Origin of the sequence: Brucella daejeonensis (genome assembly GCF_014199265.1) — a bacterium.
Classification (GTDB): domain Bacteria; phylum Pseudomonadota; class Alphaproteobacteria; order Rhizobiales; family Rhizobiaceae; genus Brucella; species Brucella daejeonensis.
In genome coordinates, this window is record NZ_JACIJG010000007.1 from 1 (window position 1) to 56,378 (window position 56,378).

The following is a 56,378-nucleotide window of genomic DNA, read 5'->3' on the forward strand; positions in this document are numbered from 1 at the left end:
AAAAATGGCAAGAATTCCTCGAATGCTTTGTCGACGACCAGGAAGTCGTCGAACGTGTCAAGACATATTCCCCACGGTAACAATCGGGCGGTTACGAGCCATGCTGCAACATATTCGTCGAAATCAAATAAAATAGGCAAAGAAAAACGCCGCCCTGTTCAGGAGCGGCGTTTCATAAATTCCTTGGCGGATGGGGGCGGATCGGGTGTCTGCCCGCCCGACCGTCGACTCAGTTCAGGTTCGACTTGACCTGCGTCAGTGCATCCTTGAACAGGTTGCCGGCGAGTTTTGTGTCGACCTTTTCGGCAACGATCTTGCCTGCGGCGGCAACCGCGAGATCGACAGCCGAAGCGCGCACCGCATTGATGGCATCGGTTTCAGCCGTTGCAATCTTCTGCTCCGCGAGCTTGTTGCGGCGTGCAACATATTCTTCCGTCGCGCGCTTGGCATCTTCAAGGAGTGCCTTCGCTTCACGCTCGGCGGAAGCAACGATATCGCCCGCTTCCTTCTCGGCTTCCTTACGCTTGCGATGATATTCGGCCAGCAGCTGCTGGGCTTCCTCGCGGAGCGTACGGGCTTCCTCGAGTTCCTTCTTGATGCGGTCAGCGCGCTCGTCGAGCGAACGGCCGACCACTGCCGGAACCTTCAGATAGACAAGGATCGCCAGGAAAATAATAAGGCCAACAAATGCCCAGAATGTATTATCCATCGTGCTCTCCTCAGGCGTTCGCAGCCTTGACGGCGGCCGACACGGCAGCCTTGTCGGTCTTCGTGCCAAGAAGCTGCTCGACGATCTCTGCCGTGGTTTCCTCGGCTATGGTGCCAACGTCGCTCATGGCCTTGGCCTTGATCGCGGCGATGCGTTCCTCGGCCTGCCTGAGCTTGCCTTCCAGAGCGGCTTCGGCGGAAGCGCGTTCCGCATCTGCTTCGCCCTTGCCCTTCTCGCGGGCGGCTTCGGCGATCGAAGCGGCCTTGGTGCGGGCCTGGCTCAGCTCCTGCTCATAGGCAGCGATGGCGTTATCGGCATCCTGCTTGAGGCGGGCTGCCTGCTCAAGATCCTGGGCGATGCGGTCGCGGCGGGTTTCGATCACGCCGCCGATGCGCGGCAGAACCACGCGCGACATGAACAGATAGAAAAGCCCGAACGTGATCGCCAGCCACAGAAGCTGCGAGGCGTAATGGGTGGAATCGAACGGAGGGAATACGCCGCTGCCGTGTCCGGCATCGTGCGCGACCCCGGTTTCGGTGTGCACAGCATCGGCTGCGCCGTGCTCGCCAGCAGCTGGTGCCGGTTGCGATTCGGTGGCGGTTTGGGCAAACGCCGTGGACACGAACATCCAGATTTCCCCTTTAATCCAGCCTGATCCCTTCCGATTGGACCCGGATCATGCCTTACTCAGACGTCATATGCAAAGGCCAGCCGCATCTGCATTTCTTCAAGGAGCATGATTTTCGGATCATGCTCCCAAAGCTGCTTCGCGGCAGGCCAGTTCCTGCAACCGTTGATTAGACGGCGAAGAGGAGCAGAAGCGCGATGAGCAGCGAGAAGATGCCCAGAGCTTCCGTAACGGCGAAACCGAACACCAGACGGCCGAACTGGCTGTCGGCAGCGGACGGATTGCGCAGAGCGCCGGAGAGGTATTGGCCGAAGATATTGCCGAGGCCGAGAGCCGTACCGGCCATACCGAAACAGGCGAGACCGGCGCCGATGTACTTTGCTGCTTCCGCTTCCATGTTAAGCTCCTTCTGGATTGAAATAAGCGCGGATTTCAGTTCTGGCGGTCGCCCGCCGGTTTGAACTCAGTGTCCCGGATGTACTGCGTCGTTGATGTACATGCAGGTGAGAACGGTAAACACGTAGGCCTGGAGGAAGGCTACGAGGAATTCGAGCGCGGTGATCGCAACCGTCATGATGAGCGGAAGGACAGCGCCGCCGATGCCGATCGGGCCGAGAGCGGCCAGCGAGACGACGAAACCGGCGAAAACCTTGAGCGTGATGTGGCCTGCGAGCATGTTCGCGAAAAGACGAACGGAGAGGCTGATCGGACGCGAAAGGAACGAGATGATTTCAATGGCGACGACCAGCGGGACGATGATGCCCGGAACGCCGCTCGGCACGAAGAGCTTGAGGAAGCCGAAGCCGTGCTTGAAGAAACCGTAGATGATGACCGTGCAGATGACCAGCAGCGCCAGCGCGAAGGTCACGATGATCTGGCTGGTGACCGTATAGAAATACGGGAACAGGCCGATAAAATTGGCAACCAGCACGAACATGAATATGGAGAAGACGAAGGGGAAGAACTTCATGCCCTTCGATCCCGCCGAATCCCTGAGGCTGGTCGCCACGAATTCATAGGCCATTTCCGAAACCGACTGTAGACGGGTCGGGATCAGACCGCGACCTGACGAAGTCAGATAAAGAAAGCCCGAAGCGACAACGACGGTTGCGACCATGAAGGCCGAAACGTTCGTGAACGAGAGGTCCACACCGCCTACATCGATGGGAATCCATCGGGAAACCTGGAACTGATGGATCGGATCGTTCGCCACCTTAACCTCGCCTGTCTTACCTGCCCGAAGGCAATTTGGCCTGCCCGAAGGCAATTTCTGCTTACCCGAAAGCAATTTGTCCCGCCCAGAGGCGTTTCAATCTCTCGGGCACATGGCCCATTTATTCACTTACACTTGAACGAACTTTATTGTGAAGCCCGTCAGGCGCTATTTCTTGCCGTCCTTTTCCGCGCTAGACTTAATATTGCCCTGTTCGGCAACATAACCTGCGGAACGAAGTACATTGAGGACGCCTGCCCCGAAGCCCAGAAGGAGGAATACGATCAATCCCCAGGGCGACGTACCGGCGACACGATCGATGAACCAGCCCAGAACCGCACCGACCACGACCCCCGCGATGAACTCGCTGGAAATCTTCATGGCCTGCGCGACCGAACTTGCAGTCTCCGATCGCTCCTCTTCGGAAGCCGGCTGCCTGAGAACGCCCTTTTTGGCCAGTTCGGCCTCCAGACGGTTCAAACGCTGATCCAGCTCCCCGGAACCGGGTTCGTTCTTCGCATCCTTGATCGCACCGGATGGCTTTCCGGGCTCGGCCCTGCGCGCCATTGGCAGCTCCTTTTTTCAAGAAATGCGAGGATTCCAATCCCATTTCCAAGTTGCGCGCAACATATTGACACGCCGCCCGCTAGTCAAGGCAGTGCAGGCATTGCTCCAAAAGGTTTTTTAATCAGTAAAAACAATCATTTAGATCGTGGTGCGACTCATTTTCCAACCAAAGGCTCACATTCGTCGCACGATCCGCCGGAAAAACGGAATCGATTTCATGCAAAGCGGGATGTGTCAGCATGAAGGCCGAACACTACAAATATGCCTGTCCGGGTATTTAGTCTGCTGACAAAAACGTGATCCCGTCTCCCGCGATATCGTCGCGGGCGCGGATCAGCTCCAGCCGCCGCCATAGGTGCGATAGAAGACGTGAAGGCCGATTTTCGTCACCTTCTTCATGGTCGGCGCCCAGAAAGGCCGGACATAGGTCGCGTGATAGTGGGTCGCCGACCCCACGTCGGGCAACCAGATCTGGCCTGCGGAGACGGTCTTCGCCACCTGCTGCGCCATACGCCATTGCGGCATCTCGGTCACCCGGTGCTTCTGCCCGTCGCAGGCGAAGGAAAACTGGCAGGCATTGAGCCAGTCGCGATTCTGGTAGACCACGCCGCAAATGGTGCCCGGATAGGCGGGATTGCGAACGCGGTTGAGCACGACCTGCGCGACAGCCACCTGCCCCTTCACCTTTTCGCCGCGCGCTTCGTAATAGACGGCTTCGGCGAGGCATTTCTGTTCACGCTTGCCAAAGGCTGAAGGGGGCAGAGGGGTCGCCGCCCATTCATGGTCCTTCTTGCCGATGGGCGGCACGAAACGGCCCTCGGCGGGATCGGGCTTCAGGATGCTCTCGAACGGCGAGGTCTTGCCGTAATCGGGCGCGGCAGGCGCATAACCAAGGGCCAGCGCGTCCGGCTGGTCATTGGTTATGAGCCTGGCCAACTGAACCGGCATTTCGGGGCGCGGCTTCGGCGGCTTCACCGCATGGAAAGCCATGGTGATTTCGACTTCCTTGCCTTCCAGCTTTCTGGTGAAGGCCAGTTTCGCGTCCACCTTTTCCGGCGGACGCGTGATCATGCTGATCTTGTCGAACATGCTGCCTGCCGTGAAGGCCTTGGCGGGAGCCCTGGGCTTGACGGAGACGAGACGGCCGGTCTTGTCGGCGCGATTGATCCGGTTTTCGTCGGGGTTCGGATCGTCAACGCCAAGCTTGGCCGTCTTCCTGCTGCCCGAAAGTGCGACGCGACCGATGCCCGGCACCTCGATGCCGTTGGTGGCGATGCTGCCCGTGACCGTCGTCGCATCCACGAAGGGCATTTCGGCCTGATGGACAGAGCCTACAGGGGCCTTGGCGACATAGGCCGTCCAGCGATGAGTACCGAGATCGGCGGAAGGCACGAGGCTCGCCATATCCTGCAAGGCAATCGCATTGGAATTCAACAGATAGGCCATAACCGCCAGAACCAGCGGTATCAGACGATGGGGCTTTTGAACCGGCTGGCGCGCCTTTGCCCGCACGGCGTAATAGCGTCCGTCCTCCGGGCAATAGCCCGTGACCGGATAGTGCCACACCGGCTCGGCAGCGGCCTTGCGTCGGCCAAACAGCGCTCGTAATGATACAAGACGCACCGTGAACTCCACTCAAACTGACTTAACTGATGTCGGCGATAATGGAGTATTAACCTTGATGTATGGTTAACAGATATTTGTTTACTAATTGAAAATATTGATTAATTTAGGATTAATACATTGCGCGCCGCCTTGTTTTCGTTGCGGTTTTGGCGTGACCTGCAAAGGCGCGTCCTGAAAATCCCTTTCCCTGAATGTTTTACGATCTATGTTCGGTGTTGAACGAACAGGCTAACGGGCACGGAGGAAAACCCATGCAACGCTTTCTGGTTCATGCCGCAGCGCTGCTGCTTGGATCGACGCTGTCGCTTTCTACGGCGCAAGCCGACGACTGCCAGAACGTCAGCGGCTCGCAGGCCGATCTCAATAGCTGCTATGGCAACCAGCTCAAGACATCAGATGGTGAACTGAACAAGCTCTATAAGGAACTTGAACGGCGGGCGGACGATGCGGAACTGAAGCAGAGCCTCGTCAAATCGCAGCGCGCCTGGATCGCCTATCGCGACGCGGAATGCGACATGCAGACCATCGGCGGCGGCAGCATTGCCGGCATGTCGCGCGCGATCTGCCTGTCCGGCCTGACCATGCAGCGCATCGACGATTTCAAGCGCTATCTGAAATGCGAGGAAGGCGACAGCAATTGTCCCTTCCCTTCCGCCGGCAACTGACCGCCATCGTTTTCGGGGGACCGGCCTGTCTGGCCGGACGTTACCATCTTACCGCCCAGCGTTCGATATTCGCGTCCTGCCCGATGAGCGCGAGGCCGTTGGCAATGGAATCGAACTGGTTCGAGCTTGTCACCATGGCGCCGGAAAAGCTCTCTTCAAAGACGGTGCGGATCACCGGCACGAAGGATGTGCCGCCGGTCAGGAAGACGCGGTCGATGCCCGCGAAATCGAGACCGGCCTTTTCCACCGCCTGTTCGACCGACTGCTCGATCTGGCGCACATCGCCCCCGATCCAGTTTTCGAAATCGTTGCGCGTGATGTCCGCGCGGATTTCGAAACCATCGGCCTTGAAATGCAATTCCGACAGGCGTTGCGAGGAAAGCTTCACCTTCAGGTCCGATACGGCGCGGTAGATTTCGTAACCGTAATCGTTCTCGATCAGATGGATAAAATGTTCGAGCGGTCCGGGATCGACGGCCTGCCGGGCCAGTTCGTCGAGTTCGCGGATCGTCGCGGGCGAGTTCATCAGGAACAGTGTGTTCCAGCGCGCGAAATTCGCATAATAATGGTTCGGCATGGTCAGCCGCTTGCCGAAGGATTTGTATTCGCTGCCCTTGCCGAGCAGCGGAGAGACGGCATTGTCGATGATGCGGTAGTCGAAGGTGTCCCCGGCAACGCCGAGGCCGGTCTGGCTGAGCGGCGTGAAGGACAGGCCGTCCTTGCCGACCTCGAAACGCACGATGGAAAAATCGCTCGTGCCGCCGCCGAAGTCGGCGACCAGCACGGTGGAGTCGCTTTTCAGTTCCTGCGCATAGAAATAGGCCGCCGCCACTGGCTCGTAGACATAATGAATATCGGTGAAGCCGAAGGCGCGGAACGCCTTTTCATAGCGCTGCATGGCCAGAGCCTCGTCCGGCGAGGAACCGGCGAAGATGACCGGACGGCCGATGACCACGCGATTGCCCCTGGGCGGCATCCGGTCGCCGAGCCGGGCGGCGACGCTTTCAAGGAAGGTATTCAGGATGTCCTCGAACTTGAAGCGCTTGCCGAAGACCGGCGTGTCGGTGAAGGACTTGCTGGCGGCAAAGGTCTTGAAGGATTGCAGCATACGCGTCGAATGCGGTGCATTGACGAAGGCGTCCATGGCCCACGGCCCGCTTTCCACCGTGCGCTCGCCGGTCTCGCGATCCTGCCAGAAGCAGAGGATCGAACGATAGCCGGTAATGTCGATGCCATCCTTCGGAACGCTCAGGACGGCGGTCGTGCCGTCCGGCGAGGCCACGGAAATAACCGTGTTGGTGGTGCCGAAGTCTATTCCTAGCGTCACGCCGTCAAAGCGGCTCTGGTCAGCCTTCGTCATTGCAGCACCTTGTCCATGAAAAATTTTTTGGGGGGGGTGAGAAATTCGGGGAGGCGGCGACGTAGCAGACCGAACCGTTTTCTTCAACAGAGGATGATGAAAAAAGCCCGGATCGCTCCGGGCTTTGTCCTATCTCTTCTTTTTCGCCCGCCCTGCGAACGGATTGTCCGAGGTGCGAAGCGACAGCCTGATCGGCACGCCCGGCATGTCGAAGGTTTCGCGCAGGCCGTTGATCAGATAACGCACATAGGATTGCGGCATCGCATCGGGGCGCGAGCAGGACACGACGAAGCCCGGCGGGCGCGTCTTGACCTGCGTCATATACTTCACCTTCAGGCGACGACCGGAAACCGCCGGTGGCGGCTGATGCGCGATGACGCCTTCCAGCCAGCGGTTGAGGCGGCCTGTCGAGATGCGGCGGTTCCAGATTTCATGGGTCTTGACGACATTCTCCATGAGCTTGTCGATGCCCTGCCCGCGCTCGCCGGAAATCGGCACGGCGCGCAAGCCCCGCACCTGCGGCAGCAGGCGCGCCGTCTTCTCGTAGAGATCGGCCAGAACCATCTGCCGGTCCTCGATCAGATCCCACTTGTTGAAAGCGATGATCGGCGCGCGGCCCTCGCGGATGATGAGGTCGGCGATCTGCAAGTCCTGCTTTTCGAACGGGATCGTCGCGTCGAGCACGATGATGACCACTTCGGCGAAGCGAATGGCGCGCAGGCCATCGGCGACGGAAAGCTTTTCCAGCTTTTCCTGTACCCGCGATTTGCGGCGCATCCCCGCCGTGTCGAACAGCTTGATCCTGCGGCCATGCCATTCCCAATCGACGGAAATGGAATCGCGCGTGATGCCCGCTTCCGGTCCGGTCAAAAGGCGGTCTTCGCCCAGCATCGTATTGATCAGCGTGGACTTGCCCGCATTCGGACGCCCGACGATGGCGATCCTGAGCGGCTTGGTGGCGTCATAGGCCGGAATTTCTTCCGCGTCCGGGTCCTCGATATCGTCACCGACCAGCGCGCCGACAGTGGCGGGCGTGAAAGCCTCGCTCTCGGCTTCCTCCTGCTTTTCGTCGGCGAAGGCACGTTCTTCACCCAGAAGCTCGACAATCGCGTCACGCAGATCGGGCATACCCTGGCCGTGTTCGGCGGAAATCGGACACGGCTCGCCGAGGCCGAGCTGGAACGCGTCGTACATGCCCGCTTCCGCGCCGCGCGCTTCCGCCTTGTTGGCGACCAGAACCACCGGCCTGCCGGAACGGCGCACGACTTCGGCAAAGGTGCTGTCGGCCGGCGTGATGCCGGCCTTGGCGTCGATGATGAACAGGATGACGTCGGCTTCCTCGATGGCGGCCTCGGTCTGGGCGCGCATACGCGCCTCCAGACTATCGTTGGCAGCCTCTTCGAGACCGGCCGTGTCGATCACCTGGAATTTCAGATCGTAGAGCCTGGCATCGTGAATGCGCCGGTCGCGCGTGACGCCCGGCAGATCGTCCACCAGCGCCAGCTTGCGGCCGACAAGGCGATTGAACAGCGTGGACTTGCCGACATTGGGACGCCCGACGATGGCGATTGTGAAACCCATGGGAGAGGATGACTCCAGAAACCGAAAATTGTTTATGTATTTGTTTATGTATTCTGCGCGTCGGGCACCTTGACGCCCGCGCCGCGCATCAGATCGAGCATCGTATTGGCACGCTGGCGGATATTGGCAGGAGCCAGGCTGTCATTGGCGATCTGCTGGAACAGCTTGACGGCATCGTCGAAGCGTTCCGCCTTCCAGGCTGCAAGCCCCAGCGCTTCCCGCGCGCTTGAGCGCATCGGATAGCCATCGGCCGAAAGCGTCTCTACACGCTTGGCGACATCGTCATAAGACCCGCTGTCGACAAGCAGATAGCCCGCGCGCAGACGCGCCACATCGCGCAGCGGCGCAGGCACGGCATTATCTGCCGCAACGTCGTCGAACGCCTTTACGGCGCCCGCCGCATCGCCCTTTTCCGCGATGACCGAGGCGGCGCGAAGGCGCGCCAGAACCGGATAGGAACCATAGCCGGTCTTTTCCAGATCGTCGAGCGCGGCGAGCGCCTCGTCGTTCTTGCCGGCAGAGGCGAGATCGAGCGCAGCCAGGAACTTGTCGCCGGAAGCGGAAGCCTTGCTGTCGACCCAGTGCTGATAGCCGACCCAGCCAGCCGTTCCCAGAACGACAGCCACGGCGGCACCGATGACGACCGGGCCGAAATTCTTCCAGACCTGCTTCGCCCGTTCCGAACGGAGTTCCTCGTTTACCTCGCGAATGAAACTGTCGTCTGCCATGGACCTGCCATCGTTCTTGAATCTGGTTTACGAAATAGATGTTCTGGCGCTTTTAGTCGGAATTGTCGCCATATGTAAGACCCGTCCGCGAAATAAGCGTTCCCAGCCGTCATAAAGTCGATTTCCGTCCGATCTCCGCCATATTCAGCAGCTACGGACAATCATCCTCCCGCCCGGTACCTGATTTTCATGCGTTTTTCCCTCCCCCCATTCGTTCCGCTTTCCGTTTTCACGCTTGCGAGCTTCGCGGCGCAGGCCGCATCGCCGGAAGCCGCGCCCGAAAACAGGCCGGTGAAGCCGCAATATGTGCTCATCTCCTTCGACGGCGCGCATGACAATGCGCTCTGGGCCCGCTCGCGCGAACTGGCGAAGAAAAACAATGCGCATTTCACCTATTTCCTGTCCTGCGTCTTCCTGATGACCAGGCAGGACCGGCGCGACTACCAGCCGCCGCACAAGCGCGCCGGTGCCTCCAATGTCGGTTTCGCGCTCAGCCGCGACGAGGTTGCCGCAAGGCTCGGCAATATCTGGCAGGCCCATCTGGAAGGAAACGAAATAGCGAGCCATGGCTGCGGCCATTTCGACGGCACCCGCTGGTCCACCGCCGACTGGGACACGGAGATCAAGGCGTTCCGCCGCATTACCGCGGACGCCTACGCGAACAACGGCATCGAGGGCGAGCCGGAAGGCTGGCGCGATCTGGCGCTGAAAGGCATTACCGGCTTCCGCGCGCCCTATCTGGCCGCATCGAAGCCGGTGCGCGAAGCGCTGAAGGCGAACGGGTTTCGCTATCAGGCGTCGTCGGTCGCGCGCGGCCCCGAACTGCCGGTCATCTCCGGCCGGCTTGCCTCCTTCGGCCTGCCGCTCATCCCGGAAGGGCCGTCACAGCGCCCGATCGTCGCCATGGATTACAATCTCTATGTGCGCCATTCAAAAGGCAAGGAAGCCCTGCGGCAGGCGGCCCAATTCGAGGACCGCGCCTATAAGGCCTTTCGCGCGGCCTTCGACCGGCAATATACCGGCGCGCGGATGCCGCTTCAGCTCGGCTTCCATTTCGTGCTGATGAACGATGGCGCCTACTGGCGCGCCATGGAGCGGCTGGTGTCGGAAGTCTGCACCCGGTCCGATGTCAGATGCACCACTTACAGCGACTATCTGGACCGCCTCGACGGGGAAGCGCTTCATGCGAGCCAGAACAAATCCTGACCCTACAGTCGCATTCTTCGTGATGTCGGGCTGCAAAGAGCAATTTCCTGCGCTCCGGTGCTCACGTACGTTCAAGTACGCTCCGCTCCGGTGCTCAAAAATCACCCTTTTCGCCACGACCTGACGAATTTGCAACTGTAGGGTCTAAAAGCGCCGAGACGCCGCCAGTTGCTTCGCCGCGCGTCCGGCCAGCAGTCCGATGATTGCGACGACAACCAGAGAGAGCGCCGCGACGAGGCTTGCGGATGTGAAGGAGCCGGAGCGCTCGGCCATGAAACCGGCCACCAGCGGGCCGACGATCTGGCCGATGCTGAAACATACCGTCATGCGCGCCAGCGCGCGTTTCGGCGAGGCGGGCGCCAGCACCCGCGCGATCTGCAAACCGAAAGCCGTCAGCGCCATGAAGGTGACGCCGAGAAGCGCGCCGCCCACGAGCGGACCGAGCGGCGGGGCAAGCATGACGCTGGCCGCGACACCCACCGCCTGTATGATCGCCGTCAGGGCAAAGGAGCCGGACAGGCCGAATTGTCTGGTGGCGGGCGCCCATAGCCAGATGGAGGGCGCAGCCGTCAGGCCGGTGATCACCCAGACAGCCGCTTCCATCAGCGGCCCGCCGTCATTGGCCCTTACGATGGCGATGAGGAATGTCGCCGTGATGACATAGCCGAAGCCGAAAATGCCATAGGCAAGCGCAATGGCGTTGAAGGCGAAGCCTCCGGGCAGCGGCGGCTCGCGCGTGCCGCCTTTTCCCCCGACGGGGCCTTCCTTCACCATTCCGGCGACGAGAACGGTCATGACGAGGGCCAGGATCGCCGCGCCGATCCAGTCGGCGCGCCAGCCGAAACCGGCAAGGCGGATCAGGGCGACCAGAACGGCCGAAAGCGCGATGCCGCTGCCCACGCCGCCAAAATGCAGTGCGCCCAGCCCCGCCCTGTCCGCCGCCGTGACATGGCTCAGCACGATTGCCGTGCACAGGATCATGGTGACGGCGCTGATGAAGCCCGCCGCAAAGCGGAGGGCGGAAAACATCCAGACATTATCGAACAGGGCCATGGCCGCGCACAGAAGCGCGCTGATCGCCAGCCCCGCAATCATGCTCGTCCGTTCGATGCCGGCCGACCAGCCATATCCGGCAACCATCGCGCCGATGAGATAGCCGATGTAGTTTGCCGAAGCGATGAAGCCCGCATCGGCGGCATTGAAACCCGTATCCGCCATCATGCCGGGCAGGATCGGCGTATAGATGAAACGGCCGATGCCCATGGCCGCGGCCATGGCGAGAAAACCGCCGAAAGCATAACGGACGGCAACGTCGTGCCGGGGGGAGATTTGCTGGTTCATGTCGAGGGAGGTCTCTGTTGTTCGACCGGAACATAAGTCCGGCGACCTTGCAGACAATTGAATTTTTCTGATGGCTTTGATCACACGGGCTGAACCGCCGGTTTTCTGCCCGGATGCGCGCGTTCTGGCAGCAATCCGGTAACGCAAAATTGTGCAAGGGCGGGTTGCCCGACCGGCGAAAGACGGGCCTTGCGAATCGCATAAGTGTGTGCTTATGTGTTATTCATGAACCAGAACGATACGGTCAACGATATATTCCGGGCGCTTGCCGACCCGACCCGCCGGGCGATCTTCGAGAAGCTGGCCACCGGCACGATGAATGCGAGCGCCCTGCGCGAAGGCATGGCGATCAGCCAGCCGGCCATGTCGCAGCATCTTTCGGTGCTGCGCGGCGCGGGGCTGGTGCGGGAAGAAAAACAGGGCCGCTTCGTGAATTATGAGGTCGATCCTGAAGGACTGGCGCTCATGGCGGACTGGCTTGCGAAATACCGCGCTTACTGGCCTGCCCGTATCGATGCTCTCCGAAACCTGCTGAAGGATATGGACCAATGACCGAACCGCAGGAAAAGCCCGCCGAAACCGGCATCGAGCTTGAATACGAGCTGGATGCGGAGCCGCAGAAGGTCTGGCGGGCGATCAGCATTCCCGAATTTCGCGAGAACTGGCTGCCTGCCGATGCGCTGGCGGAACCCGACGCCGCGTCGCAGAAGCCGGGTGAGGAAATCAGCTACCGGATGCGCGAGAGCGAGCCGCCATTTCTCGAAAGCATGGTGACGTTCCGCATTCGGCCCAACGCGAATGGCGGCACGAGCCTGCGCGTCATCCACGAATTGAAGCGCGCCACGGTGATTGCCGCCAACAGCAACCGGATGCCGGTCATGCGCGCTGCCTGACCGCCGGTTTCGGCTCCCCGCTACCCAACTCCCAAGAGCGGTTCCTGTTTTGACTGAATCGTTGGAACCGCTCCAACTATTTGTTTTTACGCATTATCCTACGCATCGTAGCAGGATTAGAAATCAGTCCAGTGGACTGATTTCCCTGCGAAGACGCTTCGCACTTTTGCTGAAAATGCTCTGGAGAAAGGAGTTCGCCGATGCGCGAAACAATGCAACTCGTCCCCATGGTCGTGGAACAGTCGAGCCGGGGCGAAAGATCCTTCGACATTTATTCCCGCCTGCTGCGCGAAAGGATCATCTTTCTCAATGGCGAGGTGAACGACGCCGTGTCCGCGCTCGTCTGCGCGCAGCTTCTGTTTCTGGAAGCGGAAAACTCAAAACAGCCGATCAATCTCTACATCAATTCGCCGGGCGGCGTGGTGACGAGCGGCTTCGCCATCTATGACACGATGCGTTACGTGCGTGCGCCGGTGCATACGCTGTGCATGGGAACCGCCCGCTCGATGGGGTCTTTCCTGCTGATGGCGGGCGAACCGGGGCACCGCGCCGCATTGCCGAACGCGAACCTGCTCGTCCACCAGCCTTCCGGCGGGTTTCAGGGGCAGGCGTCGGATATTTTCATACATGCCGAGGAAGCGCAGCGCACCAAGCGCCTGATGACGCGGCTTTACGCCGAACATTGCGGGCGCAGCTATGAGGAAGCGGAACGCGCGCTCGACCGCGATAATTTCATGACCGCCGAACAGGGCGTCGAATGGGGGCTGATCGACCGCATTCTGGAAACGAGGCACGCGGCCTGAACCCTATGCGCTAAAAAAGGCCTCATATTGCTCCGGCTTGAAACCGACGGTGAGCTTGCCGTCCTTTTCAAGCACCGGGCGCTTCACCATGGAGGGCTGCTCCAGCATCAAAGCGCGCGCACCAGCAGCATCGACATTCCGGCGTTGTTCTTCCGGCAGTTTGCGGAAAGTCGTGCCCGCGCGGTTGAGAAGCTGTTCCCAAGCGATCTGCTTCAGGAAACCGTCGAGCGTCGCCGCGTCGAGGCCCTCCTTCCTGTAATCGTGAAAGCCGTAATCGATGCCGTGGTCTTCGAGCCAGTTACGCGCCTTCTTCATCGTGTCGCAGTTCCTGATACCGTAGATGGTGACGCTCATTTCCGACTCCTTCGATCGCTTCGCCGCGATCAAAGGCCATCGAAACGCCGGTTTCAACCTCTATCTGGAATCGTGAAAGATTATGCCCAGCGTATGGCGCATACCGGAGCGGATGCGGCTGACGCCGTGGCGCATCCTGACGCGATAATCACCACGCGTGCCTCGCACCGGGCGGTCGTTGACCGCGAAAATCACCGCATCGCCCTGTTGCAGCGGCACCACCTCGGCGCGGCTCTGCATCCTCGGGCGCTGTTCGGTCAGGACGAATTCCCCGCCAGTGAAATCCCTGCCCGGTTCGGACAAAAGCACCGCCACCTGCAACGGGAAGAAAATGTCGCCGTAAAGGTCCTGATGCAGGCAGTTATAATCCCCCTCGACATATTGCAGGATCAGCGGGGTCGGGCGCGTCTGCCCGGCCTCGTGACAGCGGGTCAGAAAGGCCTCATGGGTCGGCGGAAAATCCATGCCGGAACCCAGCCTTTCGCTCCAGCGATTGGCGACCGGAGCAAGCCGCGGATAGAGGTTGCGGCGGAGATTCTGAATTATGGCAGGGTGAGGATTTGCGTAATATTTGTATTCTCCGCGCCCAAATCCGTGCCGGGACATCGAAATGACGCTCCGAAATGTGGCGGAAACCGGATATCCCGTGACCAAATCATGGCAATCCTGCGGCGAAATCATGTCTTTCAGGGTTGCGGCGCCGAACTCGTCCAGTTTGGCGCCGATCTGCTGCCAGTCACGGGCGGCAATTTTCGCCGCCAGTTCGTCCCGCGTCCCGCTCATACCTGGCGCTCCCTCTCGAGGAGATCGCGCTTGCGTTCGACGCCCCAGCGATAGCCGGAAATGCCGCCATCGTTGCGCACCACCCGGTGGCATGGCACCGCCACGGCGATCTTGTTGGCGGCGCAGGCCTGCGCCACGGCGCGCACCGATTTCGGCGCGCCGATCCGTTCGGCGATTTCCGTATAGCTTACGGTCTTTCCGGCCGGAATGTCCCGCAGCGCCTGCCAGACCCGTTGCTGGAAAGCGGTGCCCTGAAGGTCGAGCGGCAGGTCGAGGCCGATGCCCGGCGCTTCGACGAAACCGACAACCTGCGCCACGACATCCTCGAAATCCCGGTCGGCGCCGATGAGATTGGCCTTCGGGAAACGCCGTTCCAGATCGCCGATCAGTTCCTGCGGATCGTCGCCCATCAGGATGGCGCAGACGCCCTTGCCGCTTGCGGCGACGAGAACGGCCCCCAGCGCCGACTGGCCGATGGCGAAACGGATGTCGGCATCCTTGCCGCCCTGCCTGTAAGCCCTCGGCGTCATTCCCAGAATCCTTGCCGAAGCTTCATAGAAGCGGCTTGAGGAATTATAGCCCGCATCGTAGATCGCATCGGTCACGCGTATCCGCGGCTCGTCCAGCGCCGCCCGCATTTTCCGGGCGCGATGGGCATCGGCATAGGCTTTCGGGGTGAGGCCGGTGAAAGCCTTGAAGATGCGGTGAAAATGCGCCGGGCTCGCCTTCACGAAAGCTGCGATTTCCTCAAGCGAAGGCATTTCCTCCGCCATTTCGATGAAGCGGCAGGCGCTTGCGACCATCTCCGCATGGCGGGCATTGTTCTGTGCGGCCAGCGTTTGCGAAAGATGCGGCTTGCAGCGCATACATGGCCGGAAACCGGCCTGTTCGGCATCCTCGCAACGGTCGAAGAACTGTACGTTTTCGCGCTTTCCGCGCCGCGACGGGCATGAAGGGCGGCAATAGACGCCCGTGGTGCGGACCGCATAGACGAATGCGCCGTCCGACGCCTTGTCGCGGTCGAGCACCTTCTGCCAGCGGTCTTCATCGGGATCATGCGTTTTCAGGGTCATGAGGTTCATATCCGTATTCCTTCAATATGAGCATGAAGGAAACCTAATGCCAGGACGTTCGGGCCACACTCCGCTGCTTGCTTTCAAATTCGGGACAGACGCGCCGACGCTTAAGCCTAAAACCAAACCCTTGTTATTTCAAAACAAAAAGGGCGAAGCCGATGCTTCGCCCCTGGCCTGATTTTTTCGACGGGAAGAGGATCAGCCTTTGCGCGCATCCTTGATCGCCTCGACCAGTTCCCGCTCGCGCATGACGCCGCCATAAAGCTTGGTGCCGATGACGAAGGAGGGCGTTCCGCCGAAATTGAAAGCCTCGCCCTGATCCATGTTGCGCTCCAGAATGGCATTGATGCGCTTTGCATCGGCCTTGTAGGCGGCTTCGAGCTTGGCGGCTTCGAGCCCGCTCTTTTTGAGCGCCGCCTTGACCTGTTCCGGGGTGAGACGGCCGGGCGTCGCCATCAGCGCTTCCATGGCCTTGACGTAATTGCCCGATTTTTCCGCCGCGAGAACGAGGCGTGCGGCATAGGCCGACGTATCACCGAAGATGATCCAGTCCTTCATGACCAGACGCACATTGCCGTCTTTCCTGACCACGCGCATCAACTCGCCATGGCCCTTCTTGCAATAGGGGCATTGATAATCGAAATATTCGACGATGGTCACATTGCCATTGGGATTGCCCAGGACCGGAACTTCCTTGTCATAAAGGACTTCGGCCACGGTCGGCACGCGCTGCGCAAGGCTTTCGCCGCCTGAAATGGCGACGGTAGCGGCACCGGCTGCGGTTGCGGCCAATATCTGACGACGGTTCATCATGAGCTTGCTCCTTTGCCCGATTGGGTTCGAGACTGGCCCTTGTCCAGCACAACGACGCGTGCGCCCGCGGGGATGCGCTTGTAGAGATCGAGAATGTCCTGATTATAGAGGCGGATGCAGCCGGAAGACGCCGCCTTGCCGACCGACCAAGGCTCGTTCGTGCCGTGAATGCGGTAGAGCGTATCCTTGCCGTCGCGATAGAGATAGAGCGCGCGGGCGCCGAGCGGATTGCGGATGCCGCCCTCAAGGCCCTTCGCGTATTTTGCATAGTGATCGGGGTTGCGCTTGATCATGTTGGCCGTCGGCGTCCAGCGCGGCCATTGTGACTTGTAGGCAACCTTTGCATCGCCCTTGAAGGTCAGACCGGCGCGGCCGACGCCGACCGAATAGCGAAGCGCCTTGCCGCCGGGCTGCACCAGATAGAGATAACGGGCATAGGGATCGACCACGATGGTGCCGACCGGCTCGCTCGTGGCATAATCCACTTGCCTGCGCAGATTGCGACCGGCGATCTTGTCGAGATCGAGCGCCGGGATGAGATTGCCGCGATCGTTCACCGCGCCATACATGGCCTCATATTCGCTTTTTGCCGTCTGCACTTCCGGCTGCGCCTCCGCGACGGGTTCGGGCGAAAAGGCCACCGGCTGCGGCATGGTGACGGCAACAGGCCGATCTGCCGAAGCAGTGGTGCAGGCTGCGGCGGCAAAAGGCAGACAGGCAACCACGGCCACCCGCAGCAACGATCTCCGTGCGTCCGGCTTTTCATTCAATACCATCAATTTCCTTGCCCCCGGGTCATCTTGAAATCCTTGCATCCTTATTTTCCGTCAGTGCCGACGAGGCCGACCGAGCGTTCGATAGAGGCGGTCGTGACATCGCCCACCAGCCTTGTGCCTTCCGGTTCCCTGCTCAGGCGGTCGAAGAAGATCATGGTCGGCGGTCCCGCCACACCCAGCTTCGCCATCAGGTCGGCATTGCCTGCGGTAAGCTCGGAAATATCGGCCTTGACGAGTTGATAGCCGCCCAGCGCCTTCTTCACGCCAGCTTCGGGCAAAACCCTGCGCTCCACGGTGGAGCAGCTCACGCACCAATCCGCCGTGAAATAGACAAGCGTCGGCATGTCGCCGCGCGCCTTGCCAAGTTTCTGCTGAAGGGAAGAAACCGTCTCGACCGGCGAAAATTGCAGCGCGGCCAGTTTCCGGCTGCCGTCACGGTTTACCAGCGCCGCCAGCGGCTGCAACGGGTCTTTTCCGCCCGACGCGACGCCGAGCATCAAGATCACCCCGTAGACGAAAGCCGCCGTGCCGATGGTGCGCGCCACGACGCTGCGGCCCGGTATGCGAAGAAAAGCGAAGCTTGCCGCGCCGAAAAGCAGAAGCGCCCACAGCACCATGTCCACGCCCGACGGCAGCAGCGGCGCGGCCATGAAGATGGCGGTCGCCAGAAAGCCGAAGCCGAAAATCTGCTTCACCGTCTCCATCCACGCGCCTGCGCGCGGCAGCGTGCCCGCGCCGAGTGTCGCGAAGGCGATGAGCGGAAGCCCCTTGCCGATGCCGAGCGCGAACAGGGCCGAGGCTCCGAGCGCGACATTGGCCGTCTGGGCGATGTAAAGCAGCGCACCGGCCAGCGGGGCGGTGACGCAGGGACCGACGATCAGCACCGAGGAAAAGCCGAGAATGGCAGCGGAACGCCCGGACCCGGTTCGCGCGCCGGTACGCGCCGAAATGGCGCTGACCCAGGAACCGGGAAGCTGGATCTGGAACAGGCCGAACATGGAAAGCGCCAGAAGCGTGAATATTGCCGCCAGCACCAGAGCCGTCCATTTCGATTGAAGCACCATCTGGAGGTTCTGGCCCGACCAGCCCGCAATCGCGCCAACCGCGGCAAAGCCGAGCGCAAGGCTGACGACATAGATGGAGGAAAGCACGAAGCCGCGCCTTGCCGTCAGCCTTTCGCCCTCACGCGCCAGTGTTCCGGCCACGATCGGATAGATCGGAAAAACGCAGGGCGTGAAAGCAAGAAGGACGCCGAAGGCCAGAAATGCCGCAATCACCAGACCGGCCCCGCCCCGGTCGAGCAGGCGCTCGACCATGCCCTTTTCGGGCGCGAGGGCGAAAGCGGGTGTCTGTGCGTCGGCCTGCGGCGATGCCATATCGGCGGCAGGGGCGACGGCAGGCACGAAGGGTGAACCTTTCGCGAGCGACCGGCTCATGCGGCCCATCTCGCTCGATACTGCCAGCGTGACCGGATCGACGGTACGGGTTTCCGGGCGATAGCAGATGCCGTCTTCCTGACAGCCCTGATAGGTAAGCTGCACCGGCTCGCCATCCGCCTTGAGGCTTGCGCTGGCGTGGGTGTAATAGACTTCCAGCCGCCCGAAATTCGGGTCGTCCTTGGGCTGGCCGGGCTGCGTTTCGACGGCAAGCGCCCTGCCCTGCCCGTCCATGGCGGCAATATGGTCGCGGTAAAGATAATAGCCGTCGGCGATCTGCCAGTTCAGGATGAGACTGCCGCCGGCATCCTTCGTCACATTCAGGCGGAAAGCCTGATCGACCGGCAGCGGATTCGAGGCTGCGGCAGGGCCGAGCGCCAGAAGCAGGGCGAGGATGAGGCCTGTAAGGCTCGCAAAAAGACGTGTCACGGTTTTCCGCATAAATTTGATTCGGATAAATTGGATCGTGTTGCAAAAAGCGAATGTCCCCGCCACCTTAAGGCAGCCTTAAGCTGGCGCGGCGAAAAGCTCCCGCAGGCTTGAACCTCACGAGAACGGGATGAATTTAGGTTGAATCGCAATCCTGTTCTAATCTTTTATTTGAGCATGATTTTATCCGAAAACCGGTTCCCACTTTTCGGAATCATGCTCTAAAGGCAGAAACAGGAACCCATGCGCATACTCGTGGTCGAAGACGATGCAATCCTTCTCGACGGGCTGGCCGTCGGGCTGGGGCTTGCCGGTTTCACCGTGGATGCGGTGGCGAATTGCGGCGATGCGGAAGCCGCGCTCGCCGCCCAGAACTATAATGCCGTGGTGCTCGACCTGATGCTGCCGGACGGCTCCGGCCTCGACATTCTCAAAACCATGCGGCGCGGGCGCGACGAGACGCCGGTGCTGCTGCTCACCGCCCGCGATCAGGTGCCGGAGCGCATTGCAGGGCTTGACGCCGGGGCCGACGATTATGTCGGCAAGCCCTTCGACCTGCATGAGCTTGCCGCGCGGCTGCGCGCCATTGCACGGCGTAGCGCGGGACGGGCCAGCGGACTGCTCGAATGGCGCGGGGTGGAACTGGACCCGGCGGAAATGTCGGTGCGGTTCAACGGCGATCCCGTGCGGCTGACGCGGCGCGAATTCTCCATTCTGCGTGCCCTGATGGAACGCCCGGCGGCGACCTTCTCCAAGTCGTCGCTGGAGGAAGCGCTCTATGGCTGGCAGGAGGAGGTTGAAAGCAATGCGGTGGAGGTGCATATCCACCATCTGCGGTCCAAGCTCGGTTCCGACTATATCGAAACGGTGCGCGGGGTCGGCTACCGGCTGGCGGGAGCGGGAACATGAATTCCATTCGCAGCCGCCTGACCGGCATCCTCATCGGCGTGACCTGCCTCGTCTGGCTGTTCGCCGTGGTCTGGATTCACAACAACACCCAGTCGCAGCTTGAAAAAGTGCTGGATGCGCGGCTGATGGAAGCCGCCCGCATGGTCAATTCGCTTTTGACCGAGCATCGCGTCGCGGTCGGACCGGACGGCGACGGCGGACAGCTTTCGCTGAAACCCCTCCCCGATTTTCCGATCTACGACCGCCAGCTTTTCTGTCAGATATGGGCGCTCGACGGCAAGCTTGTAGGCCGGTCCGAAAGCGCGCCCGGCGTACGGCTGACCACGGTTGCCAACGGCTTTTCCGATACGGAGGTGGCAGGCGACCGCTGGCGCGTCTTCGCGGTCGAGAATACGCAGCTCGGCCTGCGCGTCATGGTGGGCGACAGTCTCAGCGTGCGCGAAAGACTGGTGCAGAACGTGGTTACGGGCCTTGTGCTCCCCGCATTTCTGATGCTGCCGGTTCTGGCGCTGATGATCTGGCTGTGCGTCCGGCGTGGCCTCGATCCCCTGAGCCGCCTCGCCGCCGTTCTTTCCGCGCGGCGGGCGGAGGATCTGCATCCGCTGCCCGCGCGCAATCTGCCGAGCGAGATCGCACCGGCCGTCACGGCGCTCAACGGGCTTTTCCAGCGCGTCGAGGAAGCGCGCGAGCGCGAACGCAATTTCGCGATCTTCGCCGCGCATGAGCTGAAGACGCCGCTGGCCGGGCTGAAGACGCAGGCGCAGATCGCCGAAGGCGCCAGGGACGAGGCGATGCGCGCAAATGCCGTGCGCCAGATCGCGGCGGGCGTCGACCGCACAAGCCGCCTCGTCAATCAGTTGCTCGACCTTGCAGCGCTTGAAACCGGCGAAGAGGTCGAGACGCCCAGGCCCGAACCCGCCTGCCAGCTTCTGGTGTCGATCTCCACCGACATGCGGATGCTTGCCGCCCATCGCGGCGTTTCCATCGAATTGCCGAAAACCATGCCGCTCGTGCAGTTGCCCGCGCCGCATCTCTTCACGCTCGCGGCGCGCAATCTCATCGAAAACGCCGTCAACCACTCCCCGAAGGGCGGGACCGTGCATTGCCGCATCGAGGCGGAAAGCGGAAAACTGCTGCTGGTCGTGGAAGATGACGGGCCGGGCATTCCCGAAAGCGAAATGCCGCATGTGACCGGGCGTTTCTTTCGCGGCGCGCATCGCAACGAGACCGGCAGCGGCCTCGGCCTCGCCATCGTCAAGATGGCGGCGGAGCGGCTGGACGGGGAACTGCACCTGACAAACCGCCCGCAAGGCGGGCTTCGGGCGGAATTCGTGGTTCCCGGCACCTTGATCGGATGACCATCGAAGGCGGCAAGGAGAGATCGCAATTTGTCACAGCTCTTTCCGGCGCTATTTGATTTAGATCAATGACTCTATGCCGCGCGATGCGGTTAGGAGAGCTATCGCTAACGTTGCTCCACCCGGAGCAACTTTCGTCATGCGCTGCGAGGGGATTTCATGAACTACGCCGCTGGAACAGTCCTGTCCGGTCTGGGAGCGCTTTTTGCCGTGCTCCTGGCCGGCTTTTCTCATGATGAGCTGTTCAGAACCCATATGTGGATTCTGTTCGCCACACTGGCCATCTTCACCATTCTTCTGATGCGGAACGCCAATTACGGCCTGGCACCGCAAAAGACGGACCAGTCCACCTATCTGGACGGGCCGATCCGCTATGGTGTCATTGCAACGGTTTTCTGGGGCGTTGCCGGGTTTCTCGTCGGTGTCATCATCGCCGCCCAGCTTGCCTTCCCGGACCTCAACCTGGCGCCTTACCTGAATTTCGGTCGCCTGCGTCCACTGCACACTTCCGCGGTCATCTTCGCCTTTGGCGGCAATATCCTGATCGCCTCGTCCTTCTATGTCGTGCAGCGCACCTGCCGCGCCCGCCTTTTCGGCGGCGATCTGGCCTGGTTCGTGTTCTGGGGCTACCAGCTCTTCATCGTGATGGCCGCGACCGGCTATCTGCTCGGCATCACGCAGAGCCGTGAATATGCCGAACCCGAATGGTATGTCGATCTGTGGCTCACCATCGTCTGGGTCGTGTATCTCGTGGTCTTCCTCGGCACGATCCTGAAGCGTAAAGAACCGCATATCTATGTGGCGAACTGGTTCTACCTGTCCTTCATCATCACCATCGCCATGCTGCACATCGTCAACAATCTGGCGATCCCGGTGTCGTTCCTCGGCGTGAAGAGCTATTCGGCCTTCGCGGGCGTGCAGGATGCGGTGACGCAATGGTGGTATGGCCATAACGCGGTCGCGTTCTTCCTGACCATCCCCTTCCTCGCCATGATGTATTATTTCGTGCCGAAACAGGCCAACCGTCCGATCTATTCGTACCGCCTGTCCATCGTGCACTTCTGGTCGATCATCTTCCTCTATATCTGGGCCGGCCCGCACCATCTGCACTACACGGCCCTGCCCGACTGGGCGCAGACGCTGGGCATGGTGTTCTCGATCATGCTGTGGATGCCGTCCTGGGGTGGCATGATCAACGGTCTGATGACGCTTTCGGGCGCCTGGGACAAGGTGCGTACCGATCCGATCATCCGTCTCATGGTCGCGGCCATCGCCTTCTACGGCATGGCGACCTTCGAAGGCCCGATGCTGTCGATCAAGGCCGTCAACTCGCTGTCGCACTATACGGACTGGACCATCGGTCACGTTCACGCTGGTGCGCTGGGCTGGAACGGCATGATCTCGTTCGCCGCCGTCTATTATCTGGCGCCCAAACTGTGGAACCGCCAGCGGCTCTATTCGGTGCGCATGGTCAACTGGCACTTCTGGCTCGCCACGCTTGGCATCGTGCTCTACGCCGCCGCCATGTGGGTCGCGGGTATCCAGCAGGGCTTGATGTGGCGCGAATACGACGATCAGGGTTTCCTCGTCTATTCCTTCGCCGAAACCGTGCTCGCCATGTTCCCCTACTACGTCATCCGTACGCTTGGCGGCGTGCTCTACCTGACCGGCGGTCTGGTCATGGCCTGGAACGTCTATCAGACCATTCGCGGCAATCTGCGCAATGAAGCCCCGATGGGTGGTGCACAGCCTGTCGCCCCTGCCTCCATGCAGCCTGCCGAATAAGGAGCGTGTGATTTATGTCGATACTCAGCAATCACTCCAAACTGGAGAAAAACGCGACGCTGCTGCTGATCGCCTCGCTGGCCGTGGTCACGGTCGGCGGCATCGTCGAGATCGCACCGCTCTTCTATCTCGAAAACACCATCGAGAAAGTGGAGGGCATGCGCCCCTATTCGCCGCTGGAACTGGCGGGACGCAACATCTATGTGCGTGAAGGATGCTATCTGTGCCACAGCCAGATGATCCGTCCCTTCCGCGACGAGGTGGAGCGCTACGGTCACTACAGCCTTGCGGCGGAATCCATGTACGACCACTCGTTCCAGTGGGGCTCGAAGCGCACGGGGCCTGACCTCGCGCGCGTCGGCGGCCGCTATTCCAACGAATGGCACGTCCAGCACCTCGTCCGTCCGCGCGACGTGGTGCCGGAATCGGTCATGCCGAGCTATGCCTTCCTGAAGGACCGCCCGCTGGAAGCCTCCAATATCGCGGCCGACCTCAAGGCAAATGCGGTCGTGGGCGTGCCCTATAATCAGGAAATGATCGACAACGCCGTTGCCGATCTCCAGGCCCAGGCCGATCCCAATGCCGACACGTCGGGTATCGAGACGCGCTATCCCAAGGCAAAGCTCGGCGATTTCGACGGCAATCCGGCAGCCCTGACCGAGATGGACGCACTCGTCGCCTATCTCCAGATGCTCGGTACGCTGGTCGATTTCTCGACCTACGACCAGTCCCCGAAAGCGCGATAGGAGAGAGCCATGGATTATAACACCATGCGCACTTTCGCCGATAGCTGGGGGCTGCTCGGCATGGCGCTCTTTTTCCTGTTCGCCGTTTTCTATGCCTTCCGGCCGGGCAGCAAGCAGATGGCCGACCGCGCGCAGGACATTCCTTTCAAGGATGACGCAAATGACTGACAAGCAAATCGACGATGTCACCGGCGTAGCCACGACCGGGCATGAATGGGACGGCATCAAGGAACTCGACACCCCGATGCCGCGCTGGTGGCTGTGGACATATTATGCCACCGTTGTATGGGCGCTGGCCTATGTGATCGCCTATCCGGCCTGGCCGCTGATCAACAGCTCGACGGCGGGACTTATGGGCTGGTCGAGCCGCGGTGCGTTCTGGCAGGAAAACGCCCAGATCGCTTCCGAGCGCCAGGGCATCCTCGACCAGATCAAGGCCAAGACCGTCGATGAGATCATGGCCGACGAAAACCTGCGCCAATATGCCATCGCCAGCGGGGCGGCAGCCTTCCGCGTCAACTGCGTGCAGTGCCACGGCTCCGGCGCGCAGGGCGCGCCCGGCTATCCGAACCTCAATGACGATGACTGGCTGTGGGGCGGTTCCGTCGACGACATCCTGACGACCATCCGCCACGGCGTGCGCTCGCAGGACGATGCCGATACCCGCGTTTCGGAAATGCCGGCCTTCGCCGACGTTCTGGAGCCGCAGCAGATCCGCGACGTCGCCGCCTATGTGGTCAGCCTTTCGGGCACACCGCACGATCCGTCGCGGATACCGGAGGGGCAGAAGGTCTTCACGGAAAACTGCGCGGTCTGCCATGGGCCGGATGCCAAGGGCCTGCGCGAGTTCGGCGCACCGAACCTCACCGACGCAATCTGGTTCTACGGTTCCGGCGAAGACGCCATTATCCGGCAGGCGTCGCATCCCAAGCACGGCGTCATGCCCGCATGGGAACCACGCCTCGGCGAAACGACGGTCAAGCAGTTGGCCATCTTCGTGCATTCGCTGGGCGGAGGCGAATGAAGAGAAGGGAGTAAGGCAGTAAGGGGAATAGGGGAGTATGTTTTGGTTGCGAACGCCCGAAACGGCACTCCCTCTTCTCATACTCCCTTACTCCCATATTCCCCTACTCCCCTTTAGCTGCTGAGCTTGCCGAAGGCCCAGTGCGGCAGGAGCAAAAAAATGTCAGATGATGTCGAACGCATCGACGTTCAGGCGGTCAATTCCCCCAAAATCCGCCAGTCGCTTTATGCGGCGCGGGTGAAAATATTCCCGAAGCGCGTACAGGGTGAATTCCGGCGCTTCAAATGGATCGTCATGGCCATCACGCTGGGCATCTATTATCTGACGCCATGGCTGCGCTGGGATCGCGGCGCTTACGCGCCCGACCAGGCGGTTCTGGTCGATCTGGCGAACCGCCGCTTCTATTTCTTCTTCATCGAAATCTGGCCGCAGGAATTTTATTACGTCACGGGCCTGCTCATCATGGCGGGCCTCGGCCTGTTTCTCGTGACCTCGGTCGCTGGCCGCGCCTGGTGCGGCTATACCTGCCCGCAGACGGTCTGGGTCGATCTCTTTCTGGTTGTCGAGCGCGCCGTCGAAGGCGACCGCAATGCGCGCATGAAACTCGACAAGGCGCCGTGGAGCTTCGAGAAGCTGTGGAAGCGCGTGACCAAACACGCCATCTGGCTGATGATCGGCATCCTGACCGGCGGCGCATGGATCTTCTATTTTGCCGATGCGCCAAGCCTGCTCCGGGATTTCGTCACGGGCCATGCCGCGCCCATCGCCTATTTCACGGTCGCGATCCTGACCGCCACTACCTATATTTTCGGCGGACTGATGCGCGAGCAGGTCTGCACCTATATGTGCCCGTGGCCGCGCATTCAGGCGGCGATGCTCGATGAGAACTCGCTGACCGTCACCTATAATGACTGGCGCGGCGAGCCGCGTTCGCGCCACGCCAAGAAGGCGCTCGCGACGGGTGAAACCGTGGGCGATTGCGTGGATTGCAATGCCTGCGTCGCCGCCTGCCCGATGGGCATCGACATTCGCGACGGCCAGCAGCTCGAATGCATCACCTGCGCGCTGTGCATCGACGCCTGCAATTCCGTTATGGACAAGGTCAGCAAGCCGCGCGGCCTGATCTCCTATGCGACGCTGGCCGATTACAACGCCAATATGGCGCTGGCGACCAATAACGGCACGGCCGCAATCGACCCGGCGCGCGTTTATGAAGCGCCGAACAGGTTTTCGGACAAGGTTCAGAACCTGTCGCTGAAAAAAGTGCTGCGTCCGCGCAGCCTGTTCTATCTCATCGTCTGGCTGTTGATCGGCGTCACACTCGTCATTTCGCTCTCCTCCCGCCAGCGCATCGGCATCAATGTGCTGCATGACCGCAACCCGCAATATGTGCTATTGTCCGACGGTTCCATTCGCAACGGCTATACGGTCAAGCTCCTGAACATGATCCCGACGCCACGCACTTTCCGCCTCGCCATCGACGGTCTGCCGGGGGCGAAACTGACCGTGCAGGACGAAACGCCGGACAGCGACGGCAACTATGACGTGGCGGTCGAGCCGGACCGGCTGAAAACACTGCGCGTCTTCGTGACCTTGCCGCATGACGCCATCGACGATCGGCGCGAGGATTTCAGAATCAGCGTGCGGGATGCGGACAGCGCGGAACATGCCCGTTACAAGACAACCTTCATGGCCCCGGAGGGACGATAATGGCAGCGCAGGCACGGACATCTACAGGCACCTTCACCGGCTGGCACATGCTGGGCATCATGTGCGCCTTCTTCGGCGTCATCATCGCCGTCAATCTGACGATGGCCTATTTCGCGCTCCATAGCTGGAGCGGCCTCGTCGTCAAGAACGGCTATGTGGCAAGCCAGGAATTCAACGAAAAGGCGCAGACCGGCAAGGAACAGGCCGCGCTGCAATGGCAGTCGAAGCCGGCCTATGAAAACGGCATCTTCACCTGGCGGCTCACGGACCACGCCGGTAAGCCCGTTACGATGACGGGCGGAACGGTGGAATTCAAGCGCCCGGTCGGCGACGTGCATGACACGAAAATAACGCTTGAAGCCGGCGGAAAGGGCGTCCTGACCGCGCCACTCACCCTTACCGATGGCGCGTGGATCATGGAAGTGAACGCCGATGCCGGGCTTGACGATCCCTATCGCCATATCATCCGGGTTCTGATCAAGGATGGGAGAATGCTGTGAGCTGTTGCGTCGAGAATGCGCAGATCGCAACCGTCATGCAGGCTGTATCTCCCGACGAGATGCAACTCGCCAGCCGTGCGCTCGGCGACGGCCTGCGCCAGCTCGACCTGTCGGTGCCGGGCGTTCATTGCGGATTGTGCATCAAGACCATCGAAGAAGCCCTGGGCAAGATTCCGGGCATTGCCTATGCGCGCGTCAATCTCACCGCGCGTCGCGTGACGCTGCGCTGGAAGGACGGCGAGACCCCGCCCAATGTGGTCGATCCCTTGCGCAAGCTCGGCTATGAGGCGCATATCTTCGACATGGCGCAGGACAAGGACCCGGCCTTCACGCGTCTGCTGATCGCGCTTGGCGTCGCGGGTTTCGCATCGAGCAATGTCATGCTTCTGTCCGTCGCCGTCTGGTCGGGCGCGGATGCGGCAACGCGCGATCTGTTCCACTGGATTTCCGGCCTCATCGCCCTGCCGACACTGATCTATTCCGGCCGCATCTTCTATGTTTCCGCGTGGAATGCCTTTCGCGCCGGGCGCCTCAATATGGATGTGCCGATTGCGCTTGCCATTACGCTCGCCTTCGCAATGAGTGTTTTTGAAACGCTGAACCATGGCCAGCACGCTTATTTCGATGCCTCGGTCTCGCTGCTTTTCTTCCTGCTCATCGGGCGCACGCTCGACCATCTGATGCGCACGCGCGCGCGCTCCGCCGTGCGCGGGCTGGCGCAACTGGGTTCACGCGGCGCTGTGGTGATCGGTGAAAACGACGAGCGCAACTATCTTCCGGTCAACGAAATCCGTCCCGGAATGCGCATCATTCTGGCGGCGGGCGAACGCGTTCCGGTGGACGCAAGGGTCGAGGAAGGGCGCTCCGAACTCGACTGCGCCATCGCATCCGGCGAAAGCGATGCGGTGCCGGTCGGCCCCGGCTCGGATATTCGCGCCGGGACGCTCAATCTTTCCATGCCGCTGGTCATTCGCGCCACGGCACAGGCAAGAGACTCTTTCCTTGCCGAAATGGTGCGACTGATGGACGTGGCCGAAGGCGGACGCGCCACCTATCGCCGCATTGCCGACCGGGCATCGGAACTTTATGTGCCGATGGTGCATTCCATCGCCTTTCTCGCCTTTGTGGGCTGGATGTTCTACACGGGCGGCGACTGGTATCGCTCGATCTATATCGCCATCTGCACGCTGATCATCACCTGCCCCTGCGCGCTGGCGCTGGCGGTCCCCATCGTGCAGGTGGTGGCAGCGCGTCGCCTGTTTGAAAACGGCATCATGATCAAGGACGGCTCCGCAATGGAGCGCATGGCCGAAATCGACACCGCCATTTTCGACAAGACCGGCACGCTGACGCTCGGCCAGCCGCGTCTGGTCAGGCCAGAGGGCATAGACCCGCACAATCTCGAAATCGCCGCCGAACTGTCGCTTTATTCGCGCCACCCGCTGTCGCGCGCGCTGGCGCTCTTCTCCGGCGCAAAGCCGATGACCGCCTATAGCCGCATCGAGGAAGTGCCGGGTTCAGGCATCGAGGCGGAACTGAACGGCACGATCTATCGTCTGGGCAAGCGCGACTGGGCCGGTGACGATGTAAATTCCTTAGCCGCCAATGGCCCCGAAACCTGTCTTTCCATCAATGGCACACTGGTTGAAACCTTCCGTTTTGAAGACAGCCCGCGTGAGGATGCGGTTGCAGCCATCGGCGCACTGAAACGCAATGGCCTGAAGCTGGAGATCATTTCCGGCGACAAATTGCCTGCCGTGCAGAAGTTGAGCCATTATCTTGGCGTTGAAAACTACCGCGCCGAGGTGTTGCCTGCCGACAAGTCGCAACTGGTGCAAGAACGGATGTCCGAGGGCCGCAAGGTGCTGATGGTCGGCGACGGGCTGAACGATGCCCCAGCCCTTGTTGCGGCGCATGTGTCGATGGCGCCCGCAACCGCCGCCGATATCGGACGCAATGCCGCCGATTTCGTGTTCCTGCGGTCGAGCCTCTCCGCCGTGCCGCTGGCCTTTGCCGTCTCTAAGGAAGCTGGCAAACTGATCCGCCAGAATTTTGCGCTGTCGATCGGCTATAATATCATCGCCGTGCCGGTTGCCGTTTTCGGCTATGTGACGCCGCTGGTGGCAGCACTTTCCATGTCGCTGTCATCGGTCATCGTGGTCACCAATGCGCTGCGCCTGAAAGCGGGCAAGCAGGAACAACAGGTGCGGGACATGACCGCCCCGTCAGGGATCATGAAAGAGGCGCACAAATGAGCGGGCTTCTTTTCCTCATCCCCATCGCACTGTTTCTGGGGCTGTTGGGGCTGATCGGCTTCCTGTGGTCGCTCAAAAACGGCCAGTATGACGATCTTGACGGCGCGGCCAACCGCATCCTGCTCGATGATGAATCTAGCCCAAGATCAAAATAGCCCTGAGATCGTTGACATTGGTGCCGGTCGGTCCCGGCACGAACAGATCGCCAATGGCGTTGAACGCCGTCCATGCGTCATTATTGGCAAGCCGCGCCGCGCCATCCTCGCCCGTTTTTTGCAGGCGCATAACCGTCGTGCCATCAGCAAAAGCCCCGGCATTGTCTTCCGAACCGTCGATACCGTCCGTATCGGCGGCAAGCGCATGGATTTGAGCATAGCCATCAATATCGAGCGCGAAGGACAGCAGAAACTCGCTGTTGCGCCCGCCCTTGCCGCCTTTACCGCGCAGCGTGACCGTGGTTTCACCGCCTGACAGGATCACCACCGGCTTTTTGAACGGGCGGTCACGGTCGGCCACTTCACGGGCAATCGCCGCATGAACATGCGCCACTTCACGCGCCTCGCCTTCCATCGCATCCGACAGGATCACCGCCTCGACGCCACGGCGTGCCGCTTCTGCCGCTGCGGCTTCCAGCGATACGGCGGCGGACGCAATCACCCGCACCTCGTTTCTCGCAAAAGCCGGATCGTCGGGTTTGGGTGCGTGGGCGTTTTCGCTTTTGATATGGGCAAGAACGGCTTGCGGCAGATCGAGCTTGTAGCGATCGATGATCTTCAGCGCCTCGTCGCGGCTGGTTGCGTCGGGTACGGTCGGACCGGAGGCCACAAAGGCCGGATTGTCGCCCGGAATATCGGACACGACCAGCGAGAACACTTTGGCCGGATGTGCCGCAGCAGCAAGCCTGCCGCCCTTGATGGTGGAGAGGTGTTTTCTCACCGCATTCATTGCCGAAATCGGCGCGCCCGATGCGAGCAGCGCCTTGTTGACGGCGATTTCATCTTCCAGCGTCATGCCTTCGGGCGGTGACGGCAACAGTGCCGAACCACCGCCGGATATAAGCGCCACGACCAGATCGTCTTCGGTGAGGCCCGAGACGGCATCGAACATGCGCTTCGATGCCGCAAGCCCGGCTGCATCCGGCACCGGATGCGCGGCTTCGATGATCTCGATCCGCTCGCACTTGCAGCCGTAGCCATAGCGCGTCACCACCACGCCTTCGAGTGGCGCGTCGTGTTTTTCAGCCCAGGCGCGCTCAAAAGCCGCCGCCATCTGGGCCGAACCCTTGCCAGCGCCAATGACGATCGTGCGCCCCCTCGGCCTTGCGGGCAGATTGGCGCGGATCACCAATTCGGGATCGGCCGCAGCAACGGCGGCATCGAAAAGACTGGTCAGAAACTTTTTCGGGTCGGCGATGGCAGTCATGGAAATCCCGGTGTTCGCGTTTGAATGGCGGCACTATTCCGCGTCGCGCCTGCAAAATCAATGTGGAGCCGGCCATCTCCTCCAGACCGCCAGCTCCACCCCTCTCCCCTCCGAAGAGCTGATCACGCCACGTCGTGATTGGCCATGCGCTCCAGCGCACGCACGAGACCGGAATGATCGAGACCGTCATCGCCATGCGCCGCGCAGGAGTTGAAAAGTTCCTGCGCCGTTGCCGTATTGGGCAGCGAAACACCCAGCGCCTTTGCGCCCTGAAGCGCGAGATTGAGGTCTTTCTGATGCAGCGCAATGCGGAAGCCGGGGTCGAAGGTGCGCTTGATCATGCGCTCGCCATGCACTTCGAGAATGCGCGACGAGGCAAAGCCACCCATCAACGCATCGCGCACCTTGGCTGGATCGGCACCCGCCTTGGAAGCGAAAACCAGAGCCTCGGCCACGGCCTCGATGTTGAGCGCAACGATGATCTGGTTTGCAACCTTGGTGGTCTGGCCGTCGCCGCAATCGCCGACGAGAGTGATATTCTTGCCCATGAGTTTCAGGAGCGGTAGCGCCTGATCGAAAGCCGCCTGCGCGCCGCCCGCCATGATGGAGAGGCTTGCATTTTTCGCGCCCACTTCGCCGCCAGACACCGGCGCGTCGATATATTCCGCACCCGTTGCGCGAACCTTCTTTGCAAATTCCTTGGTTTCGATGGGCGAGATCGAGCTCATGTCGATGAGCGTCTTGCCCTTGCCCAGCCCCTCTATCGCACCGCCCTGATTAAAGAGCACTTCGGCAACCTGCGGCGTGTCCGGCAGCATGAGGATCGTCGTTTCGCAATGCGCTGCGACATCCTTCGGCGTGTCGAGGATGTGCAGGCCGTTGTCGATCAGATCCTGATGCGGCGGGATAAAGTGCTTTGAGGTGAAAAGCTGATGCCCCGCATCCTGCAAATGCCGCGCCATGGGCGTTCCCATGATCCCCAGTCCGATGAAACCTATTTTCGCCATGACATATCTCCCTTATGCGCTCAGCCGTTCGGCTTCATATTGACTTTTTTCTTCACGCATTATCCAACGCAAAACCGCTTCGCACTTTTGCTGGAAATGCTTTAAACCAGCCCAGACCTTCTTCGGTCGTGGTCTTCGGCTTGTATTCGCAACCGATCCAGCCCCGATAACCGGCCGCTTTCAGTGCTTCAAAAACCACCGGATAATTGATTTCGCCCGTTCCCGGCTCGTTACGGCCCGGATTGTCGGCAAGCTGGATATGGGCGATCAGCGGCTTGTAGCGCTCATAGGTGGCGATGAGTTCGCCGCGCGTGCGCTGCTGGTGATAGAGGTCATACTGGATGAACAGATTGTTGCTGCCGACCTCGTCGATGATCGAAACCGCCTGCTCCACCGTGTTCAGGTAAAAGCCCGGAATATCGTAATGGTTGATCGGCTCGATCAGCAGGCGAATGCCGTGCTTGCCCAGTTCGCGCGCCGCCAGCCGCAGATTGCTGACGAAAGTGGCGCGCAGTACATCCGGGTCCACGCCCTGCGGCGCGATACCAGACAGGCAGTTGACCTGCGAACAATTGAGCGTCGCAGCATAGTCGATGGCATCGGCCACGCCGCGCCGGAATTCGTCCACGCGATCCGGCAGGACCGCGATGCCACGTTCGCCGCCCGCCCAGTTACCGGCGGGCAGGTTGTGCAGGACCTGCGCCAGATTATGTTTTGCAAGCTCGGCTTTCAACTCATGCCGGTTGAACTCATAGGGAAAGAGATATTCCACCCCGGTGAATCCGGCCTTGGCGGCTAGACCAAAGCGCTCCATGAAGGGCGCTTCATTGAAAAGCATGGTGAGATTGGCTGCAAATCTCGGCATTTTCGCCTCCTTGAACTTTATTTTTTACGCAATTCCGATGGAAACTGTTTCGCACTTTCCTGAAATTGCCCTCACTCTGTTCTTTTCCCTCGCCCTTCGAGACGCCTCCCTTCGACAGGCTCGGGAGGCTCCTCAGGATGAGGGAGAAACGTGGCAATCGATCAACGTGAAACCATCACGATCTAATCGAGAAGAGCCGCAATCGCTGTCGGCGCATCTTCGCCGCGTTCGGCCAGTTCCTCGAATTCAACCACCTGATCGATGTCGGTGCCCATGGAGATATTGGTGACGCGTTCGAGAATGAATTCCAGCACGACCGGCACCTGATGTTCCTGCATCAGCGCTTTTGCTGTCTCAAATCCTTCAGCGAACTGGTCGGGACGACGCACCCGCACCGCCTTGCAACCAAGCCCTTCGGCAACGGCCACATGATCGACGCCATAGCCCTTTTCCGCATCGCCCGACGCATTGATATTGTCGAAGGCCAGGCTGACTTCGAAGTCCATGTTGAAACCGCGCTGCGCCTGACGGATGAGGCCGAGATAGGAATTGTTCACGACCACATGGATATAGGGCAGCTTGTGCTGCGCGCCGACCGCCAGTTCCTCGATCATGAACTGGAAATCGTAATCGCCGGACAGCGCGACGATGGGCCGGTCGGGATCGGCGGCGCGCACGCCAAGCGCCGCTGGCAAGGTCCAGCCAAGCGGCCCGGCCTGCCCGCAATTGATCCAGTTGCGCGGACGATAGACATGCAGGAACTGCGCGCCCGCAATCTGGCTGAGACCGATGGTCGTGACATAACAGGTGTCGCGCCCGAACGCCTTGTTCATCTCTTCATAGACGCGCTGCGGTTTCAGCGGCGTCTGCTCGAAATGGGTCTTGCGCAGCATGGTGCGCTTGCGCCCCTGACATTCCTCGGCCCAGCCGGACCAGTCGCGCAGCTTGCCCGCCGACTTCCATTCGGTGGCAACGTCCAGCAGCAGTTTCAGCGCCTTGCCCGCATCCGAGACAATGCCGAAATCCGGCGCGAAAACACGTCCGATCTGCGTCGGCTCGATGTCGATATGAATGAAGGTGCGATCCTTCCGGTAGGTATCGATCGTGCCGGTGTGCCGGTTGGCCCAGCGATTGCCGATGCCGATGACGCAATCGGAAGCAAGCAGGTTCGCATTGCCATAGCGATGCGACGTCTGGAGCCCGCACATGCCCGCCATCAGGCGATGATCGTCGGGAATAACGCCCCAGCCCATCAGGGTCGGGATGACCGGAATGCCGGTGATTTCGGCGAATTCAACCAGCAGATCGGAGGCATCGGCATTGATGATGCCGCCACCTGCAACGATCAGCGGGCGCTCCGCCGCGTTCAGCATGGCCAGCGCCTTTTCGGCCTGCGCCCGCGTCGCGGACGGCTTAAAGGCCTCCATCGGCTGATAGGTGTCGATGTCGAACTCGATTTCGGCCATCTGTACGTCGATCGGCAGGTCGATCAGGACCGGACCCGGACGGCCCGAACGCATGATGTGAAACGCCTTCTGGAAGACATACGGCACCAGTGCCGGTTCCATGACCGTGACCGCCCATTTGGTGACGGGGGCCGCGATCTTGGCAATATCAACCGCCTGAAAATCTTCCTTGTCGAGACGTGCGCGTGGGGCCTGTCCCGTGACGCAGAGGATCGGGATCGAGTCGGCCGACGCCGAATAAAGCCCGGTGATCATGTCGGTGCCAGCGGGGCCGGACGTACCGATGCACAGGCCGATATTGCCATGTCTGGCGCGGGTATAGCCCTCGGCCATATGCGAAGCGCCTTCGACATGACGCGCCAGTATGTGGCGGATCGAGCCACGCGCCTTCATGGCCGAATAAAACGGATTGATGGCTGCGCCCGGCACACCGAAAGCGCAATTGATCCCTTCTCTTTCCAGCACAAGCACCGCTGCATCGACTGCACGCATTCTGGCCATGGCCGTTCCTCCTATGGATACATTCTCCATTTACCTATGTTATTTTCAAAAAATGGAAATGCATACCATTATATGGAAATAAAGATTTTCAACGGAATGGCGATAATCGACGCCTCTTTTCGCACCCGCGGCAATGGGATAGTGATGGATAATCAGGGAATCGGAGGTGCGTTCATGGAACAGGCGAAGGCGAAGCGGGGCCGCAAGGCGGCGGAAGATGCCGCGCCCACTTCCGTGCAGGTTCTGGATCGCAGCCTGAAACTATTGGCGCTGATTGCCGAAAATGACGGATCGACGCTGACGGATCTGTCCGAGGCCAGCGGCATGGCTCCGTCCACGGTGCATCGGCTGCTATCGTCGCTCGCCAATCACGGCATGGTTACGCACGATCTGGAGACGGGAGACTGGGTGATCGGCGTCAAGGCCTTCGAGATCGGCAACGCCTTTCGCCGTTTCCGCAAGCTTGGCACGCTGGCGCGGCCCTATCTGAAACAGTTGATGGAAACGAGCGGCGAGACCGCCAATATCGGCGTCGAGGACGATGGCGATGTGGTTTTCATTTCGCAGATCGAAAGCCATGCGCCGATGCGCGCCTTCTTCCGCCCCGGTCGGCGCGGGCCGATCCACGCCTCGGGCATCGGCAAGGCGATCCTGTCCACCTGGTCGGACACGCAGATCGCCCATGCCCTACGCGGCAAAGCACTGGAACATTTTACGCCGCACACGCTCGATACGCTGCCCGTACTTCTGAAGGATATTCAGGCGACGCGCGTGCGTGGCTGGTCTATCGATGACGAAGAGCACACGCTTGGCATGTGCTGCATCGCAGCCCCGATTTTCAATGAATATGGCGAGGCGATAGCCGGCATTTCCGTTTCCGGCCCCGCCGTGCGTCTGCCGAAGAAAGCGTGGGACGAACTTGGACCGATGATCCGCTCGACCGCCGACGAACTGACAAGAGCCATCGGCGGCAAGCGCCCGGAAGAGTTTTAAGCGTAGCGATTTAAGGCTAAACCAACGATGCTCTTTTCCCTCATCCTTCGAGGCTTCGCTCCGCACCTCAGGATGAGGGAGAAGCGTAGCGATTGAGCCTTACAGTTCGGCCTTGAGCGGCTTTCCCGCCACATAGGTTTCGGCAATGGCGCGATCATCGCCCAGCGTCTGCAACAGGAACAGTTCCTGCTCCAGCGTCGCGCCCGCCGCCATGCGCAGCCGCATCGGCGATGTAGCCGACGAATCCAGCACCACGATATCGGCTTCCGTACCTTCGTCCAACGTGCCGATCCTGTCCTGCATCGACAGCGCCCGCGCATTGCCGAGCGTCATCATGTAGAAGGACTGGAATGGATTGAGCCGCTGCCCGCGCAATTGCAGAACCTTGTAGCCCTCATCCATGGTGCGCAGCATGGAAAAGCTGGTGCCGCCGCCGACATCGGTGGCAGCCGACATGCGCACCCCTGCCGCCTTCAGACGGTCGCGGTCGAAAAGGCCCGAACCGAGGAACAGGTTGGAGGTCGGGCAGAACACGGCGACCGAGCCGGTTTCCGCCATGACGCGCACTTCGCGGTCTTCCAAGTGGATCGAATGACCGAGCAGCGTCTTGTCGCCCAGAAGTCCGTAATGCTCGTAGATGCCGAGATAATCCGGCGCATCCGGGTAGAGCGACTTGGTGAAGGTGATCTCGTCGTGATTTTCCGACAAATGCGTCTGGATAAAACAGTCGGGATGTTCACGGGCAAGCGCCTGAGATGCTTCAAGCTGTTCCGGCGTCGAGGTGATGGCAAAACGCGGCGTGATCACATAGTCGAGGCGATCCTTGCCGTGCCAGCGCGCAATCAGCGCCTTGGTGTCGTCATAGCCCGACTGCGCCGTGTCGCAGAGTGCTGGCGGCGCGTTGCGATCCATCATCACCTTGCCGCCCAGCATCCGCATGTTGCGGGCTTGCGAAGCACGGAAATAGGCATCAGCGCTTTGCGGATGAACCGAGCAATAGGCAACCGCGGTCGTCGTACCATGGCGGATCAGCTCGTCCAGAAAGCGCTCGGCGATGAATTCGGCATGCTGCTCGTCGGCGAATTTCTGCTCGGCCACGAATGTATAGGTGTTGAGCCATTCCAGCAGATTGGCCGCATAGGAGGCGACAACCTGCGTCTGCGGATAATGGATATGCGTGTCGATGAAGCCGGGCAGGATCAGGTGCGGACGGTGATCCGCGACCTTCACATCCGCGCCCGCCTCCGCGCTCACACTGGCATAATCGCCAAGGCGCGCAATGCGTCCGCTTTCGACCAGCACCGCACCATCTTCGATATAGCGATAGGCGGCTGTGTCATCGAGCGCCTGCGGTTCGTCGCGAAAACTCAGCACGCGGCCACGGATGAGAAGTCTGGTCATTGGGTCTTTGCTCCAGTGGTGGCGGATTCATACCAGGAAGCGAGAAGCTGGCGCTCTTCCTCGCTCACGCCGGTAACATTGGCGGGCGGCATGGCATGGGAGCGACCCGCCTGCAAATAGATTTCGCGAGCATGGGCCGCGATATCCCGGTCCGTGTCGAGCACCACGCCCTTGGGCGGCGCGATGATGCCTTCCCAGCCCGGCTCCTTCGCGTGACACATGGCGCAGCGCCCCAGAACGGTATCCCGCACTTTTTCAAAATGCGGGTCCGAGATGAAAGACTGTTGCAGGGCCGAAACCTTCTGTTCCTCCGGTTCGCCGGTCAGAACCTTCGGCACCGTCGAGAGCCAGATGATTACGATGAACAGGATGACCGTGACGAGCCATGTCCAGGTCGGCTTGCCCTTGCGGGCGTGCTGCGTGTTGAACCAGTGGCGGATGGTGACGCCCATCAGGAACACCAGCGAGGCGATGATCCAGTTGAATTCGGTCCCGAAGGCCAGCGGATAGTGGTTCGACAGCATCAGGAACAGGACCGGCAGGGTCAGGTAATTGTTATGCGTCGAGCGCTGCTTGGCGATCTTGCCGTATTTCGGATCGGGCTTGCGGCCGGCGATCAGATCGGCAACCACGATCTTCTGGTTCGGAATGATGATCATGAACACATTGGCCGACATGATCGTCGCGGTGAACGCGCCCAGATGCAGGAAGGCAGCGCGGCCCGTGAAGAGATGCGTATAGCCCCATGCCACCAGCACCAGAATGACATAGAGCAGCACCATCAGAAGCGTGTCGCTCTTGCCCAGCATCAGTTTGCAGATGGTGTTATAGGCGATCCAGCCGAAGGCGAGCGATGCGATGGAAATCAGGATCGCGACCGGGCGCGACACGTCGAGCACATTCGGATCGATCAGATAGAGATCGGCGCCCGCATAATAGACGATGCAGAGCAGCGTAAAACCCGACAGCCATGTGGCATAGGATTCCCATTTGAACCAGGTCAGGTGTTCGGGCATCTGCGCGGGCGCAACCAGATATTTCTGGATGTGATAGAAACCGCCACCATGGACCTGCCATTCCTCGCCATAGGCCCCTTCCGGCAAGCCGGGACGTTGACGAAGGCCCAGATCGAGCGCGATGAAATAAAAGGACGAACCGATCCATGCAATCGCGGTGATGACATGCAGCCACCGCGCGGCAAAGCCCAGCCAGTCCCAGGCTACGGCGAAATCATACATCAGGCGCTCCCATTCTTGGCCCATTTCGAGGCCCCATTGTTCATTAGCCTATTATGTGCCAAAGCTTGGCGTCCGAGGGAACGCCGCATCGCGACCAGCACTTTCAAAAAAAAATATACAATTGGTGGAAGTCCGCATGTCTTATCTTGATAATCTGCGCGTTTTTGTGCGCGTTGTCGAATTGGGAAATCTGTCCGCCGCAGGCCGTGACCAGCGCGCATCTCCAGCCGTTGCGAGTAATCGAATCAAGGAGTTGGAGAAACATCTGGGGGTCAGGCTCTTCAACCGGACGACGCGCAAGCTGACGCCGACGGAACATGGCCGCACGTTCTATGACGGCGCCATCAAGATACTCGACGCTGTGGAAGAAGCCGAGGCGGCGGTAGCGGAACTGGCCAAGAATCCGAAGGGATCGATTCGCATCACGGCGCCGCTCGGCTTCGGCAGAAGGCTCATCGCATCGGGCATTCCAGAGTTTCACGACAAATATCCGGACATCGAGGTCCGGCTCCGCCTGTCCGACCACGAGGTCGATATCATGAGCGAAGGCGTGGATGTCGCGTTCAAGCTGGGCGTGCTGGAAAACTCCAATCTGCGGATGCGCGGCATCATGAATTGCGAGCGCGTCATCTGTGCCGCCCCTGAATATCTGGCCAAGCACGGGGTTCCGCAGTCCCCCGACGAACTGCTCGGCGACCAGCACGACTGCCTGTTGCTGCGCTTTCCGGGTTCGAAGGAATATTACTGGCTGCTCCAGACCGAGACGGGCCTGCGCAAGTTCGAAGTTACCGGCCCCTATGATTCCGATGACGGAGACGTGCTGACGCAATGGGCGCTCGGCGGTCGCGGCATCATCAACAAGCCGCTCTTCGAAGTGAAGGAATATCTGCGCGACGGGCGACTGGTGGCTCTCCTCGAAAACACGCCGCCGGCCCCGATCCAGCTTGCCGCCATCTATCCGCACAAGCGCTTTCAGGACCCGAAGGTGCGTCTCATCATCGATTTCATGACGGAGCGGTGCCAGCGGCTGATACGGGAAGCACTGGCATAAAAGAAAAAACCCGCCAGATCAGGCGGGTTGGGAAACTACGACCTTACTCAGAACGGCGGCCAACACTTCCGCCGTGACCAAGGCGGCGATAACTTCCGGCCTTTTGTCTTTCACAACGGCGCCGCCAACCGGACAAACCAGTTTTTCAAACAGGTCTTCGCGCCCGACCTCGCGCTTCAGCCAGTTCCTGAATGTCGCTTTCTTGGTTTTCGAACCAATCATGCCGACATAGACCGCGTCACCGCGCTGCAAAGCCTCGGCAACGATCAGAAAGTCCAGCGCATGGTCATGGGTGAGGACGATGAAGGCGCTGCCCGGCGGGGCGGAACGCACGACCTGTTCGGGCATGGCGGAAAGACAGGTTTCGACCCCCGGAACATCGCAGGCCATCAGCTCCGCCTCCCGCGTATCCACCAGCACAACCCTGACGGGCGTGAGCGCGAGCGCCAATGCCAGCGCATCGCCGACATGGCCCGCGCCGAAGACATAGACATGCGGACGCGTCGCGATTTCCGCATCGACCTTGCCGACAAGTTCGTCTGCGAGGCCACGGGTCACGGACCGGAAGCTCAGGCCCACGCGACCGCCGCAGCACTGGCCGATCTCCGGGCCCAAGGGCACGTCCATCGGCGTATCCAGGGCCCCGGCGAGAATTTTTCGCGCGTGGTCGATAGCCATATATTCGAGCTGCCCGCCGCCAATGGTGCGAAAGATCATGTCGCGTGCAACCAGCATCCACGCCCCCGCATCGCGGGGGGCAGAGCCTTTCACATCGGTCACTTCAACCAGAACGCTGTTGGGACGCCGGTTGAGAAAAGCCCGGATATCGTCGCGTGCGCCCGGCATTCCGCTAACCCTTTTGGCTGCGAAGCCGTTCGACGGCCATCAGCACGCGTTCCGGCGTGGCAGGCGCATCGAGACGCGGACAGACCTTATAGTCCGCCACGCTGGCGACGGCATCGGCAAGAGCGTGCAGGACCGACAGGCCAAGCGGCAGCGGCGGTTCGCCGACAGCCTTGGAACGATGGATGGTCGGCTCATAGGCTTCCGACCAGTCGGTCAGCGCGACGTTGAAGATCTTGGGCCGGTCCGATGCCAGCGGAATCTTGTAGGTGGACGGCGCGTGGGTGCGAAGCCGTCCCTTGTCGTCCCAGACAAGTTCTTCCGTCGTCAGCCAGCCCACGCCCTGCACAAAACCGCCCTCGACCTGACCGATATCGATGGCGCGGTTGAGCGAACGCCCGGTATCGTGCAGGATATCGGTGCGCTCCACCACATATTCGCCGGTCAGCGTATCGACGGAAACTTCGGAACAGGCTGCCCCGTAAGCATAGTAATAGAAGGCGTGGCCCCGGCCCTTGGCGCGATCCCAGTGAATTTTCGGCGTCTTGTAATGGCCCGAAGCCGAAAGCTGTACGCGGCCGATATAGGCCTGCCTCACCAGATCATTGAAGCTGATTTCCTGATTGCCGACGCGAACCCGGTTCGGCAGGAACACGATCTGGTCTTCCGGCACCTGATGCTGTTCGGCAGCAAAGCGAATGAGGCGCTTCTTGATCTGGCGCGCGGCGTCCTGCGCGGCCATGCCATTGAGATCGGCACCGGAAGAAGCGGCTGTCGGCGCGGTATTCGGCACTTTCGCAGTCGTCGTCGCGGTGATCTTCACCCGGTCGATGTCGATCTGGAATTCCTCCGCCACGACCTGCGCCACCTTCATGTGAAGGCCCTGCCCCATCTCCGTGCCGCCGTGGTTCATATGCACCGAGCCATCGGCATAGACGTGCACCAGCGCGCCCGCCTGGTTGGCTTCGGTCTTGGTGAAGGAAATGCCGAACTTGACCGGCGTCAGCGCGATGCCGCGTTTCACATAGCGGCTTTTCGCGTTGAATTCGCGGATCGCTTCGCGGCGCTTTTGATAGTCCGCGCTTTCCTCAAGCTCGGCAATGATGCGCTGGATGATGCAGTCTTCCACCTTCTGGTGATAGGGTGTGACATTGCGCGCGCCGTCGGCACCCATGGCATCGTAGAAATTCAGTTTGCGGATTTCGAGCGGGTCCTTGCCGACGGCGAAAGCCACTTCGTCGATGACGCGTTCCGCGCCGACCATACCCTGCGGGCCGCCGAAGCCGCGGAACGCCGTATTTGACACGGTGTTGGTATAAAGCGGCGCCGACTGCGCGTGAACCGCCGGGTAGAAATAGGCATTGTCGCAGTGGAACAGTGCGCGATCGCCGACCGGACCGGAAAGATCGGCCGAGAAACCGGCATTGAGCGCGAAGAGATAATCGACGCCCAGAATATTGCCTTCATCGTCGAAGCCGACTTCATAGTCGATGACGAAACCGTGGCGCTTGCCGGTCGAGGTCATGTCCTCGTCGCGGTCGAGCCGGATTTTCATGGCGCGCCTGTGTTTCTTGGCCGCGATGGCGACAATTGCCGCCCACTGGTTGGCCTGCGTTTCCTTGCCGCCGAAACCGCCGCCCATGCGGCGCACCTCGACCGTCACCGAATGGCTTGGAACCCCCAGCGCATGGGCGACCAGATGCTGCGTCTCGCTTGGCCCCTGCGTGGAGCAATAGACGGTGACGTCCTCGTCCTCTCCGGGAATGGCCAGCGAAACCTGCCCTTCAAGATAGAAGTGGTCCTGCCCGCCCAGATACATGCGGTTTTTGATGCTGTGCGGGGCGGCGTCGATTGCAGCGCGGGCATCGCCGCGCTTCAGTGTCAGCGGCGTGGTGACGAGCCTGTCCTTCGTCCCATCCAGCGCGTCGATGGAATAGACGCCCGCTGTTTCCTCATATTCGACCTTGCCTAGACGCGCCGCACGGCGGGCCTGATCGCGGGTCTTCGCGATAACCGCGAAGATCGGCTGGCCGTGGAACTCCACCTTGTCGACGGCAAAGATCGGGTCGTCATGCATGGCCGATGGCGAGACGTCGTTTTCGCCGGGCACGTCCCTGTAAGTCAGCACATCGACCACGCCAGGGGCAGCGAGAACCGCCTCCAGATCGACAGAGCTGATCGTGCCATGCGCGACGGTGGAAAAGCCGACGCCGATATGCAGCGTGCCTTCGGGTTCGGGAATATCGTCGATATAGACGGCCGTTCCCGTCACATGCTTGTGCGCGGAATCGTGCTTCTGGTCGGTGGCGACACCGCCCCTGATCGCAGCAGTGCTGCGGGCGGCTTTCAATGCGTTTGCCGAATGTTCGTTCATGGTCGCCTCCTTCACGCAGCCGCGATTTCCGCCGCGCGCAGCGGCTCGTAGCTGCCGTCCGTTTCAGCGAAGAAGCGGCGCAGAAGATTGCGCGCCGCAAGCAGCCTGTATTCCGCCGTCGCGCGCATGTCGGTCAGGGGCGCATAGTCCCGCGCATAGGCTTCGAGCGCGGATTCCACCGTCGCTTCCTCCCACGGCTTGCCTTTAAGCGCCGCCTCGACCGCATCTGCCCGCTTCGGCGTTGCCGCCATGCCGCCATAGGCGATGCGGACCGTCGCAACATTTCGCGCCGCATCGAGTGTCAGGTAGAACGCGCCGAGCGTGGCGGTGATGTCCTCCTCGAAACGTTTCGAGACCTTGTAGATGGCGAAATGGCTGCCTTCGACCGGAACCGGCACATGCACGGCCTCGACGAATTCGCCGGGCGCGCGGTCCTGCTTGCCATAGGCGATGAAGAATTCTTCCAGCGGAATGGTGCGGCGCTCCGCGCCCTTGCGCAAGGTCAGCGTCGCGCCAAGCGCGATCAGCGGCGGCGGCGTGTCGCCGATGGGCGAACCGTTGGCGATGTTGCCGCCGATAGTGCCCATGTTGCGCACCTGCTCGCCGCCGATACGGTTGATGAGCTGTCCGAGCGCCGGTATGCGCCTGGCGAGAAAGTCGAAAGCCTCGCTATAGGTCACGCCCGCGCCGATGGTGACGATGCCATCCACTTCGCGGATCTTCCGCAATTCCTCGATATGGCCGATGAAGACTGCCGGCGAAATATCGCGCATCATCTTCGTGACCCAAAGGCCGACATCGGTCGAGCCGGCAACGATGGTGGCTTTCGGCTCGGCGGCGAGAATGGCGGCGAAGTCGTCGAGATCGGCGGGCACGACCAGCCGGTCCTCGCCCTTCCCGATTTCGACGCGGGCGCCGTCCCGCATGGCAGTCAGTTTTGCAAGAACATGAGCGCGTTCCGCCGCAAGCGGGTCTTGTTCAATTGTACCATAATCGGAAATGGCACGCGCCGCGCGCATGATCGCCTCATAGCCGGTGCAACGGCACAGATTGCCCTGAAGCGCCTTTTCGATCTGCGCATCGGCAGGCTTCGGCTCGCGCATCCACAAGGCATAGAGCGACATGACGAAGCCCGGCGTGCAGAAGCCGCATTGCGAGCCGTGGAATTCGATCATCGCCTTCTGCACCGGATGAAGATCGCCGTCGGCGCCGCGCAGATGTTCGACCGTCACGACATGGCAGCCATCCAGCGAACCGACGAAACGGATGCAGGCGTTGACGCTTTCATAGACCAGCGCGCCATCGACGACTTTGCCGACAAGCACCGTGCAGGCCCCGCAATCGCCTTCGCCGCAGCCTTCCTTGGTACCGCGCAGCTTGGCGGACAGGCGCAGATGGTCGAGCAGCGTATCGGTCGGCGAAACGCGGTCGAGTTCAACCGTCTCATCGTTCAGAAGAAAGCGGATCGTATGTCGCACAGACTGGCTCATGGCGCTTAGCTCCCGCGATAGGTGGAATAGGAAAAAGGCGAAACCAGAAGCGGCACATGATAATGCGCCTTTTCATCCGAAATGCCAAAGCGCAGCGGCACCACGTCGAGGAACGGCATGGCGCCTTCCGCCTTGCCGAAATATTCTCCGACATGGAACAGAAGCTCGTAAACGCCCGCCCGCAATTCCTCGCCCGACAGTAGAGGCTCGTTGCAGCGGCCGTCATCGTTCGTACGGATTTCCCGTATCGCTTCCGCCTGCTGATTCTCGATGCGACGCAATTCGATGCGCAGATTAGCCGCGGGCTTGCCGCTTGCCGTATCGAGGACATGCGTCGTCAACCGGCCGACACCGTTTCGTTCCTGACCCATTTGCACTCCTCAAGCTTGCCGATTCTTTTGCCCTTTGGCGCAAGAATAATGCAAGGCTTTGATTTTCCGTGATTTATTTTCGCCGGACGCCATCGGCGGCTGTCGGGCAAAAACCACACCATGTTCCCATCATTCAGTATTTCGCTATCTTCCGCATTGGGAAAGATGCTTATCGTTGGATGTCTTTCAAATTTTTGAAGGGGAATGGTGGCGGTAAATCTTTATTATCATGCACAAAACGAACGAAAACGAGGGAAGACCCGCATGAAATATCCGCGCAATCTCGTCGGCTACGGACGCAATACGCCAGACCCGCGCTGGCCGGGAGGGGCAAACATCGCCGTGCAGTTCGTCGTCAATTACGAGGAAGGCGGCGAAAGCTGCATTCTTGACGGCGATCCGGCTTCCGAATGCCTGCTTTCCGAGATTGTCGGGGCGCAGGCATGGAACGGCCAGCGCAACCTCAACATGGAATCAATCTATGAATATGGCGCACGCTCCGGCTTCTGGCGCCTCTGGCGCGCCTTTACCCGCCGCAACATGCCCGTCACCGTCTATGGCGTGACGCTTGCCATGGCGCGCAACCCGGAAGCGGTTGCCGCCATGAAGGAAGCCGACTGGGAAATCGCCAGCCACGGCCTGCGCTGGTGGGAATATAAGGACGTGCCGGAGGAGGTGGAGCGCGAGCATATCCGCGAGGCCGTGCGTCTGCACACGGAAATCACCGGCTCGCGCCCGCTCGGCATCTATCAGGGCAAGCCGTCCGACAACACGCTGAAACTGGTGATGGAGGAAGGCGGTTTCCTCTATTCCGCCGATTCCTATGCCGACGAACTGCCCTACTGGGTGCAGGGGCCGGAAGGCCCGCATCTCATCGTGCCCTATACGCTCGACGCCAACGACATGCGCTTCGCCACGCCGCAGGGGTTCAACTCCGGCGACCAGTTCTTCACCTATCTGAAGGATAGTTTCGACGTGCTCTATCGCGAAGGCGCGGAAGGCGCGCCGAAGATGATGTCCATCGGCCTGCATTGCCGTCTGGCCGGGCGTCCGGGCCGCGTGGCGGCGCTCGAACGCTTTCTCGATTACGTGCAGGGCCACGACAAGGTCTGGGTTGCAAAGCGCGTCGATATTGCCCGCCACTGGCATGAAAACTACAGGCCGGTCGTGGCCGATGTCGTGCCTTCCAAGGCCAGCAAGGCCGAATTTGTGGCACGCTATGGCAGTATTTTCGAGCATTCGCCATGGATCGCAGAACGCGCCCATGATGCCGGGCTTGGGCTTGCGCAGGACAGCGCGTCGGGTCTGGCCGCAGCCATGACGGCCGTATTTCGCAAGGCTTCAGCGGAAGAGCGGCTTGGCGTTCTCAATGCGCACCCCGACCTTGCGGGCAAGCTGGCGCAGGCGAAACGCCTGACCGCGGAATCGACCGCCGAACAGGCCGCAGCCGGTCTCGACGCGCTGACCGATGCGGAAAAGCAGACTTTCACCGAATTGAACGACGCCTATACGCAGAAATTCGGATTTCCCTTCATCATTGCCGTGAAGGGGCGCAACAAAAAGGAAATCCTCGATGCTTTCCAGCATCGTGTTTCCAACGACCGCGATACGGAGTTCGAAACCGCCTGCGCGCAGGTGGAACGCATCGCTCTCCTGCGTCTGAAAGACATTCTTCCCGAAACGCTCTACTGATCGGACTTATCATGAGCCGCAATTATTATGCACCGACGGGCGGCCTGCCGCCGCAGACGCAGCTTCTCACCGACCGCGCCATGTTCACCGAAGCCTACGCAATCATCCCGAAAGGCACGTTCAGCGACATCGTGACGAGCTTCCTGCCCTTCTGGGACAAGACAAGGGCGTGGGTGATCGCGCGTCCGCTCTCCGGTTTCGCCGAGACTTTCTCGCAATATATCATGGAAGTGCAGCCGGGCGGCGGCAGCGACCGCGCCGAACTGGACGATGGCGCGGAAGGCGTGCTGTTCGTGGTGGAAGGCGAAGTGACCGTAACGGCAGCAGGCGAAAAGCATGTGCTGACCGAGGGCGGCTATGCCTATCTGCCGCCGAAGAGCGGCTGGCGGCTTCGCAACGAAGGCTCTGCCACGGCGCGCTTTCACTGGGTGCGCAAGGCCTATGAATATGTGGACGGGCTCGACGTACCCAAGCCGCTTTTCCTCAACGAAAAGAACATCGCGCCGACGCCCATGCCGGACACAAACGGCGCGTGGGCCACGACGCGCTTTGTCGATCCCAACGATCTCAGCCACGACATGCATGTGACCATCGTGACCTTCGAGCCGGGCGGCGTGATCCCCTTTGCCGAAACCCATGTGATGGAGCACGGGCTTTATGTGCTGGAAGGCAAGGCCGTCTACCGTCTCAATCAGGACTGGGTGGAAGTGGAAGCCGGCGACTTCATGTGGCTGCGCGCGTTTTGCCCGCAGGCTTGCTATGCGGGCGGTCCCGGCAAATTCCGCTATCTGCTCTACAAGGACGTCAATCGCCACATGAAACTGTCGCGATAAACAAACAAGGCCGGGATCGCTCCCGGCCTTTTCATTTGAGCATGAAACAGGGTTACTTGCCCGCCGCCTGCGCGGCATAGACATAGCTGTCATAGGTATATTCGGCGACGCGGAACCATTCGAAGCCCTCGTCGCGGAACTTCTTCCAGCTCGGATAGATCTTCGCCCAGGCCGGATTGCTCTCGCTATATTCCGCGTAGAGATCGAAGGCGACCTTGTAGGCAGCGTCGAGCACTTCACGCGGCAGCGGCTGCAACTTCACGCCCTTCGACACCAGCGAACGGATCGCCGCCGTATTCTTCACGTCGTAAAGCGTGATCATGTTCTGGGTCGCGGCTTCCGCAGCCGTGTTCAGCGCCACCTTGTAGGCTTCCGGCAGGCTTTCATACTGCTGCTTGTTGATGAAGAAGTGGACCGAAGCGCCGCCTTCCCAGAACGCCGGATAATAATAATACGGTGCGATCTGGTAGAAGCCGAGCTTTTCGTCGTCATACGGACCGACCCATTCGGCGGCGTCGATGGTGCCGCGTTCCAGAGACGGGTAGATATCGCCGCCGGGAAGCTGCTGCGGCACGACGCCGAGGCGCGACATGACTTCGCCCGCCACACCGGCGATGCGCATCTTGAGGCCCTTGAGGTCGGCAAGGCTCTTGATTTCCTTGCGATACCAGCCGCCCATCTGTGCAGCCGTATTACCGCCGACGATGCCGACGACGCCGTAATCCGACAGGAACTCGTTATAGAGTTCGTTGCCGCCGCCATGGTAAAGCCAGGCGTTCTGCAGGCGCGTGTTCATGCCGAAGGGAATGGCGGTGCCGATGGCGAAGGCCGGGTTCTTGCCGGTGAAATAATAGCCGCAGGTATGGGCCATTTCGACCGTGTTGGCCTGCACGGCATCGATGGCCTGCGGACCGGGCACGATTTCGCCAGCCTGAAACACCTGGATCTGGAACTTGCCGCCCGTCATTTTGGAAACGGCATCGGCCATATAGACCGCACCGCCATAGATGGTGTCCAGATTGTTCGGGAAGCCCGAAGTCAGACGCCAGCGCAGGGTTGGCAGTTCCTGCGCGATTGCCGGCGTGGCAAGCGACGCCCCGCTTGCCGCCGCGGCAGCGCCAATGGCGGCGCCCTTGGTCAGAAATGTCCGTCGATTCAAATCCTGTTTCATGTCTTTCCTCCTCGAAGACCAGAGCGGGATGATTTCAAGTTGAACCACTATCCCGCTCTAACCATTTGTTTGGACATGATCTTTTTCCAAAAACCGGTTCCCACTTTTTGGGATCATGCTCCAGGTTCTCACTCATGCGCAGTGCCGGCCCCCCTCACTGCGCGGGTTTTTCCTCTTGTGGCGCTCCCTGACCGAAAGACGGCGGGGGTGGCGTTCCAAACGATGGCGCGGGCAGCGGCTCGCTGGAAGGTGACGGAGAAGGTGCACCGAACGGCGCCGGTGCAGTACCGAACGGATTGCCGCCACCGGCATCCGGTCCCATATTCGGCATCGGGACGTTGATCTGGATCGTGGACGGGTCCAGTTGCTTCTGGCTGCCCTTGTAGTGCGTGACGATGCCAGGGAAGCTTATGATGATCACGACCATCACGAGCTGGATCAGCAGGAACGGTATCGATCCCATGTAAATCTGCCCCGACGTGACCGGCTGGATGGTCGCGCCCGTCACCTTGTCCTTGTAGGACCGGGTTGGCGCGACGGAGCGCAGGTAGAACAGCGAGAAGCCGAACGGCGGATGCATGAACGATGTCTGCATGTTGACCGCCAGCATGACGCCGAACCAGACGAGATCGATGCCAAGGCTGTCCGCCACCGGCGCCAGAAGCGGGATGATGATGAAGGCCAGCTCGAAATAATCGAGGAAGAAGGCCAGAAAGAACACCAGAATATTGGCGACGATCAGGAAGCCCACTTCGCCGCCGGGAATGGATGTCATCAGGTGTTCGACCCAGACATGGCCGTTCACCCCGTAAAAGGTGAGCGAGAAAACGCGCGCGCCAAGCAGGATGAAGATGACGAAGGACGACAGTTTCGCCGTCGCGTAAAGCGCCGAGGTCAAAATCGTCAGGTTGAGACGGCGATTGACGATAGCGAGAAGCAGCGCGCCGACTGCACCCATGGCGCCGCCTTCCGTCGGCGTGGCAAGGCCGATGAAGATGGTGCCCAGCACGAGGAATATCAGCACGAGCGGCGGCAGAAGCGAAATCACCACACGCTGGGCGAGCCGCCAGCCTCTCAGGGTTCGCGCCTGCGGCGGCAGGGCGGGCACCGTCTCCGGCCGCAGGATCGCCATGCCGACGATGAAGGCGCAGTAAAAGCCGACGAGCAGAAGGCCGGGAACGAGCGCGCCCTTGTACATATCGCCCACGGAGCGTCCAAGCTGGTCGGCAAGAACGATGAGAACGAGGCTTGGCGGAACGATCTGCGCCAACGTGCCGGAAGCCACGATCGTGCCGCTGGCGAGTTTACGGTCATAGCCGTAGCGCAGCATGATCGGCAGGGAAATGAGGCCCATCGAGATGACCGACGCCGCGACCACGCCCGTCGTTGCCGCCAGAAGCGCCCCGACGATGATGACCGCGAATGCGAGACCGCCGCGCACCGGCCCGAAAAGCTGCCCGATCGTATCGAGCAGATCTTCCGCCATGCCGCTTCGCTCCAGAATCAGGCCCATGAAGGTGAAGAACGGAATGGCAAGCAATGTCTCGTTGGACATCTGCCCGAAGATGCGATCGGGAATGGCCTGGAACAGATTGACCGGCAGCATACCCATTTCGATGCCGACAAAGCCGAAGGCGAAACCGACAAAGGCAAGCGCAAAGGCCACCGGATAGCCGAGCAGCAGCACGAACACCAGCGACAGGAACATAAGGGGAGCGAGATTCTCCGCGATAAAGGCAATCATATTCATTCCCCTCAGAGCGCCTGTGCGGCCGCATCTTCAGCGGCGACCGTGTCCGGAATCCGCCCTTGCAGGATGGCAATGCGCTTGATGAGTTCGGATATGCCTTGCAGCGCCAGAAGGCCGAAGCCGATGGGAACGAACATCCAGACCGGCCATAGCACCAACCCGCCCGTATTGTTGGAAGTCTCGCCGCTGGCAAGCTTGGCCGCGACGACGGGCCAGGAAAGATAGATCGTGATGATGCAGAACGGCAGAAGGAAGAAGATCGTGCCGAAAATCTCGACCAGTAGCTGGGTGCGTCGCGAATAGCGGCTGTAAAGGAGGTCGACCCTGACATGCTCGCTGTGCAGCAGCGTATAACCGGCCGCGATCAGGAACACCGCGGAGAACAGATACCACTGCGCTTCCAGCCAGGCATTGGAACTGACATTGAAAAGCTTGCGCGAAATCGCGTTGATGGCGCTGATGAGAACGGCCACAAGTATCAGCCAGGATACCGATTTTCCGATGAATTCATTCGCCGCGTCGACAGCGCGCGACAGCGCCAGTAAAACTGACATCCTTCCTCCCCTTACCCTACCGCCTCCTCAAGCGGTTTTGGCGCGATAATATGACTGCCGATTCCCCGCGGCAAGCCGACGAAAGTGCAAAGGCGGCATATGCTACCCATTAGTGGGTAAACCCGTCTCCCGCACGGACAGGTTTACTGTGATGAAAGGCACAACCGGTTCTCGATCACATAGCGCGTCAGGCCCGCCGTGCTGGCGATTGCGAGTTTCTTCTTGATGTTCTTGCGATGCGTTTCGACCGTCGCTTCCGAAATCCCCAGTTTCGCGGCGATCTCGCGATTGCTGCTGCCTTCGGCCACCAGTACCAGTACATCGTTTTCACGGGCGGACAGGCCTTCGGGTTTCCTTTCACCGTTCTCAAGAAGCGCCTCGGAAACGCCCGAGGAAAAATATGTGCCGCCGGACGCAACCGCGTGAATGGCCGCGACGATTTCCGTCGTGGAGACGTCCTTCAGCACATAACCCGACGCGCCGCGCATGATCGAGGTGGAGATATATTCGCGGCTGTCATGCATCGACAGCATGAGGATGCGGATGCCGGGCAGTTGCTTCTTGAACAGTTCTATGGCGTCGATGCCGTTGAGCAACGGCATGTTGATATCCATCAGCACAACGTCTGGATCGACCGACAGGGCCATTTCCAGGGCGGCGCGCGCATTGGCGGCGGCGCCGGCGATCTCGATGTCGTCGTAAGTTTCCAGGACTGCGCGCAGTCCGTCCAGCACCAGCGGGTGATTGTCGACCAGCAATACGCGAATCTTGCATTCGTTCGTCATGCGACTTCCGGTTCCAGCCTTCTTTCCGTCGCCGACTTCGGCAGACGTGCGGTGAGCTGCGTACCATCTACGCCGGTTTCAACCAAGAGCACACCGCCAAAATGTGCCATGCGTTCCTGCATGTTGCGCAGTCCGAGGCCGGACAGTTCGTCGTTCAGGTCGCCCGCGGTGAAACCATTGCCGTTATCGGCAATCGTCATCGTCACCTTGCCTCTCGAATCGGAGAGACGGATATCGACATGCGTGGCGCCCGAATGCCGCTCGACATTGGTGAGCGCTTCCTGCACGACACGATAGAGCGCCGTACTCGGCTCGGTCTTCACCGTCTCGCTCAGGCCGCTCGCCTTGAAACGCGTCTCGATGCCGGTGCGTTCGGAAAAATGCTCGCACAGCGCCTTCAGCGCCACCGTCAGTCCGAGGTCGTCGAGAATGCGCGGACGCAGATCGTGCGACAGGCGCCGCACTTCCTTGATGGCTCCATTCAGCGCGTCCGATGCCTTTTCGATGGCCAGCGGAGCGCCGCCGCTACCCGTTCGCACCTGGCGGCTTGCAAGGTCGATGGCATAGCGCACGCCGACGAGATTCTGCGAAATGCCGTCGTGCAGCTCGCGCGCCAGCCTTGCCCTTTCTTCTTCCTGCGTGTCGATGATGCGCTGCGCAAGCTCCTTCAGCTTGGTGTCGGCCATGCGCCTTTCACGCAGGTTCAGCAACATGCAGGTGGCGAAAACCAGCATCACCGCCGGAACGGCAATCAGGCTGACGATCAGGAAGGTGGTGCGGATATTGGCGCGAAAATCGGCATTGGCGGCAGCGGTCTGCGCATAGACATCGTCGAGATAGACGCCCGTGCCGAGCATCCATTTCCATTTATCCAGCCCGACGGCGAAGGAAAGCTTGTCCGCCACCTCCCCGCTGGACGGCTTTTCCCACTTATATTGATGCAGGCCGCCACCCTCCTTCGCCTTGGCGATCAGATTGGCGATGACACGGTCGCCGTCAGGATCGGTGAGATCGAGCCAGTTATGGCCGGGGCGGAACAGCTGGCGCGGGTGAACGACATTGTTGCCGTCATAATCGTAGACGAAGAAGTAGCCGTCGCGGCCATAATCGAGCGAGGTCAGGATGGCCCGCACCTTCTCCATCGCCGCCGTATCGTCCGGCCCTGCCTCCTCATAGATTTTCTGGATGGAGGAGAGAGCGAGATTGGTCAGGTTCAGCAGCTCCGTTTCCTTCGCCTTGAGCATATTCTTCTCGAAGGTGGCGATACTGCTCTGGACGAGATTGGTCGACTGCCAGGTAATGAAGGCCGTGACCGTCAGGATGGCCACGATGAGCGGCACGATTGCCAGTGCAACGATCTGATAGCGTAGCGTCAAGTCCCAACCTCCGGCCTCCAAACTGTGGCGGCAAGTTTAACGCGCGCCCGGGAAAGTGCGAAACGGTTTTCGCACGAATGCAAACGGCCATGGCCTATGCAGACCCGGCCCCGAATTGTTGGGAGTATTCATAACAGTAGATTCCATATATTAAACTGAAACATTTCCAGTCTCTATAAATTATTACTAATATTCATGATATACAGGATGTTTAAAAATGGCACAGGATAATTCAACGAACGGAATTTTCTCGATGACGACTATCGTCAGGACCGCATGTCTGGCCTCGGCGGTGACATTGCTTTCCTTTCCGCTTCAGGCAAAAGAGCCGGGCCATGCCAAGGCAGCAGTGGTGACCCCTGTCCTGAAAACCGACAAGACAATCACCGGCGGCAAGCTGACCCTGCCGCAGGGAGATGTCGAAGTCGCGGTTTCCCAATATGAAATCGCGCCCGGAGCGACCCTGCCGATCCACAAGCACCCCTATCCGAGATACGCCTATGTTTTTTCCGGCAAATTGCGCGTCTCCAACAAAGATACGGGGAAAAGCTCGACCTTCAAGGCTGGAGACTTCATCGTTGAATCTATCAATCAATGGCACAGCGGCACGAATATCGGTTCAAAGCCGCTCAAGCTGCTCGTCATCGATCAGGTCAGGAAGGGCGAGAATAACGTCATAATGAAGAAATAGCGCCAGATTCGGCGATATTTTCGCCTTGGAGCGTGTTTCGATCCGATCGGAATACGCTTCAAGATGTGGATGTTGATTTCAAATATTATTTTCTTTAGAAAAAGCGCAATATATATTGAATATCGCCATTTAGTTTTAGAGAGAACTTATTGATGAAGAATTATCGTGCAACCGGCCTCGCATTCATCTTTGCCGCCATTTCCAGCGCACCGGCTCTCGCCGCGCCGCTTCCGGGGGGAGCGAGCACGTTGCAGGAAACCTATCAGGACTGGACGGTTTCGTGCCAGTCGCAGAAAGATGCGACCGTCTGCGCAATCCGCCAGCAACAGAGCAGCCCCCAGACCGGCCAGCGCGTACTGACGGCAGAGCTTCGCAATGCCGGAGGAAAAGTCGAAGGCGTGTTGCTGATGCCGTTCGGCCTTGATCTCGCCAAGGGCGCTTCGCTCAAGATCGATGAGGCCGCCGGACCAAACCTCGCTTTTTCAACCTGTTTACCGCAAGGCTGTCTCGCGCCGATAAGCTTTGACGCAAAACAGGTTGCCGCCCTCAAGGCGGGCGCCAATATCAATGTCACCACCACGGCATTGAGTCCGAGCCAGCCGGTCGCGTTCAAGATTTCCCTGAAGGGTTTCGGTGCGGCTCTCGACCGCATCACCACGCTGACGAAGTAATCGGCACGGAATCCGGGAGCCATGCGATCGCCAGATTGCATGGCTCTGTTTATTCAGGCCAGATGCCGGGCCGAGATATGCGCCAGATGCCGGTGCCAGCGCAGCGTCATCAGCACTGCAACGATGCCCAGCCCCGCCGCAAGGCCAAGCCAGATGCCCTGCCCGCCCATTCCAAACCGGAAGGCGAGCAGCGCGCCGAGCGGCAGGCCCACGCCCCAATAGCCGAACAGCGCCAGATACATCGGAATGCGCGTGTCGCGCAGCCCCCGCAACATGCCCGCCGCCACGGCCTGTGCGCCGTCAACCGTCTGGAACAGCGCTGCCAGCGCAAGGAAGCTGACAGCCAGTTCCATCACCGGCAGGTTCTGCGGATCGTGCAGATCCAGGAAAACGCCGATGAACAGGCGCGGGATCAGCACCATCAGCAGCCCCATCACCGCCATGAAGCCGACGCCAAGCACATAGGCGCTCCAGCCCGCATAGGCGATGGCCTTCGGGTTTCCCGCGCCGAAAGCGCGGCCGACGCGCACGGTCGCCACCTGCCCGAAACCGAGCGGCACCATGAAACTGAGCGAGGCAATCTGGATCGCCACGGCATGGGCCGCCATGGCGGTCGGGCCAATCCGCCCCATCATCACCACCGCGGCATAGAAGATCGAGGTTTCGAAGACGAAGGTCAGCGCCATCGGAATGCCGATGCGCCAGAGTTCGAGCAGGCGCGGCCAGTCCGGTCGCCAGAAACGACCGAACAGATGATAGCGGCGGAAACGGCGATGCCACAGCGTAATGAATACGAGACCGAGGAACATCATCGTGCTGGATGCGGTCGTGGCAATGCCGGCACCGTGCAGTTCCATGCGCGGAAAGCCGAAATGACCGAAAATGAGCGTCCAGCCGGCAAGCGCGTTGAAGCCGATGGCGAGCGCCGCCACCAGCAATGTCCACATCGGCTTTTCCATCGCGGCGAAAAACGAGCGCAGCACGATATAGCCAAGATAGGGCAGCAGCGCCCATTGCAGCGTGTGCATGAAATCGGTCGAGCGCGCGGCAATATCGGGCCGCTGGCCAAGGAAAAGGAAAATCTCCTCGCAGTGCCACAGCACGACCCAGATCGGCACCGCGATCATGATCGCCGTCCAGAAGCCCTGACGCACGGTGCGGCGAACATCGCGTACGGAATGACGGTTCTTGCCGAGCGCGATGGCGATCATCGGCATGACGGCGGAAACGAGCCCCATCGAGAAGATCATCAGCGTGTGATAGAAGCTCGTCGCCAGCAGCGCCGATGCAAGCGTGTCCGCGCCAAGGCGACCGATGAAGATCACGTCGGTTGCCGTCAGGGCCGCCTGCGAAAGATTGGTGAAGATCAGCGGCCAGCCCAGTCTCAGCGCCGCCGACATCTCCCTGCCCCAGCGCTGCGCGCCGGTTTCATGGGGCTCGCGAAAGCCCGCATCGATTGTCCTGTCCATAACTCGCTCCCGAAGCGTCCGGGGCCGTCAGATCGCCGGATGCTCCATGTGGTTGAGGCCACGCCCCGGAACATCAGAGACCATGTCAATCTGAGAGGGGACGCAGGATAAGATCATCGACCGTCCCATGCCGGCTAAGAGCATTCATCGTCTTGAGAACGACGACGCCCCAACTTTTCGGGTTGTCCAATCCCTATCGGGAACGTTGTGTATGTTCCAGGAATTGTTCCGGAGCCAAGCGGGCTGCGCATCGATTTGCACAAAATAAGAGCACAATGGATACCAGACCTGTTCAAAGAAGCAACACATCTCGAAATGGATTTTTCATCTCATGACACCGGGAGGAACGAAATCCTCATTCTGGCGTGAAAGGGCGGTTCGCCGTCCGATAAAGGATTGACGCCAACGCCCTAACCAATAGGAATAATTGCAATAAATGAGGAGGCATCATGCGCAGCACCAAACTCATCCATATTGTCGGCTGTCATGCGGAAGGCGAAGTCGGCGACGTCATCGTTGGCGGTGTGGCGCCCCCGCCGGGCAACACGGTGTGGGAGCAATCGCGCTTCATCGCCCGTGACGAAACCTTGCGCAATTTCGTGCTCAATGAGCCGCGCGGCGGCGTGTTTCGCCACGTCAATCTGCTGGTGCCACCGAAGGATCCGCGCGCGCAGATGGGTTTCATCATTATGGAACCCGCCGATACGCCGCCCATGTCCGGCTCCAATTCGATCTGCGTTTCGACCGTGCTTCTCGACAGCGGCATCATTCCCATGCAGGAACCGGTGACGCGCATGGTGCTGGAAGCGCCGGGCGGGATCATCGAAGTGGAAGCCGAATGCCGCAACGGCAAGGCCGAGCGCATTTCCGTGCGCAATGTGCCGTCTTTCGCGGACCGGCTGGATGCATCGCTGGAAGTTGAGGGGATTGGCACCGTTACGGTCGATACGGCCTATGGTGGCGACAGTTTTGTCATTATTGATGCAACGCAGATCGGCATGAAAATCGAACCGGATCACGCGCGGGAACTCGCCGAAATCGGCGTGAAGATCACCAAGGCCGCCAATGAGCAGCTTGGCTTCCGCCATCC

At 60.4% G+C, this 56,378-nt stretch carries 54 protein-coding genes (1 of these 54 running past the window's edge); 22 read left to right on the forward strand and 32 right to left on the reverse strand.

Translation table 11 applies throughout. From position 1 onward, the window contains the following. Positions 1-229: 229 nt before the first annotated feature. The 6 genes from FHS76_RS10370 to FHS76_RS10395 form a co-directional block, all read right to left on the reverse strand. A complete protein-coding gene (locus FHS76_RS10370; protein WP_183651757.1) occupies positions 230-709 on the reverse strand; it encodes a F0F1 ATP synthase subunit B in 480 nt (159 codons plus the stop codon). Positions 710-719: 10 nt separating this feature from the next. Beyond that, complete coding sequence (locus tag FHS76_RS10375) at positions 720-1,337, reverse strand: F0F1 ATP synthase subunit B (protein ID WP_183651759.1); 618 nt, start codon at positions 1,335-1,337, stop codon at positions 720-722. 169 nt (positions 1,338-1,506) lie between these two features. After that, positions 1,507-1,734: a F0F1 ATP synthase subunit C gene (locus FHS76_RS10380; protein ID WP_002963544.1), complete on the reverse strand. Its 228-nt coding sequence runs from the start codon at positions 1,732-1,734 to the stop codon at positions 1,507-1,509. A gap of 66 nt (positions 1,735-1,800) precedes the next feature. Next, positions 1,801-2,550: a F0F1 ATP synthase subunit A gene (locus tag FHS76_RS10385; RefSeq protein WP_183651762.1), complete on the reverse strand. Its 750-nt coding sequence runs from the start codon at positions 2,548-2,550 to the stop codon at positions 1,801-1,803. 168 nt (positions 2,551-2,718) lie between these two features. After that, positions 2,719-3,117, reverse strand: a complete 399-nt coding sequence (locus FHS76_RS10390) for an AtpZ/AtpI family protein (protein ID WP_183651765.1) — start codon at positions 3,115-3,117, stop codon at positions 2,719-2,721. Positions 3,118-3,450: 333 nt separating this feature from the next. Then, positions 3,451-4,740 (reverse strand): cell wall hydrolase, encoded by a 1,290-nt coding sequence (locus FHS76_RS10395; protein ID WP_183651768.1) that lies wholly within the window; start codon positions 4,738-4,740, stop codon positions 3,451-3,453. A 254-nt stretch (positions 4,741-4,994) separates the two neighbouring features. Here FHS76_RS10395 and FHS76_RS10400 point away from each other — a divergent pair, with 254 nt between their 5' ends. Continuing rightward, complete coding sequence (locus FHS76_RS10400) at positions 4,995-5,408, forward strand: lysozyme inhibitor LprI family protein (protein ID WP_183651771.1); 414 nt, start codon at positions 4,995-4,997, stop codon at positions 5,406-5,408. Between the two features lie 40 nt (positions 5,409-5,448). On the opposite strand, the gene FHS76_RS10405 is transcribed toward FHS76_RS10400, so the two are convergent. The 3 genes from FHS76_RS10405 to FHS76_RS10415 form a co-directional block, all read right to left on the reverse strand. Further along, complete coding sequence (locus FHS76_RS10405; protein ID WP_183651774.1) at positions 5,449-6,768, reverse strand: Hsp70 family protein; 1,320 nt, start codon at positions 6,766-6,768, stop codon at positions 5,449-5,451. Between the two features lie 129 nt (positions 6,769-6,897). Further along, positions 6,898-8,349, reverse strand: a complete 1,452-nt coding sequence (der, locus tag FHS76_RS10410; RefSeq protein WP_183651777.1) for a ribosome biogenesis GTPase Der — start codon at positions 8,347-8,349, stop codon at positions 6,898-6,900. Positions 8,350-8,393: 44 nt separating this feature from the next. Continuing rightward, positions 8,394-9,077 carry a tetratricopeptide repeat protein gene (locus tag FHS76_RS10415; protein WP_183651780.1) on the reverse strand — a complete coding sequence of 228 codons (684 nt, stop codon included), beginning with the start codon at positions 9,075-9,077 and terminating at the stop codon, positions 8,394-8,396. A gap of 189 nt (positions 9,078-9,266) precedes the next feature. Between FHS76_RS10415 and FHS76_RS10420 the strand changes: the two genes are divergently transcribed. Continuing rightward, on the forward strand, positions 9,267-10,283 hold the full coding sequence (locus FHS76_RS10420) for a polysaccharide deacetylase family protein (protein ID WP_183651784.1): 1,017 nt from the start codon (positions 9,267-9,269) through the stop codon (positions 10,281-10,283). Positions 10,284-10,427: 144 nt separating this feature from the next. On the opposite strand, the gene FHS76_RS10425 is transcribed toward FHS76_RS10420, so the two are convergent. Then, on the reverse strand, positions 10,428-11,624 hold the full coding sequence (locus tag FHS76_RS10425) for a YbfB/YjiJ family MFS transporter (protein ID WP_183651787.1): 1,197 nt from the start codon (positions 11,622-11,624) through the stop codon (positions 10,428-10,430). A gap of 225 nt (positions 11,625-11,849) precedes the next feature. On the opposite strand from FHS76_RS10425, the gene FHS76_RS10430 reads away from it, so the two are divergent. The 3 genes from FHS76_RS10430 to FHS76_RS10440 all read left to right on the forward strand — a co-directional run bounded on the left by FHS76_RS10430 (position 11,850) and on the right by FHS76_RS10440 (position 13,320). Next, the gene (locus tag FHS76_RS10430; RefSeq protein WP_183651789.1) at positions 11,850-12,176 is read left to right on the forward strand and encodes an ArsR/SmtB family transcription factor; all 327 of its coding nucleotides are present in this window, start codon (positions 11,850-11,852) and stop codon (positions 12,174-12,176) included. Beyond that, positions 12,173-12,517, forward strand: a complete 345-nt coding sequence (locus tag FHS76_RS10435; RefSeq protein ID WP_183651791.1) for an SRPBCC family protein — start codon at positions 12,173-12,175, stop codon at positions 12,515-12,517. Before FHS76_RS10430 ends, FHS76_RS10435 begins: the two co-directional genes overlap by 4 nt. Positions 12,518-12,717: 200 nt before the next feature. Continuing rightward, positions 12,718-13,320 (forward strand): ATP-dependent Clp protease proteolytic subunit, encoded by a 603-nt coding sequence (locus FHS76_RS10440; protein WP_183651794.1) that lies wholly within the window; start codon positions 12,718-12,720, stop codon positions 13,318-13,320. Between the two features lie 3 nt (positions 13,321-13,323). On the opposite strand, the gene FHS76_RS10445 is transcribed toward FHS76_RS10440, so the two are convergent. From FHS76_RS10445 to dsbD, 6 genes are all read right to left on the reverse strand, one after another. Then, positions 13,324-13,674, reverse strand: a complete 351-nt coding sequence (locus FHS76_RS10445; RefSeq protein ID WP_183651797.1) for an ArsC family reductase — start codon at positions 13,672-13,674, stop codon at positions 13,324-13,326. Between the two features lie 60 nt (positions 13,675-13,734). Then, on the reverse strand, positions 13,735-14,457 hold the full coding sequence (locus FHS76_RS10450; protein ID WP_183651800.1) for a 2OG-Fe(II) oxygenase: 723 nt from the start codon (positions 14,455-14,457) through the stop codon (positions 13,735-13,737). Then, positions 14,454-15,539, reverse strand: coding sequence for a bifunctional DNA-binding transcriptional regulator/O6-methylguanine-DNA methyltransferase Ada (gene ada, locus FHS76_RS10455; protein ID WP_183651803.1), 1,086 nt, complete (start codon positions 15,537-15,539; stop codon positions 14,454-14,456). Before ada ends, FHS76_RS10450 begins: the two co-directional genes overlap by 4 nt. A 192-nt stretch (positions 15,540-15,731) precedes the next feature. Then, positions 15,732-16,346 (reverse strand): DsbA family protein, encoded by a 615-nt coding sequence (locus FHS76_RS10460; protein WP_183651806.1) that lies wholly within the window; start codon positions 16,344-16,346, stop codon positions 15,732-15,734. After that, on the reverse strand, positions 16,343-17,122 hold the full coding sequence (locus FHS76_RS10465) for a L,D-transpeptidase (RefSeq protein WP_183651809.1): 780 nt from the start codon (positions 17,120-17,122) through the stop codon (positions 16,343-16,345). The genes FHS76_RS10460 and FHS76_RS10465 overlap by 4 nt, the downstream gene beginning before the upstream one ends. 41 nt (positions 17,123-17,163) lie before the next feature. Next, positions 17,164-18,987 carry a protein-disulfide reductase DsbD gene (gene dsbD, locus FHS76_RS10470; protein ID WP_328700469.1) on the reverse strand — a complete coding sequence of 608 codons (1,824 nt, stop codon included), beginning with the start codon at positions 18,985-18,987 and terminating at the stop codon, positions 17,164-17,166. A gap of 243 nt (positions 18,988-19,230) precedes the next feature. On the opposite strand from dsbD, the gene FHS76_RS10475 reads away from it, so the two are divergent. The 10 genes from FHS76_RS10475 (at position 19,231) to ccoS (ending at position 29,429) form a co-directional block, all read left to right on the forward strand. Further along, entirely contained in the window at positions 19,231-19,896 is a 666-nt protein-coding gene (locus FHS76_RS10475; RefSeq protein WP_183651814.1) for a response regulator, read from the forward strand. Beyond that, complete coding sequence (locus FHS76_RS10480; protein WP_183651819.1) at positions 19,893-21,254, forward strand: ATP-binding protein; 1,362 nt, start codon at positions 19,893-19,895, stop codon at positions 21,252-21,254. The genes FHS76_RS10475 and FHS76_RS10480 overlap by 4 nt, the downstream gene beginning before the upstream one ends. 159 nt (positions 21,255-21,413) lie before the next feature. After that, entirely contained in the window at positions 21,414-23,039 is a 1,626-nt protein-coding gene (gene ccoN, locus FHS76_RS10485) for a cytochrome-c oxidase, cbb3-type subunit I (RefSeq protein ID WP_183651821.1), read from the forward strand. Positions 23,040-23,053: 14 nt separating this feature from the next. Then, a complete protein-coding gene (ccoO, locus tag FHS76_RS10490) occupies positions 23,054-23,785 on the forward strand; it encodes a cytochrome-c oxidase, cbb3-type subunit II (RefSeq protein WP_183651824.1) in 732 nt (243 codons plus the stop codon). A gap of 9 nt (positions 23,786-23,794) precedes the next feature. After that, positions 23,795-23,953 (forward strand): cbb3-type cytochrome c oxidase subunit 3, encoded by a 159-nt coding sequence (locus FHS76_RS10495; RefSeq protein ID WP_183651827.1) that lies wholly within the window; start codon positions 23,795-23,797, stop codon positions 23,951-23,953. Next, complete coding sequence (gene ccoP, locus FHS76_RS10500) at positions 23,946-24,809, forward strand: cytochrome-c oxidase, cbb3-type subunit III (RefSeq protein ID WP_183651829.1); 864 nt, start codon at positions 23,946-23,948, stop codon at positions 24,807-24,809. The genes FHS76_RS10495 and ccoP overlap by 8 nt, the downstream gene beginning before the upstream one ends. A gap of 159 nt (positions 24,810-24,968) precedes the next feature. Then, positions 24,969-26,519 carry a cytochrome c oxidase accessory protein CcoG gene (gene ccoG, locus FHS76_RS10505; RefSeq protein ID WP_183651832.1) on the forward strand — a complete coding sequence of 517 codons (1,551 nt, stop codon included), beginning with the start codon at positions 24,969-24,971 and terminating at the stop codon, positions 26,517-26,519. Then, a complete protein-coding gene (locus tag FHS76_RS10510) occupies positions 26,519-27,019 on the forward strand; it encodes a FixH family protein (RefSeq protein ID WP_183651835.1) in 501 nt (166 codons plus the stop codon). The genes ccoG and FHS76_RS10510 overlap by 1 nt, the downstream gene beginning before the upstream one ends. Continuing rightward, complete coding sequence (locus FHS76_RS10515) at positions 27,016-29,274, forward strand: cation-translocating P-type ATPase (protein WP_183651837.1); 2,259 nt, start codon at positions 27,016-27,018, stop codon at positions 29,272-29,274. The genes FHS76_RS10510 and FHS76_RS10515 overlap by 4 nt, the downstream gene beginning before the upstream one ends. Beyond that, positions 29,271-29,429, forward strand: coding sequence for a cbb3-type cytochrome oxidase assembly protein CcoS (ccoS, locus tag FHS76_RS10520; protein ID WP_183651839.1), 159 nt, complete (start codon positions 29,271-29,273; stop codon positions 29,427-29,429). Before FHS76_RS10515 ends, ccoS begins: the two co-directional genes overlap by 4 nt. Here ccoS and FHS76_RS10525 read toward each other — a convergent pair. The 4 genes from FHS76_RS10525 to gcl all read right to left on the reverse strand — a co-directional run bounded on the left by FHS76_RS10525 (position 29,410) and on the right by gcl (position 34,535). Further along, positions 29,410-30,696, reverse strand: a complete 1,287-nt coding sequence (locus FHS76_RS10525; protein ID WP_183651841.1) for a glycerate kinase type-2 family protein — start codon at positions 30,694-30,696, stop codon at positions 29,410-29,412. The genes ccoS and FHS76_RS10525 overlap by 20 nt on opposite strands. A 122-nt stretch (positions 30,697-30,818) precedes the next feature. Then, on the reverse strand, positions 30,819-31,703 hold the full coding sequence (locus tag FHS76_RS10530) for a 2-hydroxy-3-oxopropionate reductase (RefSeq protein WP_183651843.1): 885 nt from the start codon (positions 31,701-31,703) through the stop codon (positions 30,819-30,821). Positions 31,704-31,755: 52 nt separating this feature from the next. Beyond that, positions 31,756-32,568, reverse strand: coding sequence for a hydroxypyruvate isomerase (gene hyi, locus FHS76_RS10535; RefSeq protein WP_183651847.1), 813 nt, complete (start codon positions 32,566-32,568; stop codon positions 31,756-31,758). Positions 32,569-32,750: 182 nt separating this feature from the next. Beyond that, a complete protein-coding gene (gene gcl, locus FHS76_RS10540; protein ID WP_183651850.1) occupies positions 32,751-34,535 on the reverse strand; it encodes a glyoxylate carboligase in 1,785 nt (594 codons plus the stop codon). Between the two features lie 174 nt (positions 34,536-34,709). Here gcl and FHS76_RS10545 point away from each other — a divergent pair, with 174 nt between their 5' ends. Continuing rightward, positions 34,710-35,528: an IclR family transcriptional regulator gene (locus tag FHS76_RS10545; RefSeq protein WP_183652350.1), complete on the forward strand. Its 819-nt coding sequence runs from the start codon at positions 34,710-34,712 to the stop codon at positions 35,526-35,528. A 99-nt stretch (positions 35,529-35,627) separates the two neighbouring features. Here the strand turns inward: FHS76_RS10545 and guaD are convergent, their stop codons facing one another. Together guaD and FHS76_RS10555 are read right to left on the reverse strand one after the other, a co-directional pair. Next, the gene (gene guaD / locus FHS76_RS10550; RefSeq protein ID WP_183651852.1) at positions 35,628-36,929 is read right to left on the reverse strand and encodes a guanine deaminase; all 1,302 of its coding nucleotides are present in this window, start codon (positions 36,927-36,929) and stop codon (positions 35,628-35,630) included. Continuing rightward, positions 36,926-38,167 (reverse strand): urate hydroxylase PuuD, encoded by a 1,242-nt coding sequence (locus tag FHS76_RS10555; RefSeq protein WP_183652353.1) that lies wholly within the window; start codon positions 38,165-38,167, stop codon positions 36,926-36,928. The genes guaD and FHS76_RS10555 overlap by 4 nt, the downstream gene beginning before the upstream one ends. 136 nt (positions 38,168-38,303) lie before the next feature. Between FHS76_RS10555 and FHS76_RS10560 the strand changes: the two genes are divergently transcribed. Continuing rightward, positions 38,304-39,218, forward strand: coding sequence for a LysR family transcriptional regulator (locus FHS76_RS10560; protein ID WP_183651854.1), 915 nt, complete (start codon positions 38,304-38,306; stop codon positions 39,216-39,218). Positions 39,219-39,236: 18 nt separating this feature from the next. Here FHS76_RS10560 and xdhC read toward each other — a convergent pair whose 3' ends face one another. Genes xdhC through uraH form a run of 4 tightly spaced genes read right to left on the reverse strand, consistent with a single transcriptional unit; the run spans position 39,237 to position 44,296 of the window. Then, complete coding sequence (gene xdhC / locus FHS76_RS10565) at positions 39,237-40,064, reverse strand: xanthine dehydrogenase accessory protein XdhC (RefSeq protein ID WP_183651857.1); 828 nt, start codon at positions 40,062-40,064, stop codon at positions 39,237-39,239. Between the two features lie 4 nt (positions 40,065-40,068). Beyond that, positions 40,069-42,435: a xanthine dehydrogenase molybdopterin binding subunit gene (xdhB, locus tag FHS76_RS10570; RefSeq protein WP_183651860.1), complete on the reverse strand. Its 2,367-nt coding sequence runs from the start codon at positions 42,433-42,435 to the stop codon at positions 40,069-40,071. A gap of 11 nt (positions 42,436-42,446) precedes the next feature. After that, complete coding sequence (xdhA, locus tag FHS76_RS10575) at positions 42,447-43,925, reverse strand: xanthine dehydrogenase small subunit (RefSeq protein WP_183651863.1); 1,479 nt, start codon at positions 43,923-43,925, stop codon at positions 42,447-42,449. 5 nt (positions 43,926-43,930) lie between these two features. After that, positions 43,931-44,296, reverse strand: coding sequence for a hydroxyisourate hydrolase (gene uraH, locus FHS76_RS10580; protein ID WP_183651867.1), 366 nt, complete (start codon positions 44,294-44,296; stop codon positions 43,931-43,933). Between the two features lie 264 nt (positions 44,297-44,560). On the opposite strand from uraH, the gene puuE reads away from it, so the two are divergent. Both puuE and FHS76_RS10590 read left to right on the forward strand, forming a co-directional pair. Continuing rightward, the gene (puuE, locus tag FHS76_RS10585) at positions 44,561-45,988 is read left to right on the forward strand and encodes an allantoinase PuuE (protein ID WP_183651870.1); all 1,428 of its coding nucleotides are present in this window, start codon (positions 44,561-44,563) and stop codon (positions 45,986-45,988) included. An 11-nt stretch (positions 45,989-45,999) separates the two neighbouring features. Then, the gene (locus FHS76_RS10590) at positions 46,000-46,821 is read left to right on the forward strand and encodes a bifunctional allantoicase/(S)-ureidoglycine aminohydrolase (protein ID WP_183651874.1); all 822 of its coding nucleotides are present in this window, start codon (positions 46,000-46,002) and stop codon (positions 46,819-46,821) included. A 52-nt stretch (positions 46,822-46,873) separates the two neighbouring features. On the opposite strand, the gene FHS76_RS10595 is transcribed toward FHS76_RS10590, so the two are convergent. From FHS76_RS10595 to mctS, 5 genes are all read right to left on the reverse strand, one after another. Next, positions 46,874-47,992, reverse strand: a complete 1,119-nt coding sequence (locus FHS76_RS10595) for a TRAP transporter substrate-binding protein (protein ID WP_183651877.1) — start codon at positions 47,990-47,992, stop codon at positions 46,874-46,876. Between the two features lie 154 nt (positions 47,993-48,146). After that, positions 48,147-49,736 carry a TRAP transporter large permease gene (locus tag FHS76_RS10600; protein WP_183651879.1) on the reverse strand — a complete coding sequence of 530 codons (1,590 nt, stop codon included), beginning with the start codon at positions 49,734-49,736 and terminating at the stop codon, positions 48,147-48,149. Between the two features lie 11 nt (positions 49,737-49,747). After that, on the reverse strand, positions 49,748-50,296 hold the full coding sequence (locus FHS76_RS10605; protein WP_183651883.1) for a TRAP transporter small permease subunit: 549 nt from the start codon (positions 50,294-50,296) through the stop codon (positions 49,748-49,750). Between the two features lie 143 nt (positions 50,297-50,439). Then, positions 50,440-51,081, reverse strand: a complete 642-nt coding sequence (mctR, locus tag FHS76_RS10610; RefSeq protein WP_183651885.1) for a two-component system response regulator MctR — start codon at positions 51,079-51,081, stop codon at positions 50,440-50,442. Further along, positions 51,078-52,457, reverse strand: coding sequence for a two-component system sensor histidine kinase MctS (mctS, locus tag FHS76_RS10615; protein ID WP_183651888.1), 1,380 nt, complete (start codon positions 52,455-52,457; stop codon positions 51,078-51,080). Before mctS ends, mctR begins: the two co-directional genes overlap by 4 nt. Positions 52,458-52,674: 217 nt before the next feature. Between mctS and FHS76_RS10620 the strand changes: the two genes are divergently transcribed. Both FHS76_RS10620 and FHS76_RS10625 read left to right on the forward strand, forming a co-directional pair. Further along, entirely contained in the window at positions 52,675-53,148 is a 474-nt protein-coding gene (locus tag FHS76_RS10620; RefSeq protein WP_235992640.1) for a cupin domain-containing protein, read from the forward strand. A gap of 152 nt (positions 53,149-53,300) precedes the next feature. Continuing rightward, entirely contained in the window at positions 53,301-53,819 is a 519-nt protein-coding gene (locus FHS76_RS10625; protein ID WP_183651891.1) for an invasion associated locus B family protein, read from the forward strand. A gap of 53 nt (positions 53,820-53,872) precedes the next feature. Here FHS76_RS10625 and FHS76_RS10630 read toward each other — a convergent pair whose 3' ends face one another. After that, a complete protein-coding gene (locus FHS76_RS10630) occupies positions 53,873-55,288 on the reverse strand; it encodes an MATE family efflux transporter (protein ID WP_183651893.1) in 1,416 nt (471 codons plus the stop codon). Between the two features lie 449 nt (positions 55,289-55,737). On the opposite strand from FHS76_RS10630, the gene FHS76_RS10635 reads away from it, so the two are divergent. After that, on the forward strand, positions 55,738-56,378 hold the 5' portion of the coding sequence (locus tag FHS76_RS10635) for a trans-3-hydroxy-L-proline dehydratase (protein ID WP_183651896.1). Its footprint extends 388 nt past the window's final position; only the first 641 of its 1,029 coding nucleotides appear in the window; its start codon is at positions 55,738-55,740; its stop codon lies off the right edge, out of view.

What these genes read in the sequence shown, in the direction of transcription:
- FHS76_RS10370 (WP_183651757.1), bottom strand. Translation starts at nt 709, where the DNA reads ATGGATAATACATTCTGGGCATTTGTTGGCCTTATTATTTTCCTGGCG.
- FHS76_RS10375 (WP_183651759.1), bottom strand. Translation starts at nt 1,337, where the DNA reads ATGTTCGTGTCCACGGCGTTTGCCCAAACCGCCACCGAATCGCAACCG.
- FHS76_RS10380 (WP_002963544.1), bottom strand. Translation starts at nt 1,734, where the DNA reads ATGGAAGCGGAAGCAGCAAAGTACATCGGCGCCGGTCTCGCCTGTTTC.
- FHS76_RS10390 (WP_183651765.1), bottom strand. Translation starts at nt 3,117, where the DNA reads ATGGCGCGCAGGGCCGAGCCCGGAAAGCCATCCGGTGCGATCAAGGAT.
- FHS76_RS10400 (WP_183651771.1), top strand. Translation starts at nt 4,995, where the DNA reads ATGCAACGCTTTCTGGTTCATGCCGCAGCGCTGCTGCTTGGATCGACG.
- FHS76_RS10405 (WP_183651774.1), bottom strand. Translation starts at nt 6,768, where the DNA reads ATGACGAAGGCTGACCAGAGCCGCTTTGACGGCGTGACGCTAGGAATA.
- der (WP_183651777.1), bottom strand. Translation starts at nt 8,349, where the DNA reads ATGGGTTTCACAATCGCCATCGTCGGGCGTCCCAATGTCGGCAAGTCC.
- FHS76_RS10415 (WP_183651780.1), bottom strand. Translation starts at nt 9,077, where the DNA reads ATGGCAGACGACAGTTTCATTCGCGAGGTAAACGAGGAACTCCGTTCG.
- FHS76_RS10420 (WP_183651784.1), top strand. Translation starts at nt 9,267, where the DNA reads ATGCGTTTTTCCCTCCCCCCATTCGTTCCGCTTTCCGTTTTCACGCTT.
- FHS76_RS10425 (WP_183651787.1), bottom strand. Translation starts at nt 11,624, where the DNA reads ATGAACCAGCAAATCTCCCCCCGGCACGACGTTGCCGTCCGTTATGCT.
- FHS76_RS10430 (WP_183651789.1), top strand. Translation starts at nt 11,850, where the DNA reads ATGAACCAGAACGATACGGTCAACGATATATTCCGGGCGCTTGCCGAC.
- FHS76_RS10435 (WP_183651791.1), top strand. Translation starts at nt 12,173, where the DNA reads ATGACCGAACCGCAGGAAAAGCCCGCCGAAACCGGCATCGAGCTTGAA.
- FHS76_RS10440 (WP_183651794.1), top strand. Translation starts at nt 12,718, where the DNA reads ATGCGCGAAACAATGCAACTCGTCCCCATGGTCGTGGAACAGTCGAGC.
- FHS76_RS10445 (WP_183651797.1), bottom strand. Translation starts at nt 13,674, where the DNA reads ATGAGCGTCACCATCTACGGTATCAGGAACTGCGACACGATGAAGAAG.
- FHS76_RS10450 (WP_183651800.1), bottom strand. Translation starts at nt 14,457, where the DNA reads ATGAGCGGGACGCGGGACGAACTGGCGGCGAAAATTGCCGCCCGTGAC.
- ada (WP_183651803.1), bottom strand. Translation starts at nt 15,539, where the DNA reads ATGAACCTCATGACCCTGAAAACGCATGATCCCGATGAAGACCGCTGG.
- FHS76_RS10460 (WP_183651806.1), bottom strand. Translation starts at nt 16,346, where the DNA reads ATGATGAACCGTCGTCAGATATTGGCCGCAACCGCAGCCGGTGCCGCT.
- FHS76_RS10465 (WP_183651809.1), bottom strand. Translation starts at nt 17,122, where the DNA reads ATGGTATTGAATGAAAAGCCGGACGCACGGAGATCGTTGCTGCGGGTG.
- FHS76_RS10475 (WP_183651814.1), top strand. Translation starts at nt 19,231, where the DNA reads ATGCGCATACTCGTGGTCGAAGACGATGCAATCCTTCTCGACGGGCTG.
- FHS76_RS10480 (WP_183651819.1), top strand. Translation starts at nt 19,893, where the DNA reads ATGAATTCCATTCGCAGCCGCCTGACCGGCATCCTCATCGGCGTGACC.
- ccoN (WP_183651821.1), top strand. Translation starts at nt 21,414, where the DNA reads ATGAACTACGCCGCTGGAACAGTCCTGTCCGGTCTGGGAGCGCTTTTT.
- ccoO (WP_183651824.1), top strand. Translation starts at nt 23,054, where the DNA reads ATGTCGATACTCAGCAATCACTCCAAACTGGAGAAAAACGCGACGCTG.
- FHS76_RS10495 (WP_183651827.1), top strand. Translation starts at nt 23,795, where the DNA reads ATGGATTATAACACCATGCGCACTTTCGCCGATAGCTGGGGGCTGCTC.
- ccoP (WP_183651829.1), top strand. Translation starts at nt 23,946, where the DNA reads ATGACTGACAAGCAAATCGACGATGTCACCGGCGTAGCCACGACCGGG.
- ccoG (WP_183651832.1), top strand. Translation starts at nt 24,969, where the DNA reads ATGTCAGATGATGTCGAACGCATCGACGTTCAGGCGGTCAATTCCCCC.
- FHS76_RS10510 (WP_183651835.1), top strand. Translation starts at nt 26,519, where the DNA reads ATGGCAGCGCAGGCACGGACATCTACAGGCACCTTCACCGGCTGGCAC.
- ccoS (WP_183651839.1), top strand. Translation starts at nt 29,271, where the DNA reads ATGAGCGGGCTTCTTTTCCTCATCCCCATCGCACTGTTTCTGGGGCTG.
- FHS76_RS10525 (WP_183651841.1), bottom strand. Translation starts at nt 30,696, where the DNA reads ATGACTGCCATCGCCGACCCGAAAAAGTTTCTGACCAGTCTTTTCGAT.
- FHS76_RS10530 (WP_183651843.1), bottom strand. Translation starts at nt 31,703, where the DNA reads ATGGCGAAAATAGGTTTCATCGGACTGGGGATCATGGGAACGCCCATG.
- hyi (WP_183651847.1), bottom strand. Translation starts at nt 32,568, where the DNA reads ATGCCGAGATTTGCAGCCAATCTCACCATGCTTTTCAATGAAGCGCCC.
- gcl (WP_183651850.1), bottom strand. Translation starts at nt 34,535, where the DNA reads ATGGCCAGAATGCGTGCAGTCGATGCAGCGGTGCTTGTGCTGGAAAGA.
- FHS76_RS10545 (WP_183652350.1), top strand. Translation starts at nt 34,710, where the DNA reads ATGGAACAGGCGAAGGCGAAGCGGGGCCGCAAGGCGGCGGAAGATGCC.
- guaD (WP_183651852.1), bottom strand. Translation starts at nt 36,929, where the DNA reads ATGACCAGACTTCTCATCCGTGGCCGCGTGCTGAGTTTTCGCGACGAA.
- FHS76_RS10555 (WP_183652353.1), bottom strand. Translation starts at nt 38,167, where the DNA reads ATGTATGATTTCGCCGTAGCCTGGGACTGGCTGGGCTTTGCCGCGCGG.
- FHS76_RS10560 (WP_183651854.1), top strand. Translation starts at nt 38,304, where the DNA reads ATGTCTTATCTTGATAATCTGCGCGTTTTTGTGCGCGTTGTCGAATTG.
- xdhC (WP_183651857.1), bottom strand. Translation starts at nt 40,064, where the DNA reads ATGCCGGGCGCACGCGACGATATCCGGGCTTTTCTCAACCGGCGTCCC.
- xdhB (WP_183651860.1), bottom strand. Translation starts at nt 42,435, where the DNA reads ATGAACGAACATTCGGCAAACGCATTGAAAGCCGCCCGCAGCACTGCT.
- xdhA (WP_183651863.1), bottom strand. Translation starts at nt 43,925, where the DNA reads ATGAGCCAGTCTGTGCGACATACGATCCGCTTTCTTCTGAACGATGAG.
- uraH (WP_183651867.1), bottom strand. Translation starts at nt 44,296, where the DNA reads ATGGGTCAGGAACGAAACGGTGTCGGCCGGTTGACGACGCATGTCCTC.
- puuE (WP_183651870.1), top strand. Translation starts at nt 44,561, where the DNA reads ATGAAATATCCGCGCAATCTCGTCGGCTACGGACGCAATACGCCAGAC.
- FHS76_RS10590 (WP_183651874.1), top strand. Translation starts at nt 46,000, where the DNA reads ATGAGCCGCAATTATTATGCACCGACGGGCGGCCTGCCGCCGCAGACG.
- FHS76_RS10595 (WP_183651877.1), bottom strand. Translation starts at nt 47,992, where the DNA reads ATGAAACAGGATTTGAATCGACGGACATTTCTGACCAAGGGCGCCGCC.
- FHS76_RS10600 (WP_183651879.1), bottom strand. Translation starts at nt 49,736, where the DNA reads ATGATTGCCTTTATCGCGGAGAATCTCGCTCCCCTTATGTTCCTGTCG.
- FHS76_RS10605 (WP_183651883.1), bottom strand. Translation starts at nt 50,296, where the DNA reads ATGTCAGTTTTACTGGCGCTGTCGCGCGCTGTCGACGCGGCGAATGAA.
- mctR (WP_183651885.1), bottom strand. Translation starts at nt 51,081, where the DNA reads ATGACGAACGAATGCAAGATTCGCGTATTGCTGGTCGACAATCACCCG.
- FHS76_RS10620 (WP_235992640.1), top strand. Translation starts at nt 52,675, where the DNA reads ATGGCACAGGATAATTCAACGAACGGAATTTTCTCGATGACGACTATC.
- FHS76_RS10625 (WP_183651891.1), top strand. Translation starts at nt 53,301, where the DNA reads ATGAAGAATTATCGTGCAACCGGCCTCGCATTCATCTTTGCCGCCATT.
- FHS76_RS10630 (WP_183651893.1), bottom strand. Translation starts at nt 55,288, where the DNA reads ATGGACAGGACAATCGATGCGGGCTTTCGCGAGCCCCATGAAACCGGC.